Here is a 56,784-nt window from a genome sequence, read left to right on the forward strand (position 1 = left end):
TCTGCGAGCCGTTGCCGGCATGGTTGGTCCAACTGACGCCGGTATCGATGACGCCCGAGAGCGTGACGCTCGATTGCGCGGCAGCGACGCCGGATAGCCCGAGCATCAGGGCAGAGGCGCCCAGCTTGGTTGCGGTGTGCATTACGGTGGTTCTCCCCGATTTGGATTGGCGCAGGCAGGCACGTATCAGGTGTCCATACCTCGAACGGTTGCGCACAGAACCAACATTGATTGTGCACAATCGCGAATATTGCGCTGCAGTAATCGTGCCAGGGTAAAAGCGGGGAATTTGCACGCTAGCGGTGCGAAAAGGCAGCTTGTTCCGTATTGCGCCGACCGAAAGCCGTGCGCACTTGCACCAGTGCGTACACGTGTGGCAACAAAAGTGTGCACAATGCCATCGCGTGCGGGTCTCGACTAGAATGGCGGCATGCCAGAATCCACCACCGTGACCCGACGCCGTAACAACGCCGAGATCGACGCGCGCGTCTCCGATGCCGTGTACGACGCCATCCTGGAGCAGAAGCTTCCACCTGGCACGCGCCTGGTAGAAGCGCAGTTGTGCAAGGCGTTCGGTATTACCCGCGGCATGCTGCGCCGTGTGCTGGTGAAGCTGGCGCACGAGGGCGTGGTCGAGCTGCAGCCCAACCGGGGCGCAACGATTGCCGTGCACGATGCGGCGGAAGCGCGTCAAGTCTTTGGCGCTCGCTTGATTCTTGAAACCGGCTCGGTTCGCGAGCTGGCGCGCCATGCAACAGCGGACCAACTTGCTGCGCTGCGCGCGATGGTCGCCGCCGAGCATGATTGCCGTGCGTCGGGCAACTGGCGCGACTGGATTCGTCTCTCGGGCGATTTCCATATCCAGCTGGCCGAGGCGAACGGCAACCCGATCATCACCACGATGCTGCGTACGCTGGTGGCGCGCACGTCGCTGTTGATCGGCCTGTATGAGTCGCCCACGCGCGCCAGTTGCGGGCACGAGGAGCATCAGGCCATCCTCGATGCGATCGAGCGGCGTGACGGTGAGCGCGCCGCCCAACTGATGGCCGAGCACCTTGGCGAGTACATTGCCGCGCTGCATCTGGAGCCCAAGCAGGTCGATGTGGTCGATTTCGGTAAGCTGTTTCATCGGGTCAAGGTCTGAAGGCCTGCGCATTCCGGCCGCTTTAGCGCTGCTGGCAAAACCCTCGTGGCGTCGCTGCGCCTCAGGACCGCGTCGCTGGGTTGTGTCAGCGGCGCTTAGTCCAACCCCAAAGCAACGCCATCGCTGCGCGGATCGTGCGCGGCGACATATTCCGCGCCGTCTGCCGACAGGGCGATCACGCCAGCATGACCCGCGAGTGGGCTCATGGCCGGGATCGGGCTGACTTCATGCCCCCGGGCAGACAACTCGGCCATGACTTCCGCACCCACATCGCTTTCGAGCTTGAGCGTGTCGTGCGCGTCGGAGAACGTGCGGCCGAGCAGAAACCTCGGCCCCGAAAGCGCCGCGAGCGGGTCCATGCCGTAATCGATCAGCCGTGTCAGCACGGTGGCCAGCGTTTGTGGTTGGCCATCCGCCCCTTGCGTGCCGTACAGGAGCCGGGGTTTTCCATTGCGCAGGTACATGCCGGGATTCAACGTATGGAACGGCCGTTTGCCCGGACGGATCGCGTTGTGGTGCAACGGGTCTGTGCTGAAGGCCGCGCCGCGGTTGTGCCAGAGGATGCCGGTATCGCCCGCGATCACGCCGCTGCCCCAATCGAAATAGAGGGTCTGCAGCACGCTCGCGCAGCGGCCTTCGCGGTCGACGGCGGCCAGGTAGACGGTGTCCCCGTGTTGATACGTGTGCGGCCAGGGCAGGGCGCGGTGCGGGTGGATCCGCGTTGCCAGCGTGTCGAGCCGCGCTGCCGAGAGCAACCTCTCGACGGGTACGTCGACGAAGTCGGGGTCGGCCACATGCGTGTTGCGCTCGATGAAAGCCTGCTTCACGGCTTCGACCAGCAGGTGGTAGTACTCCGCGCTGCCTTCACGGATCGAAGCGACATCGAATCGCTCAAGAATGCCCATGATCTGCAGCGTGGTCACACCCTGCGTAGGCGGTGCCAGGCTGAGCAATTCACCACCCCGATACGGGACGCGCACGGGGGCCTCTTCCCGCGCCGCCGTGCGTGCGAGATCGGCCAACGTCAACGGTGACCCCGCAGCGCGCAGGCCGGCGATGATCTGCGCCGCCAGATCGCCTTCATAGAATTCACGCGCGCCCAAGCTGGCAATGCGTTCGAGGCTGCGGCCAAGCGCGGGTTGGCGCAGGTGCGTCCCCGCTGCCGGAATCGCGCCGTTGGGCATGAAGGTCTGTGCGAAGCCAGGCCAGTCACGCAACTCGGCGGCGCGAAACGTCTGCCAGAACTGCTGGGATGCGGTCACCGCAAAGCCCTCGTGCGCGTGCTCGATGGCACGCTGCAAGAGCGCGCTCCAACTGTGTCGGCCACCCCACGCATCACGGCTGATGGCGTGCGCGCGGGACCAGGTGTCGACGGTGGCTGCCGTGGTCAGCGCCGAGCCGGGGCCGCGCACGGGGATCGCTCCGGTATGCGCAGGCAGCTGCACCGCAGCCTGGCCGATGCCGGACAGCGTGCTCACGTGCCCCGCGCCGTCGCACAGGACCCAGAACGCATCGCCGCCCAAGCCCGTGAAATGCGGATACGTGACGGCCAGCGTCGCGCTCATGGCAATGGCGGCATCGATGGCGTTGCCGCCCGCGTGCAGGATCTCCAGCCCCGCCTGACTGGCAAGTGCATGCGGGCTGGTCACCATGCCTGCTTGCGCGCGGGCGAGGGTGGGGGCAAGGGTGGGGGTGAGAGGTTGCTCAACGTCCGTCAAGATGGGCCGGCTCCCGTGTCGGGTCTTGCATGGGGTACGGCGCTTCGGTGTGCAAGGGCCGTGCCAATACGCTGACGCATTGGCGCGCAATCTGCGAACGACCTGCGGATCCATATGCAGACGAGGTGGCTCGGTTTTTGCACACGATCCGGCGCAGATGGCGCGCACGATCTGAGGCGCCATCTGCCGCACGAAGACGGTGCGCGATGACCCAAAGCGGCGCGAACCGACACTGCAATGGTTCCGCGGCTTTGGCAGATCAACCCATCCACCTGGAGAAAGGTCGTCGTTCATGACAGGCAATCCCAGTCTGCGGGCAGCGGCACACGTTGACGCTGCCACGCTGCCCGGCCCGGGCTTCGGTGCACTGCGCACACATGGGCGCTTTCCCTATCGGCCAATCACGGATGTGGACCACTACCGCTGGCCCAACGGTGCGCGGCTGGCGGTCTACCTCGGCTTCAACCTGGAGCACTTCGCGTTCGGGGAAGGGCTGGGTGCCAACCTCGGCCCCGCCTCGCCCCAGCCCGACGTGCTGAACTACAGCTGGCGCGAGTACGGCAACCGCGTGGGCGCATGGCGCTGCCTGGAGCTGTTTAGCGACATGAACATGCCCGCCGGTGTGCTGCTGAATACGGCGCTGTACGACCACTGCCCCGACGTACTGGACGCCTGCCTGGCGCGCGGCGACGAACTGATCGGCCATGGCCATACCAACGCCTGCCGGCAGAGCGATCTGGATGAGGCCGGGGAGCGCGCCCTGCTCAAGCATTGCAGCGACCGGATCCGCACGCACTGCGGCAAGGCGCCGGCAGGGTGGTTGTCGCCCTGGATTTCCGAGACGCCCGTCACGCCCGACCTGATGGTCGAAACGGGCTATCGCTACACGCTGAACTGGTGCCATGACGACCGGCCGGTGCGCATGGACACACGCTCCGGACCGCTGTGGGCGATTCCCTATCCGCAGGAGGTCAACGATATTCCGATGATCATTGCGCGCCAGTTGGACGGCACGGCATTCGCCGACATGATCATCGACCAGTTCGACGAGATGCTGGCGCAGGCGAACCACCCTCGGCATCCCCAGCCACTGGTGATGGGCATTGCGCTGCATCCCTACCTGATGGGCCAGCCGTATCGGCTGCGCCACCTGCGCCGCGCGCTGGCCCACATTGCCGCACGCCGCGCACAGGGTGATATCTGGCTGACAACGCCAGGCGCAATCTGCGACGCGATGGAGTTGCTGGCGCCGCTCGATCTCGAACCTTGCACACGGTGAGGCTTCCGCTGTGAACACATCAACCAAGACGGCCAGGAAAGCGGCCCCGCACGCCCCGGCGCATTCGGCTGCGGCCGAGCTCGATGCGCAAGGCGGCTATCAACGCATCTGCGAGGCGATTTCCGATGGCGTGCTCAAGCACCGGCTCGTGCCGGGGACCAAGCTGCCGGAGCCCGAACTCTGCCAGTTGTTTGGCGTGGGCCGTGCCGTGGTGCGCCGGGCGCTGGAGAAGCTCGCCTTCGAGGGCATCGTGGTGTTGCGCCCGAACAAGGGCGCTGTCATCGCAGAGCCAACCCCGGAAGACATCCGCCAGATTTTCGAGGCGCGCCGCGCGTTGGAGCGTGTGCTGGTGGAGTTGGCCGTCGAACGCACGACGGCGGCGGATCTGCAGGCGCTGCGTCGACAGTTGGAAGACGAGCATGACGCCATGCACCGCTTCGATCAGCCGTCGTGGGCGCGTCTGGCCAGCGGCTTCCATTTGCAGATCGCCGCACTGGCGCGCAATCCGATCCTGCAGCGCTATCTGACCGAACTGGTGTCGCGCTGCTCGCTGATTGTTGCGATGTATGAGCCGCCGGGCCATGCGCCGTGTGAGCACGACGAGCACACGGCCATCGTCGGATGCATCGAGGCGCAAGACGCCGCCGGTGCCATCGCACACATGGAAGCACACCTGCGCGAACTGGAGCAGCGCGTCCAGGCTTCACCCACGCTGGGCGAAAAAAGCTTGGCCCAGATGCTGGGCTTATCCGAGCGTTGAGCGACGTTTAACCGGCAGACCGCCCATGGAAGTCGACTTCGATACCCTGACCGAATACCAGCGCTACAAGCTCATGGCCAGCCTGATCGTGCCGCGCCCCATCGCGCTGGTCACCACGCTCGGCGCTGACGGCACTGTCAATGCCGCGCCGTTCTCGATGTTCAACATGCTCGGTGAAGACCCGCCGATCGTGATGGTCAGCATCAACCGTCTCACCGAGGGCGCGCTCAAAGACACGGCCGCCAACATCCTGCGCACCGGCGAGTTCGTGGCGCATCTGTGCGACGAGGACATGGCGGAAAAGATGCACCGTTGCGGCGAGCGGCTGCCCCCGGACATCAGCGAACTGGCGCATGTCGGCCTGACGCCCGCACCCAGCAGGCAGGTTGCGCCGGCGCGGATTGCCGAGGCGCCGGTCGCCTTCGAGTGCCGGCTATGGGAAACGCTGGAAACTCCCAGCCGCCATATCTTCATCGGCCGGGTGCTGCACCTGCATGCACGCGACGGCCTGATCGACACCGAACGCTGGCGCGTGCGGTTGCAGGCGTATTTCCCCGTCGGGCGTTTTGGCGCCAGCTTTTACGTGACGACGCGCGATCGCTTTTCATTGGAACGGACGGCCGGCGCCATCACAGCGTCGACGGCGATTGATGAGATGTGAAGTGAAGCCCGGTCACTTTTTATGTGGAGGGGCTCACAGAAGAAATATCCGCCAGCTGCAATGCGGTGGGTCAGCACACACGTTCGGTCCCATTCGTCCAGAAACCGACTCAATTCCGATTCAACCCACGTCAAAAGCGGCCGAAACCACGACATTCCGTTGACGTTATCGCGCACGCAGCGTTTCATGTAAGCCAACGAGCGCTTGCATGGAGACGCATGTGCAACACGAAGACAACGCAGCCCCCCGGTATCGAAGTGGCACGGCCGCCCGCATGGCCAGGATGCCCGTCTCAACGCTGCGCGTGTGGGAGCAGCGCTATGGCGTGATTTCGCCGACCAAATCGGAGTCGGGCCAGCGCCTGTACTCCCGTGAAGACGTCAAGCGGCTGACGCTGCTGAGGTCTCTGGTGAATCGCGGGCATGCCATTGGCGCCATCGCACACGTCGACAGCGCCGAGCTTGAGCAACTGCTTGAGACGTCGCCGGCCGCCGAAGCGCCAAGCCCGCCTGTGTTACACGCTGCGATCTCGCTTGCCGTCTGCGGCCCGCTGCTGGCAGAGCGCGTACGCCGTAGAAGGAGCACGCTGGCGTCGCTCGGCATCGAGCCGGTCACTGAGTTACCGGCAATTGACGGACAGCCCTCCGTGGCGCTGCCGGCGGGCACCGACGTGTTGATTGTCGAAGCCGCTTCCCTGCAACCCGAAACGGCGCAGGCCATCCTGGCAGCAGCGCGCAGCGCCGGTACCAGCGCCATCGGCGTCATCTACAGCTTTGGCACGGTGCGCGCCACCGACATGCTGCGCGCGGCGGGCGTGCGGCTATATCGGGAGCCCAACGCGCACAGCGAGCTGGATCAGGTCCTGCATGAGTTGACGCAGATTGTGCGCGTCGATGCCGTCTACGGAAAGCTTGAACCGCTGCGGCGCAATGCGCGCCGGTTTACCGATCGCCAGCTGGAGATCTTTGCCAACGCATCGCAGACGATTGCCTGCGAATGTCCGCGCCACCTTGTGGATCTCATCCGGCAACTGGATGCATTCGAGCGGTTCAGCGATGGCTGCGCGGTGCGCTCCACGCTGGATGAGCAACTTCACCGGCATCTTGGCGATGTCGCCAACCGTGCCCGCCTGATGCTCGAAGACGCAATGGAATTCGCAATTCGCGCCGAGACGCTGCATCCACCCGCCAGTTAGCTGCGTATACGTCGCTCAGGAACTCCCCTGAGCCGACATGGGCGGTGCGTGCACCGCTGACTTTCGGAGACATCTTCCATGAAGCTCACCTTGGACCCGCCCGGATTTTCCGGGGCGGTTGGCAGCGTGCCGCTTTCTGTCCGGATTCGGGAGCGGTTGATGAGCGCTGGCCACCGCTTTCACGCCAACGACAACATCGCCGCCTACCTGCGCGATGGCGAACTTGATCTGCTCCAGGCCGAAGTCGAAGAGCGCCTGCAGGCCGTGCTGCGCGCGCTCGTCATCGATGTGGAGCAAGACCATAACAGTCGGGAAACGGCCCGCCGTGTGGCCAAGATGTTCGTCCGGGAGGTGTTCGCGGGGCGCTATGTCCCGGCACCCGAGGTGACGGCGTTCCCGAATGTGGAACGCCTTAATGAACTGATGGTGGTGGGGCCGCTGCGGGTGCGCAGCGCGTGCTCGCACCATCTGTGTCCGGTCATGGGCCGGGCGTGGGTGGGCGTCATGCCCAGCAAAGACTCGCAATTGATCGGGCTGTCCAAGTACGCGCGCCTGATTGACTGGGTCATGAGCCGCCCGCAGATCCAGGAAGAGGCCATCAAGCAGATTGCCGATCTGCTGGAAGACCGGATGGCGCCCGACGGCCTGGCGGTCGTGCTGGAAGCGGAGCACTACTGCATGCACTGGCGCGGCACGAAGGATGACGCGTCGCGCATGGTGAGCAGCGTCATGCGTGGGGTGTTCCTGACCGATCCGAGCTTGCGGCGCGAATTTCTTGCACTGCTTCCGGGCCGCAAAGGCGAATGAGCGATCAACGACCCGAAGAGGCCTCGCCTTGAACACACTCCACGCTCCCGCAAAACGCATCGCAGTGGTCGGCTCCGGCATCTCGGGGCTGGCAGCGGCGCACTTCCTCGGCAAGCGCCACGCCGTGACGCTGTTCGAGGCGGCGCCCCGGCTTGGCGGGCATACCAATACGGTCGATATCGAAGAGGGTGGCCAGGTCTTCGGCGTCGATACGGGCTTTCTCGTTTTCAACACGCGCACGTATCCCAACTTGATCGCGCTGTTTGACGAGCTGGGCGTGGCGCATTGCGAGAGCGACATGTCGTTCAGCGTGTCGGTGGGCGGTGGGGCGCTGGAGTGGGCCGGCACCAGTCTGGGCACGGTGTTTGCGCAGCCGCGCAACCTGGTGTCGGCGCGGTTCCTCTCGATGTTGAGCGACATCCTGCGCTTCAACCGGCAGGCGCACTCGCACCTGGCGGCGGCTCGCGACGCGCGGCACAGCCTCGGTGCGCTGCTGGATGCCGGCGGCTATGGCGAACCGTTCTGTGCGCACTACCTGTTGCCGATGGCGGCGGCGATCTGGTCGACGCCGAGCCGAGACATCCTGTCATTTCCGGCGGAAACGTTCCTGCGGTTTTGCCTCAACCACGGCTTGCTGCAGATCTTCGACCGTCCGCGCTGGCGCACGGTCAAAGGGGGCGCGCGCAGCTATGTGCAAGCCATCGCACACCGGCTGGTGGACGTGCGTGTCGCCACGCCGGTACGCGGCATCCGGCGCGCGGGCAGCCATGTCGACGTGCGGACCGATGCCGGCAGCGAGCGCTACGACGCCGTGGTGCTCGCCACGCACGCACCGCAAACGCTGCGTTTGCTCGACGATGCAACGGACGATGAGCGCGCCGTGCTGGGCGCGTTCCGCTATCAGCCCAACACCGCCTTCCTGCACCGCGATACCCGACTGCTGCCGCGTCGGCGGCGCGTGTGGTCGGCGTGGAATTACCTCGATGCCGCGCACACGGGCGCAACCGGTGGCGCACCGTGCGTCAGCTATCTGCTGAATCAGCTGCAACCGCTGCCCGTATCGACGCCCGTGGTGGTGACGCTGAATCCGCCGGCGCCACCCGCGGCGGAGTTGGAGTATCAGCGCTTCGCCTATGAGCATCCCGTATTCGATCAACCGGCCATCGACGCGCAGGCTCGCCTGCCGGCGCTCCAAGGCCGCAGCGGCACCTGGTTTGCCGGAGCATGGACCGGCTACGGGTTTCATGAAGACGGGCTGAAGTCGGCGCTGCGCGTGGCGGCTGACTTCGGCTGCGCCCCACCCTGGGCACAGGTGGCGCCATGAGCGACGACGCACAGTTGTTGGTCGGGCAGGTCATGCATCGCCGTCTGCGGCCGGTGGCCCATCGCTTTGTCTATCCGGTGTTTGCCGTGCGCGTGAAGCTCTCGGCGCTCGGCCGGCTGACGGGCATGTGGTTTGGCGTGGACTGCCTGCGGCCGTTGTCACTGCGCACGCGTGACTACGGCCCGCGTGACGGCTCAGATCTGCTCGCCTGGATACGCGGTGTATTGCGCGACGCGGGCTTGCCTGCCGATGGCGAGGTGTGGCTGCAGACGTTCCCGCGCGTGGGCGGCTGGATGTTCAATCCCGTTTCGTTCTGGTACTGCCACGACGCGGCCGGCGCGTTGCGCGCGGTACTGGCCGAGGTCAACAACACCTTCGGGCAGCACCATCGCTACCTGCTCTGTGCCCAAGGCGGCGGCCCCATTGATGCCCATACGGTGCTGACCTGCCGCAAGCAGCTGCATGTGTCGCCGTTCTGCACGGTGGAGGGCGGCTATCAGTTCCGCTTTACCGAGACTTCGGCAACCGCGCTGGTGCGCATCGATTACCTCGACCGTGATGGCCTGCTGCTACGCACCGCCATCGGCGGACGGCTGCAGCCGTTCGATGCCGCCCACCTGCGCCGCGCATTGCTGCGGCAGCCGTTGCTGGCGCTGCAGGTCATCGGCCGCATTCATTGGCAGGCACTTCGCCTGTGGATCAAGGGGGTGCCGTTCTTTGGCCGCCGCCCGCGCAACCCATCGTCTTCTCTGGAGCCACCTCGATGACTGCCACGCATTCCCTGGCGTGGGTACCGCCCCACGTTCCCGCCGCTGGCCGCCTGTTTCTGGCCCTGGCCGCCCGCATGCGTCACGGCTTGCTGCACCTGGTTACGCCGGATGGTGAAGTGCAGATCGGCGATGCGGCCTCACCGCTGTCTGCGGAGTTGCGCATCGTCGATTGGCGCGCCTGTGCGCGCATCCTGCGCAGTGGCGATGTGGGCTTTGCCGAGGCCTATCGCGACGGATGGGTCGAGACCAGCAATCTCACCCACCTGCTGCGTCTTGCCATCCTGAACGCGGCCACGCTGGAGCAGGCGATTTTCGGGAATGCGCTGGCGCGTTCTGTTCTGCGCCTGCGGCATCTGCTGCGCCGGAACAGCCGCAAAGGCAGTCGGCGCAATATCCATTTGCACTACGACCTCGGCAACGATTTCTATCGGCTCTGGCTGGACGAGGGCATGGCCTATTCGTCCGCGTGGTTCAACGGGCGTCTCCGGGATGGTTTGGCCGATGCGCAGGCCGCCAAGTATCGGCGCGCGTGCGATCTGCTCAGGGTCGGGCCCGGCATGGACGTGCTGGAAATCGGCTGCGGCTGGGGCGGCCTGATGGACATGGCATGCGCACGCGGCGCGCGGGTACACGGCATCACCCTGTCGGAAGAGCAACGTCGTTACACGGCCGCACGCCTGGCAGGCGAGCCACGCGCCCAGGTGGAGCTGCGTGACTATCGCGACCTCGATACCGCGTACGACGCCATCGCGTCCATCGAGATGTTCGAGGCGGTGGGCGAAGCGTACTGGCCGACGTACTTCAAGACGCTGACGCGCTGCCTGCGCCATGGCGGCCGCGCGCTCGTACAGAGCATCACCATTGACGAGGCGCACTTCGAGCGCTATCGCGCGGGCACGGATTTCATCCAGCAGTTCATCTTCCCCGGTGGCATGCTGCCCAGCCGCGAGCGCTTTATCCGCCTGGCCGAGCAACATGGCCTACGGGTGGTGGACCGCCTGGACTTCGGCCGCGATTACGCAGAGACACTGCGCCGCTGGAGCCAGCGTTTCGAGGCCCGGCTGGATGCCGTGCGCGCCCTAGGCTTTGATGAACCGTTCATCCGCATCTGGCGCCTGTACTTCGCCTATTGCGAAGCCGGCTTCGATGAAGGGCGGATTGGCGTGTCGCAGTTTCTGCTGGAGCGGGGATGACCATGTCGGTATGGACTGTCGCTCTCGTTGCGTTGTTGGTGCTGGTCGCGGTGTTCAGTGCCGTGTGGGCATGGCAGTTGACCCATGAAAACGCCGGCATGGTCGACCCGGTGTGGGCGTTTTCGCTCGGCCTGGTGGCACTGATCTATGCGTGGTTGGGCAACGGTTCGGCATACGCCCGCGTGCTGGTCGGTGTGGGTGGTGCCGTGTGGGGATGTCGCCTCGGCTGGCACCTGTGGCGTCGCAATGCCGGCAAGCCGGAAGATGCGCGCTACCGAAAACTGCGCCAGGAATGGGGTGCGGCGGCATCGCGCAACATGTTTGGTTTCTTCCAGTTGCAGGCGGCGGTATCGATGCTGCTGTCGATTGCGTTTGCGGTGCCGAGCTATCGGCCCGATGCGCCGAGCATTCTCGCGATGGCAGCAGCCGTCGCGCTGTGGCTGGTGTCCGTGGGCGGGGAGGCGCTGGCCGATCGGCAACTGCGCCGGTTTGCAGCGGAGCCTGCCAACCATGGAAAGACCTGCCGGACCGGGCTGTGGCGCTATTCGCGGCATCCCAATTATTTCTTCGAGTGTTTGCATTGGCTGGCCTATGTGCCGCTGGCGGTGGGGGCACCGTGGGCATGGCTCACGCTGCTGCCGCCGGTGGTAATGGCGTGGCTGCTGGTGAAGGTCTCCGGTATCCCCATGCTGGAAGACCACATGCGCGCCACGCGCAGCGACTACGCCGAATACGCACGCACCACCAGCATCCTGATCCCCTGGCCCCCGCGCCACTGATCTGCACAGTTTGAGGAGACTCCACATGACTGCGTTATCCACGCCCACGATGCCCGCAACCGAGCCTGTCTCGCCGCGCGGCGGTTGGCTGATTCAATGCTGCGAGCGCGGGTGGTTGCCGGATGGGCTCGTCCGTGCCGGCATGCGCAGCCTGATGCGCCAGCGCCTGCGCGACGAGGGCATCGACAACGGTGAGCTGCGCTCAGAGCGCTTCAATGCGTTGCTCGACGACTTGCGCGCCAGCCCTATCGCGATCGAGACGGACACCGCCAATACCCAGCACTATGAATTGCCGCCGGCATTTTTCGAGGCCCATCTCGGCCCCCAACTGAAGTACTCGTGCGCGCTGTATCCCACCGGCACGGAAACGCTGGCGCAGGCCGAAGAGGTCATGTTCGCCTGCTACGCCGAACGGGCCGGCCTGGCCGATGGCCAATGCATTCTCGATTTGGGCTGCGGTTGGGGTTCGCTCTCGCTGTGGATGGCCAAGCGCTATCCCAATGCGCGCATCGTGGCGCTCTCGAATTCGCAGGGCCAGCGTCGCTGGATCGAGGCACGCGCCGCAGAGCGTGGCCTGACCAACCTGAGCGTGCATACCGGAAACATCGTCGACTTCGAGTTTGCGGAGATGCCCGAGGATGGGCGCTTCGACCGCGTTGTGTCGATCGAGATGTTCGAACACATGAAGAACTATGGCCTGCTGCTCGCCAAGATTGCGCGGTGGATGCGCCCCGATGCCGCGCTGTTCGTCCACATTTTTGCGCACCGGACGCTGGCGTATCACTTCCAGGTGCAGGACGGCACGGATTGGATGTCGAAGTACTTCTTCACGGGCGGGACCATGCCCTCGGAGGCGCTGCTGTTGCACTTCCAGGACGATCTGCAGGTGACCCAGCAATGGTGGGTCAGCGGCGCGCACTATGCGCGCACGGCTGACCATTGGCTGGCCAACCTTGACGCCGCGCGCAGCCGACTGATGCCGGTGTTCGTGCAAACCTACGGCGCGCGCGAAGCCACCGTGTGGTTTCAGCGGTGGCGCATGTTCTACCTGGCCGTGTCGACCTTGTTTGGCTATGCCAACGGCAACGAGTGGGGCGTGGCGCATTACCGGTTCGTCAAGCGCTAGCGGCGCTTATGGCGCTGATGGCGCTGATGGCGGGGCGTCGATTCCGTCGCTGCGCGCGCTCATCCACACCAGGGTGGGCATCCACAGCGCCCAGCCGATGGCCAGTATGCCCATCGTCAGCGTCGGATGCGGCAGATGCGCGGCACCGAGCGCCGCACCTGCGCGAAACGATAGCGGGCCGGCAATCGCACCGAGTGTCATCGCCAACCCCCACCGACCGCGCAGCCAGCGGAAGAGGACATTCAATTGGATCGCGAACAACACCCACAGCGCGAGCAGCCACGGTGGCACGAACCCGGGCCACAGGGCGCCATGCGGATAGGCGATCAGTCCGGCGCGGATCAGCAGCGTCTCCCACACCGCTGCAGCGGCGACGACTGCAAGCACAAGCCGCAACTCTGGATGCGGCCGACGGACCAGCCACAGATGACAAGCCAGCTGCATGGCGACGAAGACGATACCTACCCAGGCAGCATCGCGCGCCGCGCTCAGCACGCACACAAACCAGCCGGCTTGTCCGGCCAACGCATACAGGAGGGCACGATGAGAGCGCATGGAAGGGGCCACGGTTTGCGCGCCCTGTCACGCTGGGCGCGGTGTCTGGCAGTGGCCGGGCTGGTTGCCGCCACAGCGGCTTGCTCCGGCCCGCCGCCGAATCCCAACCCGCGGGCTGCCGTGCCGCTGCAGACAGTGCCGGTGGACCTGCAGCGCTACATGGGGCGCTGGTACGTGATTGCCAACATTCCGTACTTTGGCGAGCGTGGCAATGTCGGCAGCTATGCCGAGTGGTCGCTGCGGCCCGACGGCCGTATCGACGATGCTTACGTCTACCGGCCCGAGCGTTTCGACGCGCCCCTCAAGCGGATGCAGTTCGTGGATTCGGTGGTGGCAGGCAGCGGCGGTGGCGAGTGGCGGGTGCGCTTGTTCTGGCCAATCTACGTCTCGCAACTTACGCTGTATGTCGACCCGGACTACCGCGTGACCCTGTTGGGCTATCCCGACAAAAGCCTCGGCTGGGTGTTCTCGCGCGACCCCGATATGAGCGATGCTGACTACCGTGCAGCACTCGGCCGCTTCGAAGCCATGGGCTACGACACCTCGCGGTTCCGGCGCGTGCCGCAGTTTCCCAGCCAGCTCGGACAACCAGGCTTCCAGTCGCCGGGAGACGGCAACTAGCGCTGCGTGCATCAACGTGGCCCGCCCAGGAGATCACGGCGCAGTGACGGCGCCCGGGTGCCGGGTGCCAACCAGATATCGAAGAACGCGCGTGCGAAGGCGGGGTCGTCCACCTCGGTCGTCAATTGCCCATTGGCGTAAAAGCGCGCGCCGCGATCGGGCAGATAGACACCGCACAACGTGTCGCCGGATTTGACGTCGGGAAAGGCGGGCGACATCGCCCGTGCCCACTGCGCGAGGGTTGCATCGGAAGGCGTAGGCGCCTGTAGCCGACGTATTTCCTCAATGGCGGTCTGGATGAGTCGGGTGCGATCCACGGAGCGTCGATACGTGACTTCCAGCGCGAAGGGCGCGTCGTAGCTGAACGGAACCTTGGCGCTCCACAATTGCGCGTCGTACAGACAGAACCCGAAGAGGCACAACGCGCCCTTGCCGGAAAGCTGCGCCGCTGTCAGCGTGTCGCGGCAGTCCGCCCAGGTACAACAGCTGATGGCGGAACACGCAATGAGCGCAAGGGCTTGCGCGGCATGAAGGCGTTTGGCAGGCATGGGGCCGGGCGGTGGACGGCTGACTCCCAAAGTCTACTGACGCGCCGCCCTGCACGCAGACGCCTGCACGGTGTTTTTCTGACGCAAATCCGACGCATGACGCGCAAAAAAAAACCGGCGCAAATCGCGCCGGTCAGTGAGTGGTGTCACACCTGCCGCAAGTTCCGCGACGTGACCGCCACGGTGGCCGGTGAATCGGCCAGCGAGACAAACTGGCGCGTCGCCCCATCGAGCGCGTCGATGCTGCCGGTTTCGATGTCATACACCCAGCCGTGCAGGTTCATGCGCCCCTGTTCAAGCGCCAACGCCACCGACGGATGGGTGCGCAGGTTTGCCAATTGCGCGATCACGTTTTCGCGAACCAGGCCGTCCAGCTTGGCGCGGGGCGAGTCGAACTCATGCGCGGCGTTGATCACCTTTGCGGAGTCGGAATGGCGCAGCCAGTTGGCCACGGCCGGCAGATGGTCGAGACAGGTGCAGCGCGAGATGGCGCCCATCGCGCCGCAGTCGGAGTGGCCGCAGATCACGATGTCCTGCACGCCCAGTACAGCCACCGCGTATTCGACCGTGGCCGACACGCCGCCGGGCTCGGGGCCGTACGACGGCACGATGTTGCCCGCGTTGCGGATCACGAACAGTTCACCCGGCTCCCGCTGTGTCAGCAGCTCCGGGACGACACGGCTGTCCGAGCAGGTGACGAACAGCGCCTTGGGGTTTTGTGATGTCGCGAGTTGCTTGAACAGCTCGACCCGCTGCGGATAGATGTCGCGTTGAAAGCGCAGAAAACCGTCGATGATGTCGCGCATGGTGGTGTCCTCCTGATGCCAATGCCGGGCGCAGAGACGATGGGGGAGTGTCTCCGCGCCGCACGGCCGCCATTATCGCGGAGACACGGCAATCCGGAAACCGGTGATCGCCGCACATGCGGCGGCCTTGTGTGCTGAGACGGCGTTCAGCACGCCGGCCGCAGGCGAGCGTGCCAGGTTTTAGCCGACGCTCACGGCTCGTGGCGCAGATACCCTTCCTTGCTCGGGTCGGGCATGAAGTACGTCACGATCAACGAGACGGCGCACAGCGCGGTGACATACCAGTAGAACGTCGGCTCGCTGCCGGCATTCTTGAACCACAGCGCCACGTATTCGGCCGAGCCGCCGAACACCGCATTGGCAATCGCATACGACAGGCCCACGCCCATCGCGCGCACTTCGGGCGGGAACATCTCCGCCTTGATCAGGCCGCTGATGGAGGTATAGAAGCTCACGCCACACAACGCCAACGTGATCAGGCCAAACGCGGCAACCGGGCTCGACACCGTGGCCAGCGCGTGCATGAGCGGTACCGTGCCCACGACCGTCGAGACGCCGAACAGCAGCATCGAATTGCGCCGGCCGATGCGGTCGGACAGCGCGCCAAACACAGGCTGCAGCACCATGTAGACGAACAGCGCGGCCGTCATCACGTTGGAGGCGGTCTTGGTCTCCATGTGCGCCGTGTTGACGAGGTACTTCTGCATGTACGTCGTGAACGTGTAGAAGATCAGCGAGCCGCCGGCGGTAAAGCCGATCACGCGCAGGAACGCGCCCTTGTGCTGCCAGGCGCCGCGGATCGTGCCCGCGTGTTCGGCCTTGGCCGACGCGGTGGTTTGTGTTTCCGGCAGCGCGCGGCGCAGGTACAGCGCAATCACCGCCGTCATCGCGCCCACCACGAACGGGATGCGCCAGCCCCAGGCCTTGAGCTCGGCCGTGGTCAGCAGCTGCTGCAGGATCACCAGCACCAGCAGCGCGCACAACTGGCCGCCGATCAGCGTGACGTATTGGAACGACGCGAAGAAGCCGCGCCGGCCCTTGAGCGCCACCTCGCTCATGTAGGTGGCGCTGGTGCCGTACTCACCGCCCACCGACAGGCCCTGGAACAGGCGCGCCACCAGCAGCAGGAACGGAGCCAGCGCGCCGATCTGCGCGTACGTCGGCACCACGGCGATGAGCAGCGAGCCGCCGCACATCATCAGCACCGAGATCATCATCGCCGTGCGGCGCCCGCGCTTGTCGGCAATGCGGCCGAACAGCCAGCCGCCAATCGGCCGCATCAGAAAGCCCGCGGCAAACACGCCGGCCGTATTCATGAGCTGCACCGTCGGGTTGCCGCTCGGGAAGAACGCGGACGCAAAGTACAGCGAGCAGAACGCGTAGACGTAGAAATCAAACCATTCGACAAGGTTGCCCGACGATGCGCCGACGATGGCAAAGATGCGTCGGCGTGTGTCGTGCGGGTCAACTGCGTGCGCGGTGGCGGTGGAGTTCATGAGGGGCGCCTCGGTGTGGTTGTTCTGTGAGCAGCCTGGGCTGACCCCCAGAATTGTAGCGACATGAGGTGAATTGTCGCGCCCCGGAATTGCCCCGATGTGTGCCGGCGTGTCATTGCGTGGGTGGGCATCGATGTGCCAACGCTACGCAGAAACGGGTACGCGCCTTGCTGGCGCGGTGTGCCCAGCTCAACGCGCGCCTTGTCGGGCGTTGAACGTCAGCCTCAACATCAGCGCCACCAGCGCAGCCGCCGTGCAGAACGCCATCAGCCCGTTCCAGCGTGCCGCATTCCATGCCAGGCTCGCGCCATACGCACCCACCGACATGCCGATGAACAACGTCGTCATGAACACGGCGTTGATGCGGCTGCGTGCTTCCGGCGCCAAGGCATAGATGATGGTCTGGTGCGACACCAGTGCAGCCTGCACGCCCACATCAAAGACGAGCGTGCCGATGACGATGGCCACGAGCGAGTGGGGGAACAGCGCCATCGCGGCAAACGTCACCGCCATCAACAGTGCGCCGCCCGCTGCGACATGGCCCGGCGCTACGCGGCCCGACAATCGCCCTGCAATGCTCGCGCCCAGTGCGCCCGCCGCGCCGGCCAGCCCCAACAGACCGGCTTGCCCCGTCGACAGCCCGAGGGACCCTGTCAGGTGCAGCGCCACCGTCGACCAGAAGCCCGAGAACGCGATGCCGATGAACGCCTGCGTGATGGCCGACGCCCGCAGCCTTGGATGCTGCGCGAACAGCGTGCCCAGCGAGCGCAGCAGCGTCAGGTACGGCTGTCGCGTGAGCGGTGCCGCGCCAAAGTGGGCGGCGCGCACGGCAATCGCCAGCCCGACAATGCCAACCGCCGACACGCCAAACGCCGCGCGCCAGCCAAAGTGATCCGCCACGATGCCGCTGAACACCCGCGAGCCGACGATGCCGATCAACAATCCCGTCATGACCGTGCCGATGTTGCGATTGCGGTTGTGGTCCGTGCTGATGGCGGCAGCGCTGGGCACGAAGTCCTGCGCGATGGTGGCGGATAACCCGATCGCAAAGCCCGCTGCCGCCAGCAGCGGCAGATTGGGCGCGAGGCAACTGCCGATGAGCGCGAGCGTGAGCAGCACCGCCTTCCACAGGATGACGAGGCGGCGGTCGTAGCGGTCGCCCAGCGGGCCGAAGAAAAAGATGCCGCTGGCGTAGCCCGCCGCCGTGAGCGTCGGCAGCAGGCCCAGTGCATGCGGCGCGATGTTCAGGTCGCGGCTGATGAGGCCGAGCAACGGGTGATTCAGGTAGATGCACGCCACGCTGATACCGGCGCCGGCAGTGAGCAGGCGGATCAGCCCCCGCGTGTCCTGCACGGGGGGCGCTTGTGTGGCGGGTGTGGAAGACGAGGCAGGCGAGGTCGACATGGAAACCTCAGGGAGGAATTGCTGCGACGCAGCGAAGCGGCGATGCTAACAACATTCCCTGCGGCCTGCAGACGGCGAATAACCTTGCCAGGGGTGGTGTCAGATGTGTTGGCCGGTGCGGGCTGCGGGAGCGGGCGACGGCGCTTCTTCCACGTCTTCACTGTGGCCGCCCTGCACATCGTGCCCGGCGTTGTCGATCCACAGGCGGGCGCGATCTTCGCCCACGCGCGAGAGCTCCATGCGGTATTCGTAGCGGTCGGGCCGGTACAGGCCCTGCAGCAGTTGCACCGGGCGGCCGCTCATTTCACGCACGATGCGCTGCACCGACAGCAACGGCGCACCCACGGCCACATCCAGGTACTGCGCAGCCGCCACATCCGCCAGCCGCGCCGACACCACCTGCGACGCCCGATCGATCCGCACCCCCGAGGCCTCGATCAGCCGCAGCAGCGACTGGTTCGTCAGGCGGTCGAGCGTGAGCTTGCTGGTCACGTCCAGCGGCAGCCACGTGGTGATGAGCGCCATGGGTGTGTCTTCCAGGTGGCGCACGCGCACGAGTTTCTTGATCGGCGTGCCGGGAGCGATCTCCAGGCACTTGGCCTCGTCGGGCGGGGCCAGCACGTCTTCAAATTCGACGACGACGGCGGAGGTGCGCTCGCCCACGTCGATGATGTTCTGGAGCAGTGTCTGGGCGCCGCCGCCCATTGCCACCGGATCGTCGGGTTTGACCACGAAGGTGCCCATGCCGCGATGGCGGCGCACCAGGCCTTCCTTGACGAGGTAGTCGAACACGCGCCGCATCGTGACGCGCGACGCCCCGAACTGGCGGGCGAGTTCGATTTCGCCCGGCATGGGGCCATCCCCGAACCGGCCTTCGAGAATCTGCTGGCGCAGGACGACGTAGATCTGGTGGTAGAGCGGTACCACGGCATCAGGCATGGCGGTCGTGGTTCCGGACGTGAGCAGCGAGGTCGAGGTCGAGATCGGGAGGGCGGCCCGCAACGATGGCCGCGTGGGGCAGGATGCGTTGGAAGGGCGGCTGAACGCCGCCGTTTGCCCCTTCATTCGCGACGATAGGGGGTTTTGATTAACCTGTAAAGTTATGTGTTACCCGCTGATCGAAGGGGTATCGGCGCCTGCGGGGGGCGGATTCTGCCCCCGTCCATAACGCGGATTAGGCTCGCGCATCGAGTTCTTGGGCGCCACCGGTTCTCCCAGCGCATTGACCAGCGCCACGTGGATCGGCGTGCCGCTTTCGCGGTCGCGCAGCAGCATCGGGCCTTCGCCGTCGGGCGTGAGGTAGCGGTCGCCCCACTGCATCAGCGCGACGATGGCGGGCAGCAGGTCGACGCCGGCCCGCGTGAGCCGATAGGCATCGCGCACGCGGTCGCCGGGTTCCTGATAGGGCACGCGGCGCAAGATGCCGTACGCCACCAGCGCCTTGAGCCGCGACGACAGGATCGCCGACGAGCACCCCGTGCGGCGCAAAAACTCGTCGAACCGCGTCACGCCCGAAAACGCCTCGCGCAGCACCAGCAGCGTCCATTTTTCGCCCACGATCGACACCGCCGCAGCGATCGAGCACGGCTCTTCCATCGACGTCACCAAGTCGGAAGCGGGCGGAGTGGGAAGGGTGTCGGGAGTCTTCATGACGAAAGCATAGTCCACTAACTTTATTTGCAAAAGTCAGGGGTTCTGCTAATCTGGATTCAAATTAAGAAGTCAGGCGGTGATCCCGGCTGGCGCTCAACAACGAAGATCCATTGCGTGAGGAGAACCCCCATGCTGTACACCATCCACCGCTATCCCGCTGAATGGATCGACCGCTGGACCATGCACGACGGCTCCATCGCCACCGTGCGCCCGATTCTGCCGCAAGACGCCCCGCTGGAGGCCGCCCTGGTCGAGGGGTTGTCGTCCGAATCCCGTTATGCGCGCTTCCTGGTGGGCGGCGGCCGGTTGACCGACGATATGCTCGCCGCCTACACGCAAGTCGATTACGTGAACCACATGGCGCTGGTCGTCAGCGTGGCGCGGCCTGACGGCACGGGCGAGGAACTGATCGCCGACGGCCGCTTCGTCATGGAAGACGGCGTGGCCGAATTCGCCATGCTCGTGGCCGATGCGTGGCAGGGCAAGGGCGTGGGTCGGCGCCTGTTCGCCACGCTGGTGCGGGCAGCGCGCGTGTCCGGCGCCCGCGAGGTCTTCGGCGAGGTGCTTTCCATCAATCGCCGCATGATCGCCCTGGCGCGCGATGCGGGTTTTCGCATCGCCAACGTGCCGGGTGACGCGACCGTCTGCACCGTGCGCCTGCCGCTGGCCAACGCCGAGGCGGCCATGACGCCGTTCGTTTTCGCCTGATATCCGTCGCTCCTTTTTTGCGCCTGCACCGCTGCAGGGGCGCTCACCGTGTGTCTCTTTCGCCGCCGCTGTGCGGCTTCTTTTTTGCCGGATTCATCGAAATTAGTGTTGCTCAGTTCAAAAAAACACCGCTTTTGTGAATGAATGGATGCACTTAGACTCGTCCATGTGGCCTGGTGCGAGGGCGGCCCCCCCGCCGCGTGCTGGTGCCGCCTGATTCCATCTCTCCTCTGCCCCACACCATGACCGACATGAGCGACGTCCGGCCTGTGCTTGCCCCGTTCCACCTTGCTTTTCCCGTGCACGACATCGCCGCTGCGCGCGCTTTCTATGGCGACGTGCTCGGCTGCCCCGAGGGCCGCAGTTCGCCGGACTGGGTGGACTTCAACTTCTACGGCCACCAGATCGTGGCCCACCTCGCGCCGGAAGAAGTCGGCCATCACCAGACCAGCGCCGTCGACGGCCATCAGGTGCCGGTGCGCCACTTTGGCGTGGTGCTCTCCATGTCCGAATGGCAGGACGCCGCCGACAAGCTGCGTGCCGCCGGTATCGAATTCATCATCGAGCCGCACATCCGCTTCAAGGGCGAGGTGGGCGAGCAGGCCACGATGTTCTTCCTCGACCCGTCGGGCAACGCGATGGAGATGAAGGCGTTTGCCAATATGGCGATGCTGTTTGCCAAGTAAGACCGCGTGGCGCGCGCGTATCCTTGCGGTTCTGCCCTGATCCGCGCGCCCCATGCTCCGAGAACTCAAGACCTTCATCGCCGTCGCCCGGCACGGCACCTTTGCGGGCGCAGGCGAGCGCATCGGCCTCACGCAATCGGCGGTGAGCGCGCAGATCCAGCGGCTGGAAGAGTCGCTCGGCTTTCAACTGTTCGACCGCACGGGCCGGTCGGCCACGCTCAACGCGGCCGGGCGCGACGCACTGGCGCTGGCCGAACATATCGTCACGCTGTACGACCGCCTGGGCGACCAGGCCGGCGGCAACGAGCAGCGCGGCCTCGTGCGCGTGGGTGCGATTGCCTCGGTGCAGACGTCGTTCCTGGTGGATGCGCTGGTGCAGTTTCGCGCCGAATTCCCGCATTGCCGCGCGCGCGTGTTGCCCGGCGTGTCGCTGGACCTGCTCGGCCTGGTGGATGCCGGCGAGATCGACCTGGCCGTGCTGATCCGTCCGCCGTTTGCGGTGCCGGCCGATCTGGAATGGCGCACGCTCGTGGCCGAGCCCTTCGTGCTGCTTGTGCCCGCCAGCCTGCCCGGCGATGACTGGCGCACGCTGCTCGCGCATCAGCCGTTCATCCGCTACGACCGCCGCTCGTTCGGTGGGCGCCGTGTCGACCAGTTCCTGCGCGACCAGCACATCACCACCCACGATGTGATTGAACTCGACGAGCTGCAGGGCATGACGCAGCTCGTGGCGCGCGGGCAGGGCGTGGCGCTCGCCCCGCAAACTGCCGCGCAAGGCGCCTGGCTGCCCGGCGTGCGCGCCATCAGCCTGGGCGACGATACCTTCACCCGCGAGATCGGCCTGATCGAGCGCCCGCGCCATAGCCGGCAGCCCATTGCAGGCCGCCTGGCCGATTGCATCGACGAGGCCGCGCGCGCCGAGCGCCCCTGAAACCCCATGACCGATGCGTGATATCCGGCATTCCGGGGCTGTGCGTTGACCCAGCGTTATATCGACTCGTATATTACGAGCGATCTTTCCACGACTTCTCTGGGCCTCACATGCAACGTTTCTCGCAAGGTTTCGCGTTTCAGGCGCGGGTGCGCGCCATCGGTCTGGTGGCTGCGCTGTCGCTGGGCGTGGCAGCACCGGTACACGCGGCGGACTTGGTCGTCTCGGCTGCCGCCAGCCTCACCAACGCCTTCAAGACGATCGCGCAGCAGTATGAGGTTCTGCATCCGGACACCAAGGTCGTGCTCAACTTTGGCGCGTCGGACGTGCTGATGCAGCAGATCGCGCGCGGTGCCCCGGCGGATGTGTTTGCTTCCGCGGACCAGGAAGCGATGAACAAGGCGGTGGCCGAGCAGGTCATCAAGACCGAGACGCGCCATGATTTCGTCGCCAATCAGCTGGTGCTGATCGTGCCGGCCACGGGTGCGGTACCCGTGCATGCGCTGAATGATCTGACCAAGCCTGCCGTGAAGCACGTGGCGATCGGCAACCCCGCGTCGGTGCCGGTGGGCCGCTATGCCAAGCGTGCGCTGGAAGCGGCCAAACTGTGGGAGCCGGTGCAAGCCAAGGCGGTGCTGGCGCAGAACGTGCGCCAGGCGCTGGACTATGTGTCGCGCGGCGAGGTCGAAGCCGGGCTGGTGTTCTCCACCGATGCTGCCATTGCCGCCGACAAGGTGAAGGTGGCGGGCCCCGTGCCGCTGAATGTGCCGCTCACCTACCCGATCGCCGTGACGTCGGGCACGAAGCAGCCGCAGCAGGCGGCCGACTTCGTGGCGTTTGTGCTGTCGCCGGCGGGCCAGGCGCTGCTGGCCAAATACGGTTTCCTGAAGCCTTGATTACGCCGTAGCCGGTTGCCCCGCCCGCTCGACATCCTGCTTGGGCGTGCGGTGAATGCGCAGCACCAGGAAGGCCCCCGCGATGCACAGCCCGCCCGAGATCATCGAAGCCAGCGTGTAATTGCCCAGCGACGCGCGCATCATGCCCGCACCCAGCGTGGCAAACGCCGCGCCCAACTGGTGCCCGGCCACGATCCAGCCGAACACGATGGGCGCTGCCGCCTTGCCGAACACGTCGTTGGTCAGGCGCACGGTGGGTGGCACGGTAGCGATCCAGTCCAGCCCGTAGAAGATCGCAAACACCGGCAGGCCGAAGAACTCGAAACCGAACGCATACGGCAGGTAGATCAGCGACAGCCCACGCAGGCCGTAGTACCAGAACAGCAGCACGCGGCTGTTGTAGCGGTCGGACAGCCAGCCTGAGAGCGTCGTCCCCACCAGATCAAAGATGCCCATGGCCGCCAGCAGGCTCGCGCCTTTCACCTCGGAGAAACCGTGGTCTGCGCACATGGCGATAAAGTGCGTGCCGATGTAGCCGTTGGTGCTCGCACCACAGATAAAGAAGCTGGCGAACAGCAGCCAGAAATCACGCTTGGCGCAAGCCTGCATGAGCGTCTGGATGGCCAGGGTGATCGGGTTGGCGCGCGGGCCTTGAGCCACTTCCGGCGCATCGGCGGGTTCGCCATAGGTGCGCAGGCCCACGCTCTTGGGGGATTCCGGCAGCAGCAGCCACACGATGGGCAGCAGCAGCGCCAGCGCGCCGGCCACGATCAGCACCACCGGGCGCCAGCCGTAGTGCTCCACCACTGCCGCCATCATCGGCAGGAAGACGAGCTGCCCCGTGGCCGAACTGGCCGTCAGGATGCCCATTGCCAGCCCGCGGTGCGAGGTGAACCAGCGGTTGACCACCGTCGCGCCCAGGGTGATGGCAGCGACACCCGTGCCACCGCCCACCATCACGCCCCACAGCATCACCATCTGCCACGGCTCGTGCATCATCGCTGAGAGCGCCGTGCCCGACACCAGCACCGCCAGCGCACCCAACACCGTCGGGCGGATGCCGAAATACTGCATCGATGCCGCCGCAAACGGGCCGGTCAGCCCGTACAGCGCAATGCCGATCGAGATGGCCAGCGAGATCGTGCTGCGGCTCCAGCCGAATTCGTGCTCGAGCGGCAGCATCATCACGCTGGGCGTGGCGCGCGTGCCGGCCGCGCACAGCAGGATCAGGAACACCACCGCCAGCGCAAGCCAGCTGTAGTGAAAACGTGGGGCGATGAGGCGGGCAAGGCGCTGCATGGGGGTGTCCGATTCTTTCGATTCTTGTTGAGGCGACAATATCGCGTTCGTTACCGGTCGGTAACAACGTGGTTGCGATAGTAGGTACCGCTCGGTAACATGTCAAGCAGCAATCGAATGTCACCGGCACCGCTAGGGAGATCAGGGTTTGGTCCTCCGGCGGCGCTTGCAGGAGCACCACCATGGCCACCCCTAGCCCTCGCCGCCCCCGTACCGCTTCCCCCACCGTTGATCAACCGAAGCCCACGCCCCGCCGCATCAGCGGTGAGGATGCGCACGCCAGCCTGCTCGAAGCGGCTCGTCAACTGTTTTACTACGAAGGCGTGCGAGCCGTTGGCGTCGAGGCGGTGGTGGAGAAGGCGGGCGTCAACAAGATGAGCCTGTACCGCCAGTTCAAGTCGAAGGACGATCTCATCCTCGCTTACCTCGCGCGCAGTGAAGAGAACTTCTGGGGCTACTTCAACGCCAGCATGGCCAAGCACCCGGACGATGCGCGCGCGCAGCTGCTGCAGTTCTTCATCGACGTGTCGGGGCGGGCATCGCAGCCCGGGTATCGGGGTTGCCCGTTCGTGAATGTGGCGGCCGAGTTTCCGGACCTGTCGCATTCGGCTCGGCAGTTCGTCCAGCGCAACAAAGCGACGTTGCTCGCGCGCTTGCGTGACCGCGCTGAAGCCGCCGGCGCCACCGATCCCGATGCGCTGGCCGATGACCTGGCCTTCCTCATCGAGGGCGCCTATACCGCCAGCCAGACCTTTGGCACCGATGCGCCGCGCCTCATCAAGAGCCTGCCGCGCACGGCACGCGTGTTGCTCGATGCGGCCATCCCCGCGCGCAAATCGGCTTGATGTTGATGTTGTAGCGCGCTCACGCGGGCAAACATGGGCGGGCGGGTGTTGTGCGATGTCGCTACACTCGCTGACATTGTTGCTTCGGCTTCACCCGCCACGATGACGCCCAATCCCGCTCCGCTGTCTTCCATCCGCACGACACCGGCGCAGCCGCTGCCGGCAGCGCTGTCGCAGGCGCAGCGTGCGCTCGAGCGCATCGTGCTCGGCAAGCCGCTGCAGATTCGCCTGGCGCTGGCGTGCCTGCTCGCGCGCGGGCATCTGCTGCTCGAAGACTTGCCCGGCGTGGGCAAGACCACGCTCGCGCACGCGCTGGCCCGTACGCTCGGGCTGCAATACCAGCGTGTGCAGTTCACCAGCGACCTGCTCCCGACCGACTTGATCGGCGTGTCGATCTACGTGAAAGAGAAGGGCGCGTTTGAGTTTCACCCCGGCCCGCTGTTCGCGCAGGTGGTGCTGGCCGATGAGATCAACCGCGCCACGCCCAAGGCGCAGAGTGCGCTGCTTGAAGCGATGGCCGAGGGACAGGTGACGCACGATGGCGCGACCTACCCGCTGCCCGAGCCGTTCTTCGTGATCGCCACGCAGAACCCGCTGAACCAGATCGGCACGCATCCGCTGCCGGAATCGCAGTTGGATCGCTTCACGATGCGGCTGTCGCTGGGCTACCCCGATCAAAGCTCCGAGCGCGCGCTGTACCTCGGTGGCGGTGCGCCGCAGGACGTCGAGCCCGTGCTGACCGCCGCGCAGGTCGTTGCACTGCAGGCCGCCGCCGATGCCGTGCATGTGGCGCCCGTGCTGGTCGACTATGTGCTCGCGCTGGTGAACGCCACGCGCACCGATGCGCAGGTGCAGATGGGCCTGTCGCCGCGGGCCGGGCTCGCGCTGCTGGCTGCGGCGCGCGCGTGGGCGCTGATCGACGCGCGCGATGCCGTGCTGCCCGAAGACGTGCAGGCGGTGTTCAAGGCCGTGGCGGCGCACCGGCTGCTGTCTGCCGGTGGCGCGCTGTCGGCTACCGCGCTGGCGCAGCGGCTGCTCGATACGGTCGCCATCCCGTAAGCGCACGGCGCCATGGCGCGGGTCACTGCTCTGCTGTTTGCGCCGTTGCGGAGCCTCGGCGCGGCTTTGGCGATGCTGCCCGGCGTGCGTTTTGTGCGTGCGCGCGTGCAGCGCTTTCTGCAACGGCCGCGCACGCCGCGCGACGGCCGCATCCGCCTGGACCGTCATCACGTCTACATCCTGCCCACTGCGTCCGGCGCCGGGTTTGCGCTGTTGCTCGCGGTGATGCTGCTGACGTCGCTGAACTACAACGTGAGCCTGGGTTTTCTGCTGACCTTTGTACTGGCTGGCGTGGTGGTCTCGGCCATGTGGCAGACGCATCGCAACCTGGTCGATCTGGAAGTGCGCGGCGCCGCCGGCGATGCGGTGTTTGCCGGCCATGCGCTGAATGTGAGCGTGGCGCTGGCCAACGTCACGCCGTGGGCGCGCGTGGGCGTGGATGTGAGCGCGCGAGATGCCGCTGCGGTGGAGACCTCGCTCGACGCGCAAGACGCCATCGTGGCCGCACTCGCCTTCGGCGATCAGCCGCGCGGCTGGTTCCGGCTGCCGCGCCTGACGGTGTCGACGCGTTTTCCGCTTGGGCTGTTCCGCGCGTGGAGCTATGCCGATGCGCCGCTCACGCTGTTGGTCTACCCTGCGCCCGAGCCCTCGGCGCCGCCGCTGCCCGCCAGCTTCACACCCGACCCCAAGGAGAACGATAGGGAAGACGACGCGCGCGCTGCCCGCACCCCCATCGAAGAAGCCGCCGACCAACTGCGCATCTACCGCCCGGGCGACCCGCTGCGCAGCATCGCGTGGAAGCACAGCGCGCGGGCGGGCACCTGGATGAGCCGCACCGGCCAGCCGCCGCGTCACGCCCAATGCGTGCTCGCGTGGGATGCATTGCCGCCGGCGATGAACGTGGAGCAACGCCTGTCGCGGCTGTGTGCCTGGGTACTGGCCGCGGAGCATGCCCCCGCCGGTGAGGAGCCCGAATACACGCTGAGCCTGCCGGGCGTTTCGATCGGACCCGCGCGCGGGCCGGCGCATCGAGATGCTTGCCTGCGTGCTTTGGCGTTGTGGGGCAAGCCCGCGATGCCTGGGGATGCCGCGTGAACGCCGCCAGCGAAACCGCCCTGTTCGGCTCCGCCCGCGCACTCACGCACCGCGAGCACGGCTGGCTGATCGCGCAGCTTGCCGTGGTGCTTGCACCGCTGCTGCGTGCGCTGCCGCTGGTGACCTGTGCCGTATTCGGCGTGCTGCTGCTCTGGCGCACGCTGCTGTGGGTGCGGCGCGCGCCGTTGCCGGGCAAGTGGGTGCTGGGCTTGATTGGCGTGGCCACGCTGCTCGTCACGCTGGCGCTGGCCATGCGCACCGGCGGCAATGTCGGCCGAGACCTGTCGGTGGCGCTGCTCGGTGCGTTCCTCGTGCTGAAGCTGATGGAATCGAACACGGTGCGCAGCGGCATTCTCGTCACGCAGCTGTGCTGCTTTCTGTTGCTCTCGCAGGTGCTGTTCGACCAGCCGCCGTGGCTGGCCGCCACCATGCTGGCCACCGTGGCGCTGCTGCTGCGTAACTGGCTGTTGCTGCTGCATCCGCAGGCGCGCACGCGCGTGTTGCCAGTGCGTGTGCTGGCGCGTCTGGTTGTGATGGGTTTGCCGTGTGCGGCGGTGCTGTTCCTGCTGTTTCCGCGGCTCGACCATCCGCTGTGGCGCCTGCCGCAAACCGCTGATGCCGCTGTCAGCGGCCTGTCTGACCGCATGGCGCCGGGCTCTGTCGGTCAGTTGATCCTGTCGGATGACCTTGCTTTCCGCGCCGACTTTGCCGGTGCACCACCGCCGCTCGACACGCTTTATTGGCGCGGTATGGTGCTGTGGCATTTCGATGGCCAGGCATGGACGGCTGCGTCGACACGGCAGCGTCCCGCACACGAGAGCGTACCCAATTCTGCGAGCGCTGCAAGCGACGCATCGGGCGTGTTCGACTACAACATCACGCTCGAGCCGACACGCCAACGCTGGCTGTTTGCACTGGATCGCGGCCTCTCGATCGACGCGCGCGACGGCATCGGCCGCAGCATCGATGGCGAATTCATCAGCACACCGCTGCTGGACCAGCGCGTGCGCTATCACGCGAGGTCACAACTGCCCGCGCGCAATCGCGTGGACGGCGCTCAGGCGCTCGATGCGCGCACCCAGCAGCTCGCACTGGCACTGCCGCCGGGCAACCCGCAGGCACGTGCGCTGGCCGAGCAGTGGGCAGACCTGCCGCCGACGGGGCGCGTATCGGCCGCGCTCAGGCTGTTCGGCAGCGCACCGTTTGCCTACACGCTCGAACCCGAGCCGCTGCGGGATCAGCAGATCGACGACTTCCTCTTCCGCACGCGCCGCGGCTTCTGCGAACACTACGCGAGCAGTTTCGTCTTCCTGATGCGCGCGGCGGACGTGCCGGCGCGCGTGGTGGTGGGCTATCTCGGCGGCGAGGTGAATGCGGTGAGCGGCGACATCATCGTGCGCCAGTCCGATGCACATGCATGGGCCGAGGTGTGGCTTGACGGGCGCGGCTGGGTGCGTGTGGACCCGACCGCCGCCGTTGCCCCGCAGCGTGTCGAACGTGGGCTCTCCGCTGCCGTGCCCGCCAGCGAGTTCCGCTCGCGCCGCATGGAAGAGCCCCACTGGCTGCGCAGCGTGCGCTGGGGGCTGGATGGCCTGGTCAGCGGCTGGAACCGCTGGGTGCTCGGCTACGATCGCACCCGCCAGGCGCGCCTGTTCGCGTGGCTGGGCCTGGATGCTGCCGACCCGCGCGCCGTGCTGTGGGGCGTGTCGGCCCTGTTCCTGCTCGCGGCGTTGCCGTTGTTGTGGCAGCAGCGCAAACCGAAGCCCGACCCGGTGCAGGCGCAGTGGCAGCGCCTGTGCGATCGGCTGGCGCGGCATGGCTGCGCGCGTGGCCCGGCGGAAGGCCCGATGGCGTACGCGGAGCGTGCCGCCGTGCAGTTTCCGCATGCGGCGCAGGCCCTGCGCCAAGCCGCGGCGGGCTACGTCGCGCTGCGCTATGGGCGTGATGATGGCGATGCGCAGGCGCGTGACCGGCGGTTCGCGCAATGGCGTCATGCGCTCGCGCAGGTGCGGCTGGGCTAGCGCTGCGAAGCTGTTGATCGGCTTAGAAAATGTGCCCCAAATGCGGGCGCGCACGCGGTGTTTCGCGCACGGTGTTCATTCACCTGTGATGGAAAATTTTCCGATCCACGGCGTCCCTGTCCGAGATGCATTCCATGCACCGTGCAATAACTGCACGCAGTTTCCCGATTGCGGAAAACCGATGCGACACAGTTACGCAGGGGGATGCACGTCGGCGGTGCATTTGCGAATCGACCTGCGGTTGAGCGCCTCGCTGGCACAGCGGGAACCTTTCTCATACGATGGTTTTCGTAGCGTTTCCGCTGCGCTGCAACGTTGCTGAAGACGCCCGCCCCAACCGGGTTAGCAGCCTGCAGTGCTCTCGTAGATTCCGCAGGAGCCATCCCAATGCATCGACCGAAACGCATGCTTGTCGAGAATGTCGTGTGGGCGCACGAGACCGCCGCGCGCGACCCCGGATTCTTTCCGCGTCTGGCACAAGGCCAGCAACCCCAGGTGTTATGGATCGGCTGCGCAGACAGCCGTGTGCCGGCTGAAACCATCACCCATTCCAATCCCGGAGATTTGTTCGTCCACCGCAATATCGCCAACCTCGTCTGCCCGGCAGATGACAACACGATGAGCGTGCTGGAATACGCCGTGCGCGTGGTCAAGGTCGCGCACGTGATCGTGTGTGGGCACGACGGCTGCGGTGGCGTGCGCGCCTCGCTGTTGCCGCCGCCCGATGGGCTGCCGCACGTGGCGCGCCGCATTGCGCCGCTGTGTGCGCTGGCAGGCCGCCATCGCGCAGAGCTCGATGCCGTGGCGGATTTTGACCAGCGTGTGAACCGCCTGGCCGAACTCAACGTGCTCGAACAGGTGCGTTGTCTGCGCGAGAACCCCATCGTGCGTGACGCTGATCCAGCACCGCGCGTGCACGGCTGGATCTTCGGCCTGGCCGACGGGCACATCCGCGTACTGGCTTCTGGCGATGCGCAGCCCACGCACCCAGCCCGCGGCGACATCCTGATGCCCGCCGAGGCCATCGCCTGACCACCCGGCGGTGGCTTGCTCGGCCACCGCTTTCCCTGATGCTTCTCTCTTCACGCATGCCGGCGGCGCCCCGCTTGCAGGTAGGCGTTCGCGCGTGCGCAGTTCATACAAGACAAAACAACCATGCAGACACCAACCCAACCGGCTTTCTTCCCGCGCGACATGCTCGCCGGGGTCATCGTCTTCTTCGTTGCCCTGCCGTTGTGCCTGGGTATTGCCAATGCGTCGGGTGTCGACCCGCTCGCGGGGCTGCTCTCCGGCATGATCGGCGGCTTGGTGGTGGCGCTGTTCAGCGGCTCGCAACTGAGCGTGAGCGGCCCGGCCGCCGGCCTCGTCGTGATTGTGGTGGATGGCATCGCCAAGCTGGGCGGCTTCTCGGCCTTCCTCGTGGCGGTGGCGCTGGCCGGCGCGCTCCAGTTTGTGTTCGGCATGCTGCGGGCCGGGCGCTTTGCGGCGTATGTGCCATCGTCGGTCATCAAGGGCATGCTGGCGGCAATCGGGCTGCTGCTGATCATCAAGCAGATGCCATTGGCGCTTGGACTGACTGAAGGGCAAGGTTCGGGCGGCCCCGGCATGTTGGCGACACCGTTCGGTGTGTTCTCTGTGACGGCGATGCTGGTGACGTTGCTCTCGGCGGTCGTGCTGATCGGCTGGGATACGCCGATGCTGCGGCGCTTTGCGCTGGTGCGCGCGCTACCTTCGCCGCTGGTGGTGGTTGCACTTGGGATTGGCATGACGATGTTGCTCGACGCGGTCGCGCCCGGCATGGCGCCGCCGGTGGAGCACCGCGTCAGCCTGCCCGCGCTGGCATCGTTCGGGGCGTTGCTGGATGCGCTGGAATCGCCCGCGCTGACAGCGCTCGGCAATCCGGATGTCTGGCGTGTGGCGGTGGCGCTGGCCATTGTTGCCAGTCTGGAAACCCTGCTGAGCCTCGAAGCCGTCGAGCAGCTCGACCCCCGGAAGCGCCACGCGCCGCCCGATCGCGAACTCAAGGCGCAGGGCATCGGCAACATGGTGGCGGGCGCATTGGGCGGGCTGCCGATCACGTCCGTCATTGTGCGCAGCTCCGCCAACGTGCATGCCGGTGCGCAGAGCCGCTGGTCGGCCGTCGTGCACGGTGTGCTGCTGCTGGCGAGCGTGTTTGCGCTCACGGCCATCGTCAATCGCATCCCGCTGGCGTGCCTGGCCAGCATCCTGATCTTTACCGGCTACAAGCTGGCCAAGCCGTCGCTGTTTGCCGCCGTGGCGCGCCAGGGTTGGGACCGCTTTGCCCCCTTCATTGCCACCATCGCGGGCGTGCTGCTCACCGACCTGTTGATTGGCATCCTGATCGGCATTGCGTTGAGCCTTGTGCTGGCGCTTCGCGCCAACTTGCGCCGCACCATCGTGATGGCGCGGCATCACGACCACTTCCTGCTGTCGTTCCGCAAGGACGTGTCGTTCATGGGCAAGGTGCCGCTCAAGCGCTATCTGGCGCAGGTGCCCGATCACGCCACGCTCATCGTCGACGCCGCCCGGGCCGACTACATCGACGCGGATGTGCGCGACATGGTCGAGCGCTTCATCGACGCGGCGCCGATGCGCGGCATCGTCATCGAGCGCCATCATTTTGATGCGGCTGGGTCGCAGAAAACGGCCGGTTTTTGGCAGCCGCGCCCGCCATTTACACAGCATGTCGCCAGATAACGCGGTGCCGAGATTTAACCTATTTTGGGTAATTTAGAGCGATTCCTCCAAACATAATCCGCTTGTATGCCGATTGGTCAACGTTTGCGCCTAGGGAAAACCAGGCATTCTGAATATGAAAATCGTGTGGATTCAGCATTGGAAACGGGTTTTCGGCGTTTGACAATGTTTGCAATCGCGGTCGCCTCAGTTAATAGAATTAATTTGAAGGTGCTATCCAGTTAAGTGGATGCGGTGCCGATAAAACAACGAGCGGGGCTGCAGGGCGCATTATCAAGCGCATATTTGAAACGGGAGACAGACATGAAGGTATTGCAACGAGGGACCCTGATTTCGGCCGCCCTGGCCGGCCTGCTTGTGCTGGGCGGTTGCGCCAGTTCGGGGTCGGGCGACATGAGCGGGACGACGGGCAGCGATGGCAGCTCTGCCAATAACGGCGGCAGCGGGTCCGGGTCGAACGGCTCCGGTGGCTCAGGTGGTTCGGGCGGCACAGCCACCACGGCTTCTACCCCCACGGGAGACATCGCCAACAAAGGCGGCGGTGTGCTGACGGCTACCGGCGATGCGGTGAGCAGCCTAGGCACGACCGTTGGGGGCAGCAATCTGCCGGGCGCCTCTGCGCTGGGCAATGTGGTTGATAACCTCGGCAATACGGTGTCCGTGCTCGGCACGGGCGTGCAATCGGGCCTGGGTAGCATCGGCACCAACCCGAACCCGATCGGTACGACGGTGTCGAGCACCGGCAATGTGGTTACCGCGGCCGGCAACACCGTGACGGCGACCGGCAGCTTGGTCGACAGCCTGGGTACGGGCCCGCTGCAGCCGCTCTCGCCGGTGACCACGACGGTGGGCGGTACGGTTCAACAGGTGGGTCAGGCCGTCGCCAACGCGGGCGGCACGCTTGGCACGGCACTGTCGACGGGGCCAGTGGAGCAGGTGACGCAGCAGCTCAGTTCTGCTGTCGTGCCACTGACATCACAGGTGACCACCGCCACGCAAACGCTCGGTAACACCACCGGCCTGGGCGCACCGGCTACCAATCTGCTGCAGACCGTTGGCGGTGGCGTAGCAGGCGTCGGCACGTCGCTCACGGCGACGAACGCGCCGGTTGTCTCGGGCCTGGGCGGTGTGGTGACGGCCACGGGCGCCACGGTGGCCGCGCTTGGCGGCGCCACGTCCACGCCGGGCGGCGCGACATCGGCCAACCCGCTGGCGCCGATTACTGGTGCCTTGGGTGGATTGGGAGGTACCACGACGGGCGGCAGCAATCCGTTGGGTGCAGTGACCGGCTCGCTGGGTGGGGCAGCCTCGGGCGGTTCGCCGGCTGCCGGTGTGACGGCGCCGGTTGGCTCGCTCGTGACCAGCGTAGGTACCTCGCTCACTTCCACGGGCGCGACCACCCCGCTCGCACCCGTGACGGGCGCCGTGGGCGGTGCACTGGGCACGGTCGGCGCTGCGCTAGGTGGTGGCGCGCATCACTGACCACGGACCTGCCATGAGCAAGCCGCTCACGCCTCGCGCTGAGCGGCTTTGTCTTGTCTTTGGCGCGCGCGGCATCACCCGTCCATCACCCATCGGCATGGTTGGCTTGAACTGCCGTGAGGCACAGGCTGTAATGGTTGTCTGTCCGCGCAGAACTTCTGGGCGGTATCCGGAGATCCATGATGATCACACATGCGCTGTTCGCCCGACTGGTTGCCAAGCCGGGCAAGGAGCAGGCCGTGGCCGACTTTCTCGCGGCCGGCCTGCAGATGGCCAATCAGGAAAGCACCACCCCGATCTGGTTTGCGTTGCGCATTGCGCCCAACGTGTTCGGCATTTTCGATGCCTTTGCCAGCGAGCAGGATCGGCAGGCCCACCTAGATGGCCCGATTGCCCAGGCCCTCATGGCCAACGCGTCGGAGTTGCTGGCCAGCCCGCCGGAGATCGCACCGATCGACGTGCTCGGCATGAAAAACACCGTCGCAAGCTGACGGCCAACAACGACAAAACCGCCGCACCGGGGCACAAGCCCGATGCGGCGGTTCCGCTTTCTGCAGGGTGTGTTGGCTCCGGCGATCAGCCCGGCACACGCACCCAGCCTTCCATCAACACGCGCGCGCTGCGGCTCATGATGGCCTTGGTGACAGTCCATTCACCGTCGACCAGCTTCGCCTCCGCGCCCACGCGCAGCGTGCCGGACGGATGCCCGAAGCGCACCGCGCCACGTTCACCGCCGCCGGCCGCGAGGTTGACCAGCGTGCCCGGAATGGCCGCGGCCGTGCCGATGGCAACAGCTGCCGTGCCCATCATCGCGTGGTGCAGCTTGCCCATCGACAGCGCCCGCACCAGCAGATCCACATCGCCCGTGCCGACCGGCTTGCCGCTGGAGGACACGTAGTCCTTCGGTGGCGCAACGAAAGCCACCTTGGGCGTGTGCTGCCGCGTGGCGGCCTCGTCGATGCTCTTGATGAGGCCCATGCGCAGCGCACCGTGCGCGCGGATGGTCTCGAACATCGCCAGCGCCTTCGCGTCGCCGTTGATGGCGTCCTGCAGCTCGGTGCCGGTGTAGCCGATGGCCTCGGCATTCACGAAGATGGTCGGGATGCCGGCGTTGATCATCGTCGCCTTGAGCGTGCCCACGCCGGGCACTTCAAGGTCGTCAACGAGGTTGCCGGTGGGGAACATTGCGCCGCCGCCATCACCGTCTTCTTCTGCGGCGGGGTCGAGGAATTCGAGCTGCACTTCCGCCGCCGGGAAGGTCACGCCGTCCAGCTCGAAGTCGCCCGTTTCCTGCACCGCGCCGTTGGTGATGGGCACGTGCGCAATGATGGTCTTGCCGATGTTGGCCTGCCAGATGCGCACGATGGCCGTGCCGTTCTGCGGTACCCGGCTCGCATCGACCAATCCGTTGCTGATGGCGAACGGACCGACCGCTGCGGAGAGATTGCCGCAATTGCCCGACCAATCCACAAACGGCTTGTCGATGGAGACCTGGCCGAACAGGTAATCCACGTCGTGATCCGGGCGCGTGCTCTTGCTGATGATGACCGTTTTGCTGGTGCTCGACGTGGCGCCGCCCATGCCGTCGATCTGCTTGCCGTACGGGTCGGGGCTGCCGATCACGCGCATGAGCAGCGCATCACGGGCAGCGCCCGGCTGCTGCGCGGCAAGCGGCAGATCCTGCAGGCGGAAGAACACGCCCTTGCTGGTGCCGCCACGGATGTAGGTGGCCGGAACCTTGATTTGGGCCGGATGCGTCATGCAGCCTCCTTCGACGATTCCAGGAAGTCCTGTGCAAAGCGCTGCAGCACGCCGCCCGCTTCGTAGATCGAGACTTCCTCATCGCTGTCCAGGCGGCACGTGACAGGCACTTCCACGCGCTCGCCGTTCTTGCGATGGATCACCAGCGTGAGATCCGCACGCGGTTGGCGCGCGCCGATCACGTCAAAGGTTTCGGTGCCGTCGATGCCCAAGGTCAGGCGCGTGGTGCCCGGCTTGAACTCCAGCGGCAGCACGCCCATGCCGATCAGGTTCGTGCGGTGGATGCGCTCGAAGCCTTCGGCCACGATGGCTTCCACGCCGGCCAGGCGCACGCCCTTGGCAGCCCAGTCGCGCGAGCTGCCCTGGCCGTAGTCGGCACCGGCAATCACGATCAGGGGTTGCTTGCGGTCCATGTAGGTCTCGATCGCTTCCCACATGCGGGTGACCTTGCCCTCGGGCTCGATGCGTGCCAGCGATCCCTTCTTCACGGCGCCATCCACCACGGCCATCTCGTTGATGAGCGTGGGGTTGGCGAACGTCGCGCGCTGTGCGGTCAGGTGGTCGCCGCGGTGCGTGGCGTACGAGTTGAAGTCCTCTTCCGGCAGGCCCATCTTGGCGAGGTATTCGCCCGCGGCGCTGCTCGCCAGGATGGCGTTGGATGGCGAGAGGTGGTCGGTCGTGATGTTGTCGCCCAGCACGGCCAACGGGCGCAGACCCTTGAGCGTGCGCTCGCCGGCCAGCGCGCCTTCCCAATACGGCGGGCGGCGGATGTAGGTGCTCTGCGCGCGCCAGTCGTACAGCGGGCTCACGTTGGCAACAGCCTCGCTGCGCTGCTCGAACATCGGGATGTAGACCTTGCGGAACTGCTCCGGCTTGACAGAGGCACGCACGATGGCGTCGATCTCCTCATCGGTCGGCCACAGGTCTTTCAACGTGATGGGCTTGCCGTTGGCGTCCGTCCCAAAGCTGTCGCGCTCGATGTCGAAGCGCACCGTGCCGGCAATCGCATAGGCCACCACCAGCGGCGGCGAGGCGAGGAACGCCTGCTTGGCATACGGGTGGATACGGCCGTCAAAGTTGCGGTTGCCCGACAGCACGGCGGTGGCGTACAGGTCGCGGTCGATGATCTCCTGCTGGATCTTCGGGTCCAGTGCGCCGCTCATGCCGTTGCACGTGGTGCAGGCAAACGCGACGATGCCGAAGCCGAGCTCTTCCAGTTCGGCCTTCAGGCCGGCCTCTTCCAGATACAGCTCGACTGCCTTCGACCCAGGCGCCAGCGAGCTCTTCACCCACGGCTTGCGCGTCAGGCCCAGGCGGTTGGCGTTGCGTGCCAGCAGCGCGGCGGCAATCACGTTGCGCGGGTTGCTGGTGTTCGTGCAGCTCGTGATGGCGGCGATGATGACGGCGCCGTCCGGCATCTGGCCTGGGGTCTCTTCCCACTTGCCGGCGATGCCCTTGGCGGCGAGGTCCGTCGTGGCCACGCGGGCGTGCGGGTTCGACGGGCCCGCCATGTTGCGCACCACGCTCGACAGGTCGAAGCGCAGCACGCGTTCGTATTCGGCGTGCTTGAGCGTGTCGGACCACAGGCCGGCGGTCTTGGCATACGTCTCGACCAGTTTGACTTGCTCGTCGCTGCGGCCGGTCAGGCGCAGGTAGTCGAGCGTGTTGTCGTCGATGGAGAACATCGCGGCGGTGGCGCCGTACTCCGGGGCCATGTTGGAGATGGTGGCGCGGTCGCCCAGCGTGAGCTTCGATGCGCCTTCGCCGTAGAACTCCAGATACGCCCCCACCACCTTTTGCTTGCGCAGGAATTCGGTCAGGGCCAGCACGATGTCGGTGGCGGTGATGCCGGGCTGACGTTGGCCCGTCAGTTCCACGCCGACGATGTCCGGCAGGCGCATCCACGAGGCGCGGCCGAGCATGACGTTTTCGGCTTCCAGGCCGCCCACGCCGATGGCGATCACGCCCAGCGCATCGACGTGCGGGGTGTGGCTATCGGTGCCCACGCAGGTGTCGGGGTAGGCCACGCCGTCGTGCGCCTGGATGACCGGCGACATTTTCTCCAGGTTGATCTGGTGCATGATGCCGTTGCCCGCCGGGATCACGTCCACATTCTTGAACGCGAGCTTGGTCCAGTCGATGAAGTGGAAGCGGTCTTCGTTGCGGCGGTCTTCAATGGCGCGGTTCTTGGCGAAGGCGTCGGGGTCGAAGCCACCGCATTCCACGGCCAGCGAGTGGTCGACGATCAACTGCACGGGCACGACCGGGTTGACCTTGGCGGGGTCGCCGCCTTGGTCAGCGATGGCATCACGCAGGCCGGCCAGGTCCACCAATGCGGTCTGGCCGAGGATGTCGTGACAGACCACGCGGGCGGGGAACCAGGGGAAGTCCAGATCGCGTTTGCGCTCGATGAGTTGCTTGAGCGATGCGGTGAGCGTGGCTGGGTTGCAGCGGCGGACCAGGTTTTCGGCGAGTACGCGCGATGTGTACGGCAGCTTGTCGTAGGCGCCCGGTTGGATGGCTTCTACGGCTTCACGCGCGTCGAAGTAATCGAGGGACGTGCCGGGGAGGGGTTTGCGGTGTGCTGTGTTCATGATGTGGGTACATCCCTTGTTTCTCCCCCTGCCGGGGGCGACTCACTTTCTTTGTCTTGCCAAAGAAAGTAAGCAAAGAAAGGCGCGCCCGAGATGGCGACTTCCCCTTGAATTTATGTCACCGGGCGGAGATGGGGAAAACTCGCTTCGCTCAGACAGTTCCCCATCTTTTTTCCGCCCGCTGACAGAAATTCAAGGCGCCATCAAGGGCAGGAACGGCCAAACCGTCTGGGCGCACGGCTTGGCGTTCTGCGGGGCGTCCGCCGGATTACGCGCGCTTGCTGAGCGGTACGAATTTCAGGTCTTCCGGGCCGGTGTAGTTGGCGCTCGGGCGGATGATCTTGTTGTCGATGCGTTGTTCGATGATGTGCGCGGCCCAGCCGGACGTACGTGCGATCACGAACAGCGGGGTGAACATCGCGGTCGGCACGCCCATCATGTGGTACGACACGGCGCTGAACCAGTCGAGGTTCGGGAACATCTTCTTGACGTCCCACATCACGGTTTCCAGGCGCTCGGCAATGTCGAACATCTTGGTGTTGCTGGCTTCCTTCGACAGCTTCTTCGCCACTTCCTTGATGACCTTGTTGCGCGGGTCGGACACGGTGTACACCGGGTGGCCGAAGCCGATCACGACTTCCTTGGCTTCCACGCGGCGGCGGATGTCGGCTTCTGCCTCGTCGGGCGTGTCGTAGCGCTTCTGGATTTCGAACGCCACTTCATTGGCGCCGCCGTGCTTCGGGCCGCGCAGTGCGCCGATGGCGCCAGTGATGGCCGAGTAGATGTCCGAGCCCGTGCCGGCGATCACACGGCCGGTGAAGGTGGAGGCATTGAATTCGTGCTCGGCGTACAGGTTGAGCGACACGTGCATCGCGTCGACCCACGACTTGGGCGGCTCGACGCCGTGCAGCAGGTGCAGGAAGTGGCCGCCGATCGAGTCGTCATCCGTTTCGACTTCGATGCGCTTGCCGTTGTGGCTGTAGTGGTACCAGTACAGCAGCATCGAGCCGAGCGAGGCCATCAGGCGGTCGGCGATGTCGCGCGCGCCGGGGGTGGCATGGTCGTCCTTCTCGGGCAGCACGGTGCCGAGCACCGACACGCCCGTGCGCATCACGTCCATCGGGTGAGCGGAGGCGGGCACCCATTCCAGTGCGGCCTTCACGTTGGCGGGCAGGCCGCGCAGGGCTTTCAGCTTGGCCTTGTACGCCGTCAGTTCGGCCTTGTTGGGCAGCTTGCCGTGCACCAGCAGATGCGCGACTTCTTCAAATTCGCACGCGGCGGCCAGGTCGAGGATGTCGTAGCCGCGATAGTGCAGGTCGTTGCCGGTGCGGCCGACGGTACACAGTGCAGTGTTGCCTGCCGTCACGCCCGACAGGGCCACGGACTTCTTCGGTTTGAAGGCGCCGGCGTTCGGGGTGCTGTTGTCTGCTTCGCTCATGGTGTGGTGTCTCCTTGGATGCGTTGAATCTCGGGCGTTATTTCTTGGCGGCGAACAGGGCGTCGAGCTTGTCTTCGTACGCGTGATAGCCGAGGTATTGGTACAGGTCTGCGCGGGTTTGCATGGTTTCTACGGCCGCCTTCTGCGTGCCGTCGCGCATCAACACCTGGTAGAAGTTGAGCGCCGCTGCGTTCATTGCGCGATACGCGCCGCAGCAGTACAGGGCGATGTCCACGTTGGCGCTGCGCAGTTCATCCGTGGTGAACAGCGGCGTGCTGCCGAACTCGGTCAGGTTGGCCAGGATGGGCACCTTCACGGCGGCCTTGAAGCGGCGGTAGTCGTCCAGCGTCTTCATGGCTTCGGGGAAGATCATGTCCGCGCCGGCTTCCACGTAGGCCACGGCGCGCTCGATGGCGGCGTCGATGCCTTCCACGGCGGCTGCGTCGGTGCGGGCCATGATGACGAAGTCGTCATCGGTGCGGGCGTCTACGGCGGCCTTCACGCGGTCGACCATTTCGTCGGCGGGCACGACTTCCTTGCCGGGGCGATGGCCGCAGCGCTTCTGGCCGACCTGGTCTTCCAGGTGCACGGCTGCCACACCCGCCTTGATGAACGAGCGGACGGTGCGTGCGATGTTGAAGGCGCCACCCCAGCCGGTGTCGATGTCCACCAACAGCGGCACCTGCACGGCGTCGGTGATGCGGCGGGCGTCGATCAGCACGTCTTCCATCGTGCTGATGCCCAGGTCCGGAATGCCCAGCGAGTTGGCGGCCACACCGCCGCCCGACAGGTACACGGCCTTGAAGCCGGTCTGCTCGGCCATCTTGGCGGCGTAGGCGGTGATGGCGCCCACCACTTGCAGCGGTTGCGATTCAGCGACCGCTTGACGGAACTTGGCGCCCGCGCTGGTGGGCTGTCGTTTGGTTGTGCTCATGTGTGCTCCACAAAGAATGGCCTCTTAGAGCAGGAAGCGGGCCACCCCATCAGCGTCGTCTAAGTCGTTGATTTGTATAGCAGTGACGTTGCCGCCCAGGATCACCTCATTTCAGATTTGAAAATTTCATTTCAACTTGGAAATGCGCGGCGCATAATGGCGACATCATGAGTCCGACCCCTGATCTCACCTCGCTCACGCAGTTGACCGATCGGCCCCGCATCTGGGCCTGCGGCATCAGCCGCCTGAGCGACCTGTTCCTCGACATTGCCGCCGAGTACAACGATCGCGCCGAACTGCGCGTCATCACGCGCGGTTTTGAAGACGTGGTGCGCGAAATCGACGGCGCCGGTGCCCAGCGTCCGGACGTGGTGGTGGCGGGCGGCTCCAACGGCGCGTATCTGAAGCCGCGCCTGTCGCTGCCCGTGGTCGTCATCAACCCGACCGGTTTTGACGTGATGCACGCGCTGGCGCGCGCCCGGCGCTCCGTGTCGGACACGAGGCAAACGGTGGCGCTTGTCATGCACGGCGATACGCCCGACGAGGTGCGCCGCTTTGCGGCGGCCTACAACATGGACGTTGTCTTTGGCGCGTACGCATCGCGCCAGGACGCCGAGAGCTGTGTGTTGGACTTGCGCGACCGCGGCGTGGGCGTCGTCGTTGGCCCCGGCTTGGTGACGGATCTGGCAGCGCAAGCCGGCATGAACGCCGTGTTCCTGTACTCGCGCGATTCCGTGCGCGCTGCGTTTGATACCGCGCTGGAGGTGGTGCAAGCCACCCGCCGCGAATCGCAGCGTCGCCAGCGCCTGGACAACCTGCTGCAGCATTTGCGCGACGGCGTGGTCGCCCTGGATGCGCAGGGCCGCGTGGAGGCCATCAACGAGCGGCTCGCCACCGCGCTTGGAATCGACGCCAGGCAGGCGGCCGGGCAGCCGCTGCTCAGCCTCGCGCCCAATTTGCTGGGCCTGCTGCCCGATACCGATGGCGATACGCTGGGCACCGTGCGCGGCGTGAACTACGTCATCCACCGTGGCCCCCTGACCAGCACGGGCGCGGGCGGTGCCGCAGGTACCGAAGACGGCACCGTATTCACCTTCCAGGAATCGCGCGCGGTGGAGCGGCTGGACCGCACGCTGCGCTCGCGCCAGCGCCCGCAGCAGTTCAGCGCGCGCTACCGGCTCGATGACCTGGTGGGCGAATCCGCGCCCATGGAGCGCGTGCGCACGCTGGTGCGCCGCTATGCCAAGTCCGATGCCACCGTGCTGGTGCTGGGCGAATCGGGCACCGGCAAGGAAATGGTCGCGCAGAGCATGCACGAACTGAGCGCGCGGCGCGACTTTCCGTTCGTCGCCATCAACTGCGGCGCGTTTCCGGAAGCGCTGCTGGAGAGCGAGCTCTTCGGCTACGAGGAAGGCGCCTTCACCGGCGCGCGCAAGGGCGGCAAGGCCGGGCTGATCGAAGCCGCGCATCGCGGCACGCTGTTCCTTGATGAGATTGGCGAGATGCCGCTGCCGCTGCAGAGCCGCCTGCTGCGTGTGCTGCAGGAGCGTGAAGTGGTGCGGCTGGGGTCCACCGAGCCCACGCGGGTCGACATCCGCGTGGTGGCCGCCACGCATCGCGCGCTGACCGATGCGGTGGAAGCCGGCAGCTTTCGCGCCGATCTGTATTACCGCCTCAACATCCTCAGCATTGCGCTGCCGCCGCTGCGCGAACGGGCCGACGACATCCTGCCCCTGGCCGCCGAGCTGCTCGTGCAGGCCGCGCGCCGCGAGCCGCGCCTGCTGCTGCGCATTGCCGATACCGACGAAGCCGCCCACCTGCTGGCCGACATCGCCGGCCCGCTGCAAAGCTACACGTGGCCCGGCAACGTGCGCGAGCTGCAGAGCGTGATCGAGCGCATTGCCGTGGAACTGGCGGATACCGAAGACGGCGGCGCCATCACCCAGGACGTGCTGCGCATGATCGCGCCCGAAGTCTTTGCCCAACCCGCGCGCGGCAAGACCGGCGCCTTGACGTTGCGCGAGCGCAGCCGGGGCGTGGAAGCAGAGGAAATTCGCGCCGCGCTGGCCGCGCACGACGGCGACCGCGATGCGGTGTGTGCGGCGCTGGGGATCAGCAAGACCACCCTGTGGCGACGCTTGCAGGCGGGGTAGATCAAACGTTGGCGAGATGAATGGTTGCAGTCCGCCCGGAGGGTGACTATCGTGCAGACCTCTCTCGAATCAACGCGTGCCAAAAGGCACCCTCCAAAGAAGGCCATCCAATGGCACAAGCAAACCGCCCCCTTTTGACCCTGGCGAGCCTGACGCTTGCCGGGGGCCTGCGTTACCCGTCCGCGCTGGGACATCTCGTCCGCACGGCGGCAGTCTCGGCCTATCTGGCAAACGTTTTGGAGCTGGCCGACGCCGAGCAGCAGCAGATCTATTGCGTGGCGCCCGTGCACGATGTCGGCAAGCTGGGCATTCCGGACGCTGTCCTGCTCAAGCCCGCCGCCTTGACCGAAGACGAGCACGACATCATGCGGCGCCACTCCAGCATCGGCGCCGATCTGCTGGCCGGCAGCCCTGAGCCGGTGCTGCAACTGGCAGCGAGTGTCGCGCGCCATCACCACGAGCATTTCGATGGAAGCGGCTATCCGGCGGGCCTGGCGGGTGAAGCGGTTCCGCTGGCGGCACGCATCGTGGCCGTTGCAGACGCCTTCGATGCCATGATGGAGCCCCGTGTCTACCGCAAAGGCATGAAGGAACACGATGCGCTTGGCGCGCTTGCCGAACGCAGCGGCATCTACTTTGACCCCAGCCTGGTGGATGTCTTCCTCCGGCATGTGCCCGGGGTGCGGCGCGCACGTGCCGCCACCGATGCCCTGCTTGCCAAGTACGGCGAGGTGTCTGCCGTCGGCCGGTTCTTTGGTGGGCCGGAGCCCGTTCCGGCGTTCTTCAGGCATCTCCAGGCGCTGGTTTGATCGCGGCCGTGTCGGCGGCGGCTTCAGAACACTGCGGGCAGGCCCCGACCATGCGCTGCAGTGGGTCAATGTGGCAAGCGTGCGTCGGCATGGCGCGAAACCGCATGCGGTCCACGTCGTGGTGAGGCACCCCCCTGTTTTTCACGCACGGATAGACGGGGCCACGCTAAGCGCCCGGATGCTTGCCTCGTCACCAAATCCGGCAGCCCTTGCGCATGCAGCGCAATGCCCACATCAACCTTTGGACGGCTTTCCGGTTTGCCCAGAACCGTGGAGAATCGCGCTCCAGTCCTGCTCGCCAACCTGTAGTTCGGTATGACAGAAAACAATCCCTCGGAGACCGCACGGCACGCCCTACGGCTGCTGGCCTCACGCAGGTTGGCTCCCACGCCAGACAACTTTGCCTCGATCTATTACGAAATCGCCGGCAGCAAGCCCAACGGAGACGCCCAGGCGGCGGAGCGGGCGGTGCTGCTGCGCGAGTTGTGCGAGCAGCTCGCATGCACGGTCGAGTGCTTTCTGCCGGCGCTGGGCGAAGGCGATACCCCGGTCGGTCCCGCCGCCTGGACGCTGATCCAGGCCTGCCGTTCGGGCTCCGAAAGCCTGGCAGGGCTGAACGCCAAGCTGGCGGCGTTCAGGCAATGGCTGTCGCTCGCCATGGAAGACCAGAGCGAGATCCGCCGCGCGCTGCTGGGCCTGCTGCAGCTGGTCTTTGAGAACATCGGCGAGCTGTCGCTGGACGACCGCTGGATGCGCGGCCAGATCGAGGCCCTGATGAAGGCCAGCGAAGCGCCCATCAGCCTGCGCCGGCTGGACGAGCTGCGGCGCCGCCTCACAGAGGTCATCCACAAGCAGAGCTCGCTGAAGTCGAAGTCGATCGAGGCCCAGGAAGAGATGAAGCGGCTGCTGGCCGCCTTCATGGAGCGCCTGTCTGCCGCGGCCGAAATCTCGGGCGAGCACCATCGCCAGATGGAAGCGTGCGCCAAGAAGATCGAATCGGCCCACAGCATCGCCGAGATTGCGCCGGCCATTCAGGACGCGCTCTCGGCCACCCGTTGGATGTCGCAGGAAGCCGCGCGCAACCGCGACGAGCTCTCGGCGATGAAGGTGAAGGCCGAAGAAGCGGCGGCCGAAGTGGCGCGGCTGCGCAAGGCGCTCGACCTGGCGTCGGCCTCGGCGCGTCATGACCTGCTGACCGGGGCGCTCAACCGCAAGGGCCTGGAAGAAGCGCTGGAGCGCGAAGTCGCCCGCGCCGCGCGCCAGAACTCGGTGCTGTCGATCGCCTTCCTGGACATCGACGATTTCAAGGCCATCAACGATACCCACGGACACAGCTTCGGCGACGATGCGCTTGCGCACCTGGCCCAGGTCGCGCGCGAATCGATGCGCCCGCAGGACACGCTTGCCCGCTTTGGCGGCGAGGAGTTCGTGATCCTGATGCCCGACACGTGCCTGGAAGACGGCGTGCAAACCATCGTCCGGCTCCAGCGCGCGCTCACGCAGCGTTTTTTTGCGGCGGGCGATACGCGGCTCTTCATCACCTTCTCTGCCGGCGTGGCGGAGATCGGCAAGGACGAGGCCCCCATGGCTGCCATCCACCGCGCCGACCGCGGCATGTATCTGGCCAAGCGCGCGGGCAAGAACAAGGTCGTCAGCGCGTAAGGCGCTGGGCGATGCCCTTCGGCCTTGGCGGGCACGCGAAGGGGAGAAGGGGAAAAAGGGGAAAGGCCCCGCTAGCGCCTCTGAACGGGCTCAAATGGGCGGGGCATCGCCGGTTCTGTCTGGCGCCGGCCCTATACTGTCGGCCTCACAAACCGCCGCCCCAGCCCCATGTTTTCTCCCCTCCACATCGCCGACAGATCCGCGCGTCGCGCCCGGAGACTTTGGACCAACTACGGCATCTTCTGGCTCGGCGCCGTCCTTGTCGGGCTGGTGTCCGTGGCTTACGCGAAGATCATCGACTGGGGTTTCGAGCTGTTCCGCGGCATGGTGTCCCACGCGTTCTGGCTGCCGATCGTGGTGACGCCTCTTGGCGCGGCGCTCGCCATCTGGCTGACGCAGCGGTACTTTCGCGGCGCCGAGGGCAGCGGTATCCCGCAAGTCATCGCCACACTGGAAGACGGGCGGCTGTCGAGTGCGCTGCTCTCCCTGCGCATCATGGTCGGCAAGATCGTGGTGTCGTTCCTGGGCATCCTCTGTGGGTTCACGATCGGCCGCGAAGGGCCGACGGTGCAGATCGGCGCATCGCTCATGTATGCCATGCGGCGGGGCTATCGACGAAGCAGCCACCATATCGAGCGACAGCTTGCGCTTGCGGGGGCCGCAGCCGGGCTGGCGGCAGCGTTCAACACGCCGCTGGCGGGCGTCGTGTTTGCCATTGAGGAACTGACGCGCAGTTTCGTGTCGCGCAACAGCGGAACGCTCATCACCGCCATCATCTTTTCGGGGGTGGTCGCACTGGGCTTGCAAGGCAACTACCTGTACTTCGGCCGTATCCAGGCCATCGGCACATTCCACCTGGCGCTGGTGCCGATCGTGATTGCCGCGAGCCTGCTCTCGGGCGTGGCTGGCGGAGCGTTTTGCTGGCTGCTGCTGAACCTGCCGCGCTGGTTACCCGCACCGCTGCTGACACTGCGACAGGCGCAGCCGGTGCAATTCGCTTTCCTGTGCGGCGTCGCCATTGCGCTGATCGGGCTGCTGTCCGGCGGCACGACGTTCGGCAGCGGTTATGCCGAAGCGCGCGCCCTGCTGGAAACCCATCAGGTCCTGTCGCCGTTCTACGCGGTGCTCAAGTTTGCCGCGCTGGTCGCGTCGTACCTGTCGGGTATTCCGGGCGGCATCTTCGCGCCGTCCTTGGCGATCGGGGCGGGGCTCGGCAACGTGATGTCGCTGGTGATATCGGCCATCCCGCTGCCAAGCCTGGCGGCGCTGTGCATGGTGGGCTATCTGGCGGCCGTCACGCAGTCGCCCATCACGTCGTTCGTGATCGTGATGGAGATGATCGACGGCCACGAGATGGTGCTGCCGCTCATGGCGGTGGCGGTGCTGTCGAGCCAAGTGTCCAAGACGCTGACGCCGTCGTTCTATCACACGCTGGCCCATCGCTTTCGGGCATCGGTGCCGCGCCCGGTAAGCCCGGTAAGCCGCTAGCCTGCGGCGATACACGGGCTGCGCCGCGCGCAAGGAACGCTTATTGCGAGGGAAGCGGGCAACGTACCAACCCCTGCAGCGCTTGCATAAGCCCGGCACCCATGGCCCACAAAAAATCGCGCCCGGGCGAGGTGCGCCCAAAGAACCGTGCGCGTGTACTCGCCCGTCTGCGTCAGTCGAAGATGACGTGCTCGACGCATGCCTTCGTTCGGGGCAGCACCGTCCGGTTCTACGAATGGCTGAGTGAAGTCCGGCCGCACACGCTGCCGGATGGCCCCGCGATCTGGATCTGCGGTGACTGCCATGTCGGCAACCTCGGCCCCATCGGTGATGCGTCCGGCTCGCCGAGCATACAGATCCGGGATCTGGACCAGACGGTCATTGGCAACCCCGCGCACGATCTGATCCGGCTGGGTGTCTCGCTGGCCACAGCGGCGCGCGGGTCCGACCTGCCCGGCATCGTCACCGCAAAAATGGTGGAAGCGCTGATGGCGGGGTACCTGCACGGGATCGACCCGGATGCGGCGCTGCATCTGCCGCCACGTCCGGCGTCGGTGCGCACCGCAATGAAGGCGGCAACTGCGCGTACGTGGAAGCAATTGGCCAAGGAGCGGCTCGATGGTCCGTCTCCCTCCATTCCGCTGGGCCGCCATTTCTGGCCGCTGTCGCGAGAGGAGCGGCGCGAAATCAAAAGTCTGGTGAGTCAGCATGAAGTGCTCGCCCTCGTGGCGCGTCTTTATGAGCTCCCGGGCGAGGCCTCCGTGCACATCGTGGACGCGGCGTATTGGGTCAAGGGATGCAGCTCGCTGGGCCAGAGGCGCTATGCCGTCTTGCTTGCGGTCGAGCAGGATCGCGGGCCACGGTATCGGCTGATTGATGTGAAAGAGGCCGGCAAGGCTGCAGCGCCCTGTGTCTCGGCAGCGGATATGCCCCGACACAACGGTGAACGCGTGGTCATGGGGGCGCGCCATCTTTGCCCCAAGCTCGGCGAGCGGATGGCGTGGGGCCGCATGCTGGGCCGCAGCTTTTTCATGCGCGAGCTGCAGCCGCAGGACCTGAAGCTGTCGGTCGACAAGCTGGAGCAGGAAGACGCCACCGTGCTGGCCGCGTATCTGGGCAACATCGTCGGCCTTGCGCACGGCAGCCAGATGCCGCCGGATGTGGCAACGGCATGGGGCCGTGAGCTACGGGCGCGGCATGGGCGCTCCATCGATGCGCCGTTCTGGCTATGGTCTTCGATCGTCGATCTGGTCGGGCTGCACGAGCGCCAATATCTGGAGTACTGCCGCACCTGGGCCCGCTGAGCGATGTGGTCCGGCGCCCGAGCCCTCAGCCATCACATGTGGCCAGCGTTATCTGATGAGGTCAACGAGCAGTGTGCCGTTCAAGCCTGTCACCAGCAGGGCGCCCGCTGTGGCCCGCCCGACCCGGCGCCGGCCGGCCGCATGCCGGCACAAACCTGCCCGTGCCCGCCGATGGCGGAGACGATACCGCCGCGCTGAACCTGGGCGAGACCGAACTCGCCACGCTGGAAGCCATGAAGACGCGGCTGACGTCCGACCCCGATGTCGATCCGCCCACGGGTGCGGAGCTGGGTGAGCGCAAGGCCTGACGGCCGGGCCTGGAGTTTGCGTCTGCATGTCGGTACCAGCCGCTTTCCGGTTCGACATGGAGACGCTCATGGACACGCAAGAACTGCTCGCTGTCGTGGCGGTCACCCTGGCGGTGATCGCCGCATATGCATTCGCCCGCGATGTGCCCGAAGACCCGTTCGGCGCGAGCGCGCAACAAGTGCTGCCGATGCGGGCGGGCCTGCCGCCGCCGCATCCCTATCCGAGCGGGGTACGGTGATGCAAGGCGATCCCTCACAAGCTGGACCGGTTGAGCCGGCAGGCTCGCCCGGTGCCAGGCACGACGTGGTTCAGTTCGAATGCGCGGGCCATACCGTGACGGTCAGCGCCGAGCAGGACGCGAACGGCGTCTGGGTGCCACGCATCTCGGTGGCCAACGGCCAGCGGCGCTTTGAGATTCGCGAGATATCGCAGGCGTGGCGGGGCTGGCATACCGAAGGCGAGGCCGTGCGCGATGGCATGGAGCAAGCCCGTTTGCTGCTCACTCGACAGCCGTGAGGAAACCGCCCCGCAAGGCGCCGCTCATACGCTGGCCGCGGCGGCTGGTGGAGGACATCGCGCGTCGGCGTGCGGTGTTGTTCTTCGGTTCGGGCGTCTCGGCCAATGCCCGTTCGGCCGATGGAAAATCCAGGCCGCCCACGTGGGCCGAACTGCTGAACGCGGCAGCGGCAGATATGGAGGCCAAGGCGCCCCAGGTGGCCAATGAGGTCCGGACCTTTGTCGAGCGCGGCGACGTGCTCACGGCCGCCGAGATCGTGCGCCGCGTGCTGGGGCCGCGCAAGCTCACGGCGCTGCTGCGGCGCAACCTGGTGACGCCACAATTCCGTGCCGCGCCGATTCACGACGCGCTGATCGCGCTCGATTTCCGTATCACGCTCACGCCAAACTTCGACTCGTTGTACGAGACGCGCGCAATGGCGCTCAACCCCAGCGCCGTCGTCTGCCATTACAGCGACCGTTCTGTCGCCACCCGGCTGCGAGACGAGCCCGATCTCATCATCAAGACGCACGGCTCCATGAGCGAGCCGGCGTCGTTGATCTTCTCGCGTTGCGACTACATCCACGCCCGGTCGCGCTACCGGGCCTTCTACGGGCTGGTCGAGGCGCTGCTGCGTACCTACACCTTCCTGTTTGTCGGCTGCGGCATCGACGATTCAGACATGCGCGCCCTGCTGGAAGCGTATGGCGCAGACCACCCCGGCGCGGAGCGGCACTACTTCGTCGCCGCTGCCGATACGTTCTCCGATCTGACGGCGAGTGTCCTGGCTGATGCGCTGAACCTGCATGTGCTTCGGTACGACGCGCCCGCCGCTGACCACGCAGCCCTTGTGGATGCGTTCAAGATGCTGCGGGCGCAGGTTGATGCCGAGCGCGCCGCCATGCGCAATCCATCCACGACCGCGTGAGCGTGAGTGAGCGCGTGGTCGGCGTGTGTTTGATTCCGGCAGACGGGACGGCAACGCGGCAGCCTCAGCGCTTGGCCTCGATCCCTGGCGTTTCCGATCGCGTCAGAAACGTGATCGTGATGCTGGGCAGGTGCTCGGCCAGCCATGCCGCCATGGCGCGCTCCTGCGGCAGGATGAAGTCGCATACGCGCACTGTCTCGGCGTCTCCGCAATGTTCGGCGGCGGTGCGCAGGCTGGTGTAGGCGGCAATTTCCAGGTGCTCGAAGATATAGCCCGCCATGGCCCCTTTAACGACCTCGTCAGACACGGCCATGCTGCCCAAGCCCTGGCCAAACGCCAGGATGCGGGCCGCGATGTCCTTCATCGCTGAAGTGCTGCCCCCGAGCCGGTGAATGCACGATTCGACCAGACGCTGCTGCTCCTTGGTCTCGACGATGTGCTCGTCGATGCGGCGTTTGAGGTCGGGGTAGTGTTTCAGGCGGTCGGACTGCGCGCGCAGCATCTGTTCGGCTTGCTCTTCCATGGCATGGGCATCGCGCAGCCAGTCCAGTACGTGTTCTTGGGCGGGGGTTGTCATGGGAAAGGCTCCTTGAGTGGCGCCCACGAGTGGCGACCACGACCACGCAACGAGCGGGCCTGCCCTCAGCCCCCCAGTCGCCAGACCTTGTCATCCGCCACGCCGTACAGCGCTTCATCGAGCGCGGCGGGGGCCGTCCACAGGCCGGTGAACTCGCCAAATGCAGGCAGCAGCGCGCAGCCGGGGCCAAAGCGGAAGCACGGCAGCCGCAGCCGGTCCCGCCCGCGCCCGCTGATGACAACGCCCGGGTGCACGTGGCCCGCGATCACGTAGCGGCCGGGCACGGCTTGCGGTTCGTGGCACAGCGCGAAGGGGCCGACCGTCCAGGGTTCTTCCACCACGTTGAAGCACAGGCCGGCCGGTGGGTCGCCCGCATGGCGGTCGTGATTGCCGCGCACCAGCGTGCAGGCCACGTCGGCATGCCGGGCGCGCCACGCAGCGAGGGCGCTGAGCGCGCCGGCGGCCTCGCGCGCGTGCAGCAGATCGCCCAGCCAGGCGACATGCGCCACCGGCAGCCGCGCCAGCATGGCGTCGAGCCGCGCAACAGCCTGCACGGTGCTGCCCGCGGGCACCGGCACGCCGCGTGCGCGGAAGGTTGCAGCCTTGCCGAAATGCGCGTCCGCCACCATCAACATGCGCTGCGCCGGCCACCACAACGCGCGCTCGGGCAGCAGGCATACGGTCTCGCCCGCGCAGTCGATAGACAGGTCATGGGTGCCGGTCATAGCAGTGGCAGCGGTTTCGATGTCTTGCGCGGGCGCCGCGCCTGCCGGCTGCGCTTGCCCGCCGCTTCAGGTGATTCAGTCATGCGCAGCGCCGCCTGCACGTCTGCGTCAATGGCTGGCCGCTCTGCGGCATCCGGGTCGGTTGGCTCGGGGCCGGCGGCGCGCTCGGCATCGGCCAGCATGCGGGCGATACGGTCAGCCAGTTTCTCGGTGGAGAGTTGTTCACGAAAGCGCTCCACCATCAGCGGAAAACCAAACGGCGAGGGCCGCTTCAGCGCGCGCAGTTCGAGCCGCAGGCCGCGCATGCGGGTGAGGGCGGCTTCGATGCGGTCGAGGTCCAGCTCCTGGCGCAGCACTTCGGTTTCTGCCTGCGTGAGCAGCAGGTTGCCCGGGTCGTGGCGCCGGAAGACTTCAAAGAACAGGCCGGATGACGCTTGCAACTGGCGCGTGCTCTTGTGCGCGCCCGGGTAGCCCTGAAACACCAGCCCAGACACGCGTGCAATCTCCCGAAAACGGCGTTGGGCCAGCTCGCCGGCATTGAGGCTGGCGAGCACGTCGTGCACAAGGGTGTGGGTGGCAAACAAGTCACCGCTGGCCAGCAGCGTGGGCCAATCGATGGGCGTGGCGGACAGCAGTTCGAGCCCGTAGTCGTTGAATGCCAGCGAGAAGGTAGCCGGTGTGCGATGGGCGGCGCGCCACGCCAGCAGGCTGGCCAGCCCCAGGTGCGCGTGCCGCCCGGCAAACGGATACAGGAACAGATGCCAGCCCTCCCGCGTGTGCAGCGTCTCGGCCACCAGCGTGGCCGTGGTGGGTAGCGCAGACCAGCGCGCCTGCAGCTCCAGTAGTGGCCGCGCAGCTTCCATCTCGGCGCTGTCAAAGCGCCCGTGTGCCGCCGCATCCAGTTGCGCGACCACGGCTTGCGCGAGCTCTGTCGACAGGGGCATGCGGCCGCCGTTCCAGCGCGGCACCGCAGCCCGCTTGCCGCTGGCACGGCGCACATAGGCCGTCATGTCCTGCACGCGCACCAGCTCCAGCAGCCGGCCCGCAAACAGAAAATTGTCGCCGGGGCGCAGGCGCGCGATGAAGCCTTCTTCAATCGACCCCAACGCGCCGCCACCGGCAGCACGCCACCAGCGCACGTTCATCGTGGCATCGCTGACGATGGTGCCGATGCTCATGCGGTGCCGCCGGGCGAGCCGCGCATCGGGCACGCGCCAGATGCCGTGCGCATCGGGTGTCACGCGGTGGTAGTCGGGGTAGGCCGTGAGCGAGTGGCCGCCCTGGCGCACGAAGTCGAGCGCCCATTGCCATTCGGCGTCGAGCAGGTCGCGGTAGGCCCAGGCGCGGCGCACCTCCTGCAGCAGCGCATCGGGCACGAAGCCGCCGCCCAGCGCCACTGTCACCAGATGCTGGACGAGCACATCCAGCGGTTTGTGCGGCGATGCGCGGGCTTCCACCTGGCCCGACATGGCCGCAGCGCGCGCGGCTGCGCCCTCCACCAGTTCCAGGCTATGCGTGGGCACCACCGTCACGCGGGAAGGCCGCCCCGGCGCGTGGCCAGACCGCCCCGCCCGCTGCAGCAGCCGCGCCACGCCCTTGGGCGAGCCGATCTGCAGCACGCGTTCCACTGGCAGAAAATCCACGCCCAAGTCCAGGCTCGACGTGCAGAACACGGCTTTGAGCACACCCTGCTTGAGCCCGGTCTCGACCCAGTCGCGCGTGGCGCGATCGAGCGAGCCGTGATGCAGCGCAATCAACCCCGCCCATTCGGGCCGCGCATTGATGGCGGCCTGATACCACAGCTCCGCCTGCGAACGTGTATTGAGAAACACCAGCGCGGTGCGGGCGCTCTCCAACTCTGCCAGCACATGCGGCAGCATCGCCATGCCCAGGTGCCCGGCCCAGGGGAAACGCCCCACGCCGTCGGGCAGCAGCGTATCGATCTCCATGCGTTTGGGCAGATGGCCCTGCACCAGCGTGCCGGTAGACGGCGCGCTCGCGTCGCCCAGCGCATCCATGGCTTCCGCCAGATTGCCCAGCGTGGCGGACAACCCCCACACCACCAGCCCCGGCGACCACGCCCGCAGCCGGGCCAGCGCAAGCTGCACTTGCACGCCGCGCTTGTTGCCCACCAGCTCGTGCCACTCATCGACGACCACCACGCGCACCGAGCCCAGCGCGTCCCGCGCATCGGCACGTGCGAGCAGCAACGACAGGCTCTCTGGCGTGGTGACCAGCGCCGTAGGCAGCCGGCGCGATTGCGCGGCGCGCTCGGCGCTGCCGGTGTCGCCGGTGCGCAGCCCCAGCGTCCAGTGCGGTGCCAGCGCCTGTGCGGCTTCCGTCAATGCACGTGTGGTGTCGGCGGCCAGCGCGCGCATGGGCGTGAGCCACAGTACCGACAGGGGCGGTGCGCCGCCACGCCCGCGCACCTGCGCCAGCCGCTGCAGCGCGCCCAGCCAGACGGCATAGGTCTTGCCCGCGCCGGTGGTGGCATGCAGCAGGCCCGATTCGCCACGCGCCATGGCCGCCCACACCGCGCGTTGGAACGGCATCGGCGTCCAGCCGCGTGCGGCAAACCAGGCATCGAGGTCAGGCAGCGCGGTGTCGTTCATGACGGTGGCAGAAGGCCTTCCAGCGTCTGCAGCGTGTCTGCCTCGGCGACGGGCTTGTCATGCCGCCAGCGCAGCATGCGCGGAAACCGCACCGCAATGCCGCTCTTGTGGCGGGCACTGCGTGCAATGCCTTCAAAGCCGAGTTCGAACACCAGCGTGGGTGCCACGCTGCGCACAGGGCCGAAGCTTTCCACCGTGGTCTTGCGGATCAGGGCATCCACCTGGCGGATCTCCGCGTCGCTCAAGCCCGAATACGCCTTGGCAAATGGCACCAGCTTGCGCTCGGGCGACTCGGGCGGGGCGTCCCACACGGCGAAGGTGTAGTCGGTGTACAGACTCGCACGGCGCCCGTGGCCGCGCTGCGCATAGATCAGCACTGCGTCCACCGAGAACGGATCGATCTTCCACTTCCACCACACGCCCACGTCCTTGGTGCGGCCTACGCCGTAGCGGGCGTCGCGCCGCTTGAGCATCAGCCCCTCCACGCCCAGCTCGCGCGAGGCTTCGCGCTGGCGGGCAAGGTGCTGCCAATCGTCGCCCTGCAGCAGGGGCGATAGCTCCAGCGCCGGGTGGACGCACTCGGCAATCACGCGCTCAAGCTGCGCGCGCCGCTCGCCTTGTGTGCGCTCGCGCCAGTCCTGGCCTTGCCATTCAAGCAGGTCATAGGCCAGCAATACGGCCGGCGCATCGCGCAGCACGCGTGCGGTCAGGGTCTTGCGGCCGATGCGTTGCTGGAGCAGCGCAAACGGCTGCACGCGGCCCTCGCGCCAGACCACGATCTCGCCGTCGAGCACCGTGCCGGCCGGCAGCGTTTCTGCCATGGACGAGAGTTCCGGAAAGCGCTCGGTGATGAGTTCCTCGCCGCGCGACCACAGCCACGCGCTGTCGGCCCGGCGCACGAGCTGCGCGCGGATGCCGTCCCATTTCCATTCGATCTGCCATTCGGCCGGGGGCCCGAGCACTGTATCGAAGCGCTCCACATCGGCCTGCAACGGGTGCGCAAGAAAGAACGGATACGGGTGCCCGGCATCGAGCGCCTGGCCGTCGACGCTCGCATCGGCCAGCAGCGCGCGGTAGCGCTGCGCCGTGGGGGCCTGGCCGATGTCGGTATAGCCCATCAGCCGTTGCGCCACGTGTTTCGGGTCAGTGCCGTCCACCTCGGCTAGCGCCCGCGTGACGAGCAGCTTCGACACCCCCACACGAAACGCCCCGGTTATCAGCTTCATCAACACCAGCCGCGCATGCAGCGGCAGCCCACGGCACAGCGTGGCCAGGCGCGGCAGCACCACTTCGGGCGGCTCGCCGCGCAAGGGCAGCAGGCGGGTTTCCATCCACTCGGCCAGGGTGGCGTCGTCTGCGTGGTCGGCGTCGGGCAGGACCAGGGCGATGGTCTCGGCCAGATCGCCTACGGCCTGGTAGCACTCGTCGAACAGCCATTCGGGCAGGCCCGATGCCGTCTGCGCAAAGCTGGCCAGCACGCGCACGGGCACCAGCTGCCGGGGCTTGCCGCCTGCCAGGAAGTACACCGCCCACGCGGCGTCGGCATCGGGCGCGGCACGCAGATAGGCCACCAGCGCGGCCAGCTTGGCGTTGCTCGACGTGGTGGCGTCAAGCTGCGCATACAGATCGGCAAACGCTCTCATGGCACGGGCGTATCCACGGGGGCGGGGGCATCGTGTGCGGGGGCGGCTTCGTCCTCGTCGCCATACTCGGTGGCGAAGGCGCGCGCATCCAGGCCGGACTCGCACAGCCAGCGCACCATTGGCGCCACCTGCCCGTGTGTCACATAGACGCGCGTGGCCCCAGTGGCATCAATGGCGTGCAGCAGCCCGGGCCAGTCGGCATGGTCGGACAGCACGATGCCGCGGTCGACACCACGCCGCCGCCGCGCGCCGCGCAGTTGCATCCACCCGCTGGCAAAGGCATCGGCATAGTCGCCAAAGCGGCGCATCCACGGCGAGCGCTGGGCCGATGGCGGCGCCAGCACCAGCGCGCGGCGCAGGTCCGCACGCGGCACATCGGCCGCAAGCTGTGTCTCGGGCAGCGCCACACCGGCCGCCCGATACGCCGCATCCAACTGCAGCATGGCGCCGTGCGAAACAATCGGCCCGATGCCGGCATCGAGCCCCGAGAGAATGCGCTGCGCCTTGCCGAACGAATAACAGAACACCACGCTCGTGCGGCCCGCCTCGGCATTGCCGCGCCACCAATCGTTGAGCTGCGCAAAGATTTCGATTTGCGGCCGCCAGTGGTAGATCGGCAGCCCGAAGGTGGATTCGGTGATGAAGGTGTCGCAGCGCACCGGCTCGAATGGCGTACAGGTGCTGTCCGCCTCGACCTTGTAGTCGCCGGAGACCACCCACACCTCGCCGCCGTATTCCAGCCGCACCTGCGCAGAGCCCAACACATGCCCCGCCGGATGCAAGCTCAACCGGACCCCGTGGTGCACGATGGATTCGCCATACGGCAGCGTCTGCAGGGGGATGTCGTCGCCCAAGCGCGCACGCAGCACGCCCGCGCCGGGCGCAGCCGCAAGATAGTGCTGGTGCCCGGCGCGGGCGTGATCGCTGTGTGCGTGGGTGATGACGGCGCGGCCCACCGGCCGCCACGGGTCGACATAGAAATCGCCCGGCGGGCAGTACAACCCGCTGGGCGTCGTGACGATCAAGTCCGCTGATCCGGTCATGCTGCGTTCGCTCCGTGCGCCGCACAGGCCGCGCTTCGGCCAACTAAGAGGCAGCGTGACCGATCGCGTGGGACGGCCCTGTCACCTCAGCAGGGTTTGTGCCCATGAGGAACCACGTTCTACCCGCGCAGCGCCGCCTCGATCTTGGCGATGTCGATCTTCCCCATCGTCATCATCGCCTCGAAGGCGCGCTTGGCCGCCGCGCGGTCGGCGCTGGTGTAAGCGGCGGTGAGCACGCGCGGCGTGATCTGCCACGACAGCCCCCACTTGTCCTGGCACCAGCCGCACACGTTCGCGTGGCCGCCATTGCTAACGATTGCGTTCCACAGACGATCGGTCTCCTCCTGGTCGTCCGTCGCAATCTGGAAAGAGAAGGCTTGGTTGTGCTTGATTTCCGGGCCGCCGTTCAGCCCGATGCAGGGGATGCCCGCCACAGTGAACTCCACCGTCAGCACATCGCCCTCTTTGCCGGCCGGGTAGTCGCTCGGCGCGCGGTGGACGGCGATGACTTTGCTGTCAGGAAAGGTCTTGGCGTAGAAGTTGGCGGCGTTGAGCGCGTCGCCGTCGTACCACAGGCAAACCGTGTTCTTGCTGACCATGCGTGTCTCCTGAAAGGGGGCACCGGCATGTGCAACGTCTGCCGCTTGAACCGCTTCACGCGTCCGCACTGCAGGAGCCTGGACTGTCGGGAGACGGTTGCCGGGTGCCGCTGTTGGGGGTTCCCACTGT

Annotated in this window: 52 protein-coding genes; 33 read left to right on the plus strand and 19 right to left on the minus strand. The window is 66.4% G+C overall.

Features of this window, described 5'->3' with window-relative positions; genetic code table 11:
* Nucleotides 1-430: 430 nt before the first annotated feature.
* Nucleotides 431-1,144: a GntR family transcriptional regulator gene (locus tag NG900_RS13190; RefSeq protein ID WP_252680955.1), complete on the plus strand. Its 714-nt coding sequence runs from the start codon at nucleotides 431-433 to the stop codon at nucleotides 1,142-1,144.
* Nucleotides 1,145-1,239: 95 nt separating this feature from the next.
* Here NG900_RS13190 and NG900_RS13195 read toward each other — a convergent pair whose 3' ends face one another.
* Nucleotides 1,240-2,796 carry a gamma-glutamyltransferase family protein gene (locus NG900_RS13195; RefSeq protein WP_252680958.1) on the minus strand — a complete coding sequence of 519 codons (1,557 nt, stop codon included), beginning with the start codon at nucleotides 2,794-2,796 and terminating at the stop codon, nucleotides 1,240-1,242.
* Nucleotides 2,797-3,154: 358 nt separating this feature from the next.
* Here NG900_RS13195 and NG900_RS13200 point away from each other — a divergent pair, with 358 nt between their 5' ends.
* From NG900_RS13200 to NG900_RS13245, 10 genes are all read left to right on the plus strand, one after another.
* A complete protein-coding gene (locus tag NG900_RS13200; RefSeq protein ID WP_252680960.1) occupies nucleotides 3,155-4,141 on the plus strand; it encodes a polysaccharide deacetylase family protein in 987 nt (328 codons plus the stop codon).
* 10 nt (nucleotides 4,142-4,151) lie between these two features.
* Nucleotides 4,152-4,901, plus strand: a complete 750-nt coding sequence (locus NG900_RS13205; RefSeq protein ID WP_420804150.1) for a GntR family transcriptional regulator — start codon at nucleotides 4,152-4,154, stop codon at nucleotides 4,899-4,901.
* A 25-nt stretch (nucleotides 4,902-4,926) separates the two neighbouring features.
* The gene (locus tag NG900_RS13210) at nucleotides 4,927-5,562 is read left to right on the plus strand and encodes a flavin reductase family protein (RefSeq protein WP_252680963.1); all 636 of its coding nucleotides are present in this window, start codon (nucleotides 4,927-4,929) and stop codon (nucleotides 5,560-5,562) included.
* A 220-nt stretch (nucleotides 5,563-5,782) separates the two neighbouring features.
* Nucleotides 5,783-6,757 carry a MerR family transcriptional regulator gene (locus NG900_RS13215; protein WP_252680966.1) on the plus strand — a complete coding sequence of 325 codons (975 nt, stop codon included), beginning with the start codon at nucleotides 5,783-5,785 and terminating at the stop codon, nucleotides 6,755-6,757.
* A 78-nt stretch (nucleotides 6,758-6,835) separates the two neighbouring features.
* On the plus strand, nucleotides 6,836-7,564 hold the full coding sequence (gene folE, locus NG900_RS13220) for a GTP cyclohydrolase I (protein WP_252680969.1): 729 nt from the start codon (nucleotides 6,836-6,838) through the stop codon (nucleotides 7,562-7,564).
* Between the two features lie 28 nt (nucleotides 7,565-7,592).
* The gene (locus NG900_RS13225) at nucleotides 7,593-8,888 is read left to right on the plus strand and encodes an NAD(P)/FAD-dependent oxidoreductase (RefSeq protein WP_252680972.1); all 1,296 of its coding nucleotides are present in this window, start codon (nucleotides 7,593-7,595) and stop codon (nucleotides 8,886-8,888) included.
* The gene (locus NG900_RS13230) at nucleotides 8,885-9,655 is read left to right on the plus strand and encodes a DUF1365 domain-containing protein (protein ID WP_252680974.1); all 771 of its coding nucleotides are present in this window, start codon (nucleotides 8,885-8,887) and stop codon (nucleotides 9,653-9,655) included. Before NG900_RS13225 ends, NG900_RS13230 begins: the two co-directional genes overlap by 4 nt.
* Nucleotides 9,652-10,851, plus strand: coding sequence for an SAM-dependent methyltransferase (locus NG900_RS13235; protein ID WP_252680976.1), 1,200 nt, complete (start codon nucleotides 9,652-9,654; stop codon nucleotides 10,849-10,851). Before NG900_RS13230 ends, NG900_RS13235 begins: the two co-directional genes overlap by 4 nt.
* A 2-nt stretch (nucleotides 10,852-10,853) precedes the next feature.
* Nucleotides 10,854-11,630 (plus strand): DUF1295 domain-containing protein, encoded by a 777-nt coding sequence (locus tag NG900_RS13240; protein ID WP_420804157.1) that lies wholly within the window; start codon nucleotides 10,854-10,856, stop codon nucleotides 11,628-11,630.
* A gap of 25 nt (nucleotides 11,631-11,655) precedes the next feature.
* Nucleotides 11,656-12,756 (plus strand): SAM-dependent methyltransferase, encoded by a 1,101-nt coding sequence (locus tag NG900_RS13245; RefSeq protein WP_252680980.1) that lies wholly within the window; start codon nucleotides 11,656-11,658, stop codon nucleotides 12,754-12,756.
* 6 nt (nucleotides 12,757-12,762) lie between these two features.
* Here NG900_RS13245 and NG900_RS13250 read toward each other — a convergent pair whose 3' ends face one another.
* The gene (locus NG900_RS13250; protein ID WP_252680983.1) at nucleotides 12,763-13,311 is read right to left on the minus strand and encodes a DUF2878 domain-containing protein; all 549 of its coding nucleotides are present in this window, start codon (nucleotides 13,309-13,311) and stop codon (nucleotides 12,763-12,765) included.
* Between NG900_RS13250 and NG900_RS13255 the strand changes: the two genes are divergently transcribed.
* Entirely contained in the window at nucleotides 13,300-13,932 is a 633-nt protein-coding gene (locus NG900_RS13255) for a lipocalin family protein (protein ID WP_252680986.1), read from the plus strand. The genes NG900_RS13250 and NG900_RS13255 overlap by 12 nt on opposite strands.
* Nucleotides 13,933-13,943: 11 nt before the next feature.
* Here NG900_RS13255 and NG900_RS13260 read toward each other — a convergent pair whose 3' ends face one another.
* The 6 genes from NG900_RS13260 to NG900_RS13285 form a co-directional block, all read right to left on the minus strand.
* Nucleotides 13,944-14,480 carry a chalcone isomerase family protein gene (locus tag NG900_RS13260; protein WP_252680988.1) on the minus strand — a complete coding sequence of 179 codons (537 nt, stop codon included), beginning with the start codon at nucleotides 14,478-14,480 and terminating at the stop codon, nucleotides 13,944-13,946.
* 146 nt (nucleotides 14,481-14,626) lie between these two features.
* Nucleotides 14,627-15,286, minus strand: coding sequence for a carbonic anhydrase (locus NG900_RS13265; RefSeq protein WP_252680990.1), 660 nt, complete (start codon nucleotides 15,284-15,286; stop codon nucleotides 14,627-14,629).
* A 191-nt stretch (nucleotides 15,287-15,477) separates the two neighbouring features.
* On the minus strand, nucleotides 15,478-16,782 hold the full coding sequence (locus NG900_RS13270; protein ID WP_252680992.1) for an MFS family transporter: 1,305 nt from the start codon (nucleotides 16,780-16,782) through the stop codon (nucleotides 15,478-15,480).
* A gap of 189 nt (nucleotides 16,783-16,971) precedes the next feature.
* Nucleotides 16,972-18,186 (minus strand): MFS transporter, encoded by a 1,215-nt coding sequence (locus tag NG900_RS13275; protein ID WP_252680994.1) that lies wholly within the window; start codon nucleotides 18,184-18,186, stop codon nucleotides 16,972-16,974.
* A gap of 99 nt (nucleotides 18,187-18,285) precedes the next feature.
* Entirely contained in the window at nucleotides 18,286-19,125 is an 840-nt protein-coding gene (locus NG900_RS13280; protein ID WP_252682119.1) for a GntR family transcriptional regulator, read from the minus strand.
* Nucleotides 19,126-19,293: 168 nt separating this feature from the next.
* Nucleotides 19,294-19,836: a winged helix-turn-helix transcriptional regulator gene (locus NG900_RS13285; protein ID WP_252680996.1), complete on the minus strand. Its 543-nt coding sequence runs from the start codon at nucleotides 19,834-19,836 to the stop codon at nucleotides 19,294-19,296.
* Between the two features lie 132 nt (nucleotides 19,837-19,968).
* Here NG900_RS13285 and NG900_RS13290 point away from each other — a divergent pair, with 132 nt between their 5' ends.
* From NG900_RS13290 to modA, 4 genes are all read left to right on the plus strand, one after another.
* Complete coding sequence (locus NG900_RS13290) at nucleotides 19,969-20,547, plus strand: GNAT family N-acetyltransferase (RefSeq protein WP_252680998.1); 579 nt, start codon at nucleotides 19,969-19,971, stop codon at nucleotides 20,545-20,547.
* Nucleotides 20,548-20,798: 251 nt separating this feature from the next.
* Nucleotides 20,799-21,233, plus strand: a complete 435-nt coding sequence (locus NG900_RS13295; protein WP_252682122.1) for a VOC family protein — start codon at nucleotides 20,799-20,801, stop codon at nucleotides 21,231-21,233.
* A gap of 52 nt (nucleotides 21,234-21,285) precedes the next feature.
* Nucleotides 21,286-22,164, plus strand: a complete 879-nt coding sequence (locus tag NG900_RS13300) for a LysR family transcriptional regulator (protein ID WP_252681001.1) — start codon at nucleotides 21,286-21,288, stop codon at nucleotides 22,162-22,164.
* Nucleotides 22,165-22,274: 110 nt separating this feature from the next.
* Nucleotides 22,275-23,060, plus strand: coding sequence for a molybdate ABC transporter substrate-binding protein (modA, locus tag NG900_RS13305; RefSeq protein WP_252681003.1), 786 nt, complete (start codon nucleotides 22,275-22,277; stop codon nucleotides 23,058-23,060).
* On the opposite strand, the gene NG900_RS13310 is transcribed toward modA, so the two are convergent.
* Nucleotides 23,061-24,359, minus strand: coding sequence for an MFS transporter (locus NG900_RS13310; protein WP_252681005.1), 1,299 nt, complete (start codon nucleotides 24,357-24,359; stop codon nucleotides 23,061-23,063).
* Between the two features lie 182 nt (nucleotides 24,360-24,541).
* Here NG900_RS13310 and NG900_RS13315 point away from each other — a divergent pair, with 182 nt between their 5' ends.
* The 8 genes from NG900_RS13315 (at nucleotide 24,542) to NG900_RS13350 (ending at nucleotide 34,070) form a co-directional block, all read left to right on the plus strand.
* Nucleotides 24,542-25,204: a TetR/AcrR family transcriptional regulator gene (locus NG900_RS13315; protein WP_252681008.1), complete on the plus strand. Its 663-nt coding sequence runs from the start codon at nucleotides 24,542-24,544 to the stop codon at nucleotides 25,202-25,204.
* A 102-nt stretch (nucleotides 25,205-25,306) separates the two neighbouring features.
* Nucleotides 25,307-26,263 (plus strand): AAA family ATPase, encoded by a 957-nt coding sequence (locus NG900_RS13320; protein ID WP_252681010.1) that lies wholly within the window; start codon nucleotides 25,307-25,309, stop codon nucleotides 26,261-26,263.
* Nucleotides 26,264-26,275: 12 nt separating this feature from the next.
* Nucleotides 26,276-27,358: a DUF58 domain-containing protein gene (locus tag NG900_RS13325; protein ID WP_252681012.1), complete on the plus strand. Its 1,083-nt coding sequence runs from the start codon at nucleotides 26,276-26,278 to the stop codon at nucleotides 27,356-27,358.
* Entirely contained in the window at nucleotides 27,355-29,379 is a 2,025-nt protein-coding gene (locus NG900_RS13330) for a transglutaminase TgpA family protein (RefSeq protein WP_252681014.1), read from the plus strand. The genes NG900_RS13325 and NG900_RS13330 overlap by 4 nt, the downstream gene beginning before the upstream one ends.
* Before the next feature lie 387 nt (nucleotides 29,380-29,766).
* Nucleotides 29,767-30,411: a carbonic anhydrase gene (locus NG900_RS13335; RefSeq protein ID WP_252681016.1), complete on the plus strand. Its 645-nt coding sequence runs from the start codon at nucleotides 29,767-29,769 to the stop codon at nucleotides 30,409-30,411.
* 123 nt (nucleotides 30,412-30,534) lie between these two features.
* Nucleotides 30,535-32,097 (plus strand): SulP family inorganic anion transporter, encoded by a 1,563-nt coding sequence (locus NG900_RS13340; RefSeq protein WP_252681018.1) that lies wholly within the window; start codon nucleotides 30,535-30,537, stop codon nucleotides 32,095-32,097.
* Nucleotides 32,098-32,400: 303 nt separating this feature from the next.
* Nucleotides 32,401-33,579, plus strand: a complete 1,179-nt coding sequence (locus NG900_RS13345; RefSeq protein ID WP_252681020.1) for a collagen-like triple helix repeat-containing protein — start codon at nucleotides 32,401-32,403, stop codon at nucleotides 33,577-33,579.
* 182 nt (nucleotides 33,580-33,761) lie between these two features.
* Nucleotides 33,762-34,070, plus strand: a complete 309-nt coding sequence (locus NG900_RS13350) for a putative quinol monooxygenase (protein WP_252682124.1) — start codon at nucleotides 33,762-33,764, stop codon at nucleotides 34,068-34,070.
* 85 nt (nucleotides 34,071-34,155) lie between these two features.
* Here the strand turns inward: NG900_RS13350 and prpF are convergent, their stop codons facing one another.
* The 4 genes from prpF to prpB all read right to left on the minus strand — a co-directional run bounded on the left by prpF (nucleotide 34,156) and on the right by prpB (nucleotide 40,306).
* Nucleotides 34,156-35,340, minus strand: coding sequence for a 2-methylaconitate cis-trans isomerase PrpF (gene prpF / locus NG900_RS13355; protein WP_252681022.1), 1,185 nt, complete (start codon nucleotides 35,338-35,340; stop codon nucleotides 34,156-34,158).
* Nucleotides 35,337-37,934 (minus strand): Fe/S-dependent 2-methylisocitrate dehydratase AcnD, encoded by a 2,598-nt coding sequence (acnD, locus tag NG900_RS13360; RefSeq protein ID WP_252681025.1) that lies wholly within the window; start codon nucleotides 37,932-37,934, stop codon nucleotides 35,337-35,339. Before acnD ends, prpF begins: the two co-directional genes overlap by 4 nt.
* 268 nt (nucleotides 37,935-38,202) lie before the next feature.
* Nucleotides 38,203-39,372, minus strand: coding sequence for a bifunctional 2-methylcitrate synthase/citrate synthase (prpC, locus tag NG900_RS13365; RefSeq protein ID WP_252681028.1), 1,170 nt, complete (start codon nucleotides 39,370-39,372; stop codon nucleotides 38,203-38,205).
* A gap of 37 nt (nucleotides 39,373-39,409) precedes the next feature.
* A complete protein-coding gene (prpB, locus tag NG900_RS13370; protein WP_252681030.1) occupies nucleotides 39,410-40,306 on the minus strand; it encodes a methylisocitrate lyase in 897 nt (298 codons plus the stop codon).
* 167 nt (nucleotides 40,307-40,473) lie between these two features.
* Between prpB and prpR the strand changes: the two genes are divergently transcribed.
* The 9 genes from prpR to NG900_RS13415 all read left to right on the plus strand — a co-directional run bounded on the left by prpR (nucleotide 40,474) and on the right by NG900_RS13415 (nucleotide 49,455).
* Nucleotides 40,474-42,459, plus strand: a complete 1,986-nt coding sequence (prpR, locus tag NG900_RS13375) for a propionate catabolism operon regulatory protein PrpR (protein WP_252681033.1) — start codon at nucleotides 40,474-40,476, stop codon at nucleotides 42,457-42,459.
* 110 nt (nucleotides 42,460-42,569) lie between these two features.
* A complete protein-coding gene (locus NG900_RS13380) occupies nucleotides 42,570-43,268 on the plus strand; it encodes an HD-GYP domain-containing protein (RefSeq protein ID WP_252681035.1) in 699 nt (232 codons plus the stop codon).
* 315 nt (nucleotides 43,269-43,583) lie between these two features.
* Nucleotides 43,584-44,930 carry a GGDEF domain-containing protein gene (locus tag NG900_RS13385; protein ID WP_252681038.1) on the plus strand — a complete coding sequence of 449 codons (1,347 nt, stop codon included), beginning with the start codon at nucleotides 43,584-43,586 and terminating at the stop codon, nucleotides 44,928-44,930.
* A 168-nt stretch (nucleotides 44,931-45,098) separates the two neighbouring features.
* Complete coding sequence (locus tag NG900_RS13390; protein WP_252681041.1) at nucleotides 45,099-46,418, plus strand: chloride channel protein; 1,320 nt, start codon at nucleotides 45,099-45,101, stop codon at nucleotides 46,416-46,418.
* Nucleotides 46,419-46,519: 101 nt separating this feature from the next.
* Nucleotides 46,520-47,722 carry a DUF2252 family protein gene (locus tag NG900_RS13395; protein ID WP_252681044.1) on the plus strand — a complete coding sequence of 401 codons (1,203 nt, stop codon included), beginning with the start codon at nucleotides 46,520-46,522 and terminating at the stop codon, nucleotides 47,720-47,722.
* Nucleotides 47,723-47,883: 161 nt separating this feature from the next.
* A complete protein-coding gene (locus NG900_RS13400; protein ID WP_420804151.1) occupies nucleotides 47,884-48,030 on the plus strand; it encodes a hypothetical protein in 147 nt (48 codons plus the stop codon).
* Between the two features lie 68 nt (nucleotides 48,031-48,098).
* Entirely contained in the window at nucleotides 48,099-48,269 is a 171-nt protein-coding gene (locus NG900_RS13405; protein ID WP_252681047.1) for a hypothetical protein, read from the plus strand.
* On the plus strand, nucleotides 48,269-48,547 hold the full coding sequence (locus tag NG900_RS13410) for a DUF6566 family protein (RefSeq protein ID WP_252681049.1): 279 nt from the start codon (nucleotides 48,269-48,271) through the stop codon (nucleotides 48,545-48,547). The genes NG900_RS13405 and NG900_RS13410 overlap by 1 nt, the downstream gene beginning before the upstream one ends.
* A complete protein-coding gene (locus tag NG900_RS13415; protein WP_252681052.1) occupies nucleotides 48,544-49,455 on the plus strand; it encodes an SIR2 family protein in 912 nt (303 codons plus the stop codon). Before NG900_RS13410 ends, NG900_RS13415 begins: the two co-directional genes overlap by 4 nt.
* 64 nt (nucleotides 49,456-49,519) lie before the next feature.
* Here NG900_RS13415 and NG900_RS13420 read toward each other — a convergent pair whose 3' ends face one another.
* The 6 genes from NG900_RS13420 to NG900_RS13445 form a co-directional block, all read right to left on the minus strand.
* Nucleotides 49,520-50,032: a ferritin-like domain-containing protein gene (locus NG900_RS13420; RefSeq protein ID WP_252681055.1), complete on the minus strand. Its 513-nt coding sequence runs from the start codon at nucleotides 50,030-50,032 to the stop codon at nucleotides 49,520-49,522.
* 65 nt (nucleotides 50,033-50,097) lie between these two features.
* Entirely contained in the window at nucleotides 50,098-50,757 is a 660-nt protein-coding gene (gene pdeM, locus NG900_RS13425; RefSeq protein ID WP_252681058.1) for a ligase-associated DNA damage response endonuclease PdeM, read from the minus strand.
* Entirely contained in the window at nucleotides 50,754-53,369 is a 2,616-nt protein-coding gene (locus NG900_RS13430; protein ID WP_252681061.1) for a ligase-associated DNA damage response DEXH box helicase, read from the minus strand. Before NG900_RS13430 ends, pdeM begins: the two co-directional genes overlap by 4 nt.
* Nucleotides 53,366-55,012 carry an ATP-dependent DNA ligase gene (locus NG900_RS13435; protein ID WP_252681064.1) on the minus strand — a complete coding sequence of 549 codons (1,647 nt, stop codon included), beginning with the start codon at nucleotides 55,010-55,012 and terminating at the stop codon, nucleotides 53,366-53,368. Before NG900_RS13435 ends, NG900_RS13430 begins: the two co-directional genes overlap by 4 nt.
* The gene (locus NG900_RS13440; RefSeq protein ID WP_252681067.1) at nucleotides 55,009-56,055 is read right to left on the minus strand and encodes a ligase-associated DNA damage response exonuclease; all 1,047 of its coding nucleotides are present in this window, start codon (nucleotides 56,053-56,055) and stop codon (nucleotides 55,009-55,011) included. The genes NG900_RS13435 and NG900_RS13440 overlap by 4 nt, the downstream gene beginning before the upstream one ends.
* Before the next feature lie 119 nt (nucleotides 56,056-56,174).
* Entirely contained in the window at nucleotides 56,175-56,654 is a 480-nt protein-coding gene (locus NG900_RS13445; protein ID WP_252681069.1) for a VOC family protein, read from the minus strand.
* Nucleotides 56,655-56,784: the final 130 nt, after the last annotated feature.

It is taken from the genome of Ralstonia soli, assembly GCF_023955655.1.
Taxonomy (GTDB): Bacteria; Pseudomonadota; Gammaproteobacteria; order Burkholderiales; family Burkholderiaceae; genus Ralstonia; species Ralstonia soli.

Coding starts and splice junctions, on each gene's coding strand:
- NG900_RS13190 (WP_252680955.1), top strand. CDS start 431: ATGCCAGAATCCACCACCGTGACCCGACGCCGTAACAACGCCGAGATC.
- NG900_RS13195 (WP_252680958.1), bottom strand. CDS start 2,796: ATGGTGACCAGCCCGCATGCACTTGCCAGTCAGGCGGGGCTGGAGATC.
- NG900_RS13200 (WP_252680960.1), top strand. CDS start 3,155: ATGACAGGCAATCCCAGTCTGCGGGCAGCGGCACACGTTGACGCTGCC.
- NG900_RS13210 (WP_252680963.1), top strand. CDS start 4,927: ATGGAAGTCGACTTCGATACCCTGACCGAATACCAGCGCTACAAGCTC.
- folE (WP_252680969.1), top strand. CDS start 6,836: ATGAAGCTCACCTTGGACCCGCCCGGATTTTCCGGGGCGGTTGGCAGC.
- NG900_RS13230 (WP_252680974.1), top strand. CDS start 8,885: ATGAGCGACGACGCACAGTTGTTGGTCGGGCAGGTCATGCATCGCCGT.
- NG900_RS13235 (WP_252680976.1), top strand. CDS start 9,652: ATGACTGCCACGCATTCCCTGGCGTGGGTACCGCCCCACGTTCCCGCC.
- NG900_RS13240 (WP_420804157.1), top strand. CDS start 10,854: ATGTCGGTATGGACTGTCGCTCTCGTTGCGTTGTTGGTGCTGGTCGCG.
- NG900_RS13245 (WP_252680980.1), top strand. CDS start 11,656: ATGACTGCGTTATCCACGCCCACGATGCCCGCAACCGAGCCTGTCTCG.
- NG900_RS13255 (WP_252680986.1), top strand. CDS start 13,300: ATGAGAGCGCATGGAAGGGGCCACGGTTTGCGCGCCCTGTCACGCTGG.
- NG900_RS13250 (WP_252680983.1), bottom strand. CDS start 13,311: ATGCGCTCTCATCGTGCCCTCCTGTATGCGTTGGCCGGACAAGCCGGC.
- NG900_RS13260 (WP_252680988.1), bottom strand. CDS start 14,480: ATGCCTGCCAAACGCCTTCATGCCGCGCAAGCCCTTGCGCTCATTGCG.
- NG900_RS13265 (WP_252680990.1), bottom strand. CDS start 15,286: ATGCGCGACATCATCGACGGTTTTCTGCGCTTTCAACGCGACATCTAT.
- NG900_RS13270 (WP_252680992.1), bottom strand. CDS start 16,782: ATGAACTCCACCGCCACCGCGCACGCAGTTGACCCGCACGACACACGC.
- NG900_RS13275 (WP_252680994.1), bottom strand. CDS start 18,186: ATGTCGACCTCGCCTGCCTCGTCTTCCACACCCGCCACACAAGCGCCC.
- NG900_RS13280 (WP_252682119.1), bottom strand. CDS start 19,125: ATGCCTGATGCCGTGGTACCGCTCTACCACCAGATCTACGTCGTCCTG.
- NG900_RS13285 (WP_252680996.1), bottom strand. CDS start 19,836: ATGAAGACTCCCGACACCCTTCCCACTCCGCCCGCTTCCGACTTGGTG.
- NG900_RS13290 (WP_252680998.1), top strand. CDS start 19,969: ATGCTGTACACCATCCACCGCTATCCCGCTGAATGGATCGACCGCTGG.
- NG900_RS13295 (WP_252682122.1), top strand. CDS start 20,799: ATGAGCGACGTCCGGCCTGTGCTTGCCCCGTTCCACCTTGCTTTTCCC.
- NG900_RS13300 (WP_252681001.1), top strand. CDS start 21,286: ATGCTCCGAGAACTCAAGACCTTCATCGCCGTCGCCCGGCACGGCACC.
- modA (WP_252681003.1), top strand. CDS start 22,275: ATGCAACGTTTCTCGCAAGGTTTCGCGTTTCAGGCGCGGGTGCGCGCC.
- NG900_RS13310 (WP_252681005.1), bottom strand. CDS start 24,359: ATGCAGCGCCTTGCCCGCCTCATCGCCCCACGTTTTCACTACAGCTGG.
- NG900_RS13315 (WP_252681008.1), top strand. CDS start 24,542: ATGGCCACCCCTAGCCCTCGCCGCCCCCGTACCGCTTCCCCCACCGTT.
- NG900_RS13320 (WP_252681010.1), top strand. CDS start 25,307: ATGACGCCCAATCCCGCTCCGCTGTCTTCCATCCGCACGACACCGGCG.
- NG900_RS13325 (WP_252681012.1), top strand. CDS start 26,276: ATGGCGCGGGTCACTGCTCTGCTGTTTGCGCCGTTGCGGAGCCTCGGC.
- NG900_RS13335 (WP_252681016.1), top strand. CDS start 29,767: ATGCATCGACCGAAACGCATGCTTGTCGAGAATGTCGTGTGGGCGCAC.
- NG900_RS13340 (WP_252681018.1), top strand. CDS start 30,535: ATGCAGACACCAACCCAACCGGCTTTCTTCCCGCGCGACATGCTCGCC.
- NG900_RS13345 (WP_252681020.1), top strand. CDS start 32,401: ATGAAGGTATTGCAACGAGGGACCCTGATTTCGGCCGCCCTGGCCGGC.
- NG900_RS13350 (WP_252682124.1), top strand. CDS start 33,762: ATGATCACACATGCGCTGTTCGCCCGACTGGTTGCCAAGCCGGGCAAG.
- prpF (WP_252681022.1), bottom strand. CDS start 35,340: ATGACGCATCCGGCCCAAATCAAGGTTCCGGCCACCTACATCCGTGGC.
- acnD (WP_252681025.1), bottom strand. CDS start 37,934: ATGAACACAGCACACCGCAAACCCCTCCCCGGCACGTCCCTCGATTAC.
- prpC (WP_252681028.1), bottom strand. CDS start 39,372: ATGAGCGAAGCAGACAACAGCACCCCGAACGCCGGCGCCTTCAAACCG.
- prpB (WP_252681030.1), bottom strand. CDS start 40,306: ATGAGCACAACCAAACGACAGCCCACCAGCGCGGGCGCCAAGTTCCGT.
- prpR (WP_252681033.1), top strand. CDS start 40,474: ATGAGTCCGACCCCTGATCTCACCTCGCTCACGCAGTTGACCGATCGG.
- NG900_RS13380 (WP_252681035.1), top strand. CDS start 42,570: ATGGCACAAGCAAACCGCCCCCTTTTGACCCTGGCGAGCCTGACGCTT.
- NG900_RS13385 (WP_252681038.1), top strand. CDS start 43,584: ATGACAGAAAACAATCCCTCGGAGACCGCACGGCACGCCCTACGGCTG.
- NG900_RS13390 (WP_252681041.1), top strand. CDS start 45,099: ATGTTTTCTCCCCTCCACATCGCCGACAGATCCGCGCGTCGCGCCCGG.
- NG900_RS13395 (WP_252681044.1), top strand. CDS start 46,520: ATGGCCCACAAAAAATCGCGCCCGGGCGAGGTGCGCCCAAAGAACCGT.
- NG900_RS13405 (WP_252681047.1), top strand. CDS start 48,099: ATGGACACGCAAGAACTGCTCGCTGTCGTGGCGGTCACCCTGGCGGTG.
- NG900_RS13410 (WP_252681049.1), top strand. CDS start 48,269: ATGCAAGGCGATCCCTCACAAGCTGGACCGGTTGAGCCGGCAGGCTCG.
- NG900_RS13420 (WP_252681055.1), bottom strand. CDS start 50,032: ATGACAACCCCCGCCCAAGAACACGTACTGGACTGGCTGCGCGATGCC.
- pdeM (WP_252681058.1), bottom strand. CDS start 50,757: ATGACCGGCACCCATGACCTGTCTATCGACTGCGCGGGCGAGACCGTA.
- NG900_RS13430 (WP_252681061.1), bottom strand. CDS start 53,369: ATGAACGACACCGCGCTGCCTGACCTCGATGCCTGGTTTGCCGCACGC.
- NG900_RS13435 (WP_252681064.1), bottom strand. CDS start 55,012: ATGAGAGCGTTTGCCGATCTGTATGCGCAGCTTGACGCCACCACGTCG.
- NG900_RS13440 (WP_252681067.1), bottom strand. CDS start 56,055: ATGACCGGATCAGCGGACTTGATCGTCACGACGCCCAGCGGGTTGTAC.
- NG900_RS13445 (WP_252681069.1), bottom strand. CDS start 56,654: ATGGTCAGCAAGAACACGGTTTGCCTGTGGTACGACGGCGACGCGCTC.